General features: G+C 64.5%; 37 protein-coding genes and 1 pseudogene. 18 read left to right on the forward strand and 20 right to left on the reverse strand.

Annotated features, from left to right (window positions below; genetic code table 11):
• Window positions 1-165: 165 nt before the first annotated feature.
• The 4 genes from J2W14_RS14840 to J2W14_RS14855 all read right to left on the reverse strand — a co-directional run bounded on the left by J2W14_RS14840 (window position 166) and on the right by J2W14_RS14855 (window position 3833).
• Complete coding sequence (locus tag J2W14_RS14840) at window positions 166-915, reverse strand: ArsR/SmtB family transcription factor (RefSeq protein ID WP_307463886.1); 750 nt, start codon at window positions 913-915, stop codon at window positions 166-168.
• A gap of 33 nt (window positions 916-948) precedes the next feature.
• Window positions 949-1860 carry a potassium channel family protein gene (locus J2W14_RS14845; protein ID WP_307463888.1) on the reverse strand — a complete coding sequence of 304 codons (912 nt, stop codon included), beginning with the start codon at window positions 1858-1860 and terminating at the stop codon, window positions 949-951.
• A 126-nt stretch (window positions 1861-1986) separates the two neighbouring features.
• Complete coding sequence (locus tag J2W14_RS14850) at window positions 1987-2988, reverse strand: bile acid:sodium symporter family protein (protein ID WP_307463890.1); 1002 nt, start codon at window positions 2986-2988, stop codon at window positions 1987-1989.
• A gap of 491 nt (window positions 2989-3479) precedes the next feature.
• On the reverse strand, window positions 3480-3833 hold the full coding sequence (locus J2W14_RS14855) for a hypothetical protein (RefSeq protein WP_307463891.1): 354 nt from the start codon (window positions 3831-3833) through the stop codon (window positions 3480-3482).
• 225 nt (window positions 3834-4058) lie between these two features.
• Here J2W14_RS14855 and J2W14_RS14860 point away from each other — a divergent pair, with 225 nt between their 5' ends.
• Entirely contained in the window at window positions 4059-4751 is a 693-nt protein-coding gene (locus tag J2W14_RS14860; RefSeq protein WP_307463893.1) for an LmeA family phospholipid-binding protein, read from the forward strand.
• A 90-nt stretch (window positions 4752-4841) separates the two neighbouring features.
• Here the strand turns inward: J2W14_RS14860 and J2W14_RS14865 are convergent, their stop codons facing one another.
• The 3 genes from J2W14_RS14865 to J2W14_RS14875 form a co-directional block, all read right to left on the reverse strand.
• Window positions 4842-6422 carry a serine hydrolase domain-containing protein gene (locus J2W14_RS14865; protein WP_307463894.1) on the reverse strand — a complete coding sequence of 527 codons (1581 nt, stop codon included), beginning with the start codon at window positions 6420-6422 and terminating at the stop codon, window positions 4842-4844.
• Between the two features lie 595 nt (window positions 6423-7017).
• Complete coding sequence (locus J2W14_RS14870; RefSeq protein ID WP_307463895.1) at window positions 7018-7251, reverse strand: hypothetical protein; 234 nt, start codon at window positions 7249-7251, stop codon at window positions 7018-7020.
• Window positions 7252-7777: 526 nt separating this feature from the next.
• The gene (locus tag J2W14_RS14875; RefSeq protein ID WP_307463896.1) at window positions 7778-8401 is read right to left on the reverse strand and encodes a DUF4190 domain-containing protein; all 624 of its coding nucleotides are present in this window, start codon (window positions 8399-8401) and stop codon (window positions 7778-7780) included.
• A 566-nt stretch (window positions 8402-8967) separates the two neighbouring features.
• On the opposite strand from J2W14_RS14875, the gene J2W14_RS14880 reads away from it, so the two are divergent.
• The 3 genes from J2W14_RS14880 (at window position 8968) to J2W14_RS14890 (ending at window position 11021) form a co-directional block, all read left to right on the forward strand.
• Window positions 8968-9768: a hypothetical protein gene (locus J2W14_RS14880; protein ID WP_307463898.1), complete on the forward strand. Its 801-nt coding sequence runs from the start codon at window positions 8968-8970 to the stop codon at window positions 9766-9768.
• A complete protein-coding gene (locus tag J2W14_RS14885; RefSeq protein ID WP_307463900.1) occupies window positions 9753-10217 on the forward strand; it encodes a hypothetical protein in 465 nt (154 codons plus the stop codon). The genes J2W14_RS14880 and J2W14_RS14885 overlap by 16 nt, the downstream gene beginning before the upstream one ends.
• 438 nt (window positions 10218-10655) lie before the next feature.
• Window positions 10656-11021 (forward strand): hypothetical protein, encoded by a 366-nt coding sequence (locus tag J2W14_RS14890; RefSeq protein WP_307463902.1) that lies wholly within the window; start codon window positions 10656-10658, stop codon window positions 11019-11021.
• Window positions 11022-11076: 55 nt separating this feature from the next.
• On the opposite strand, the gene J2W14_RS14895 is transcribed toward J2W14_RS14890, so the two are convergent.
• From J2W14_RS14895 to J2W14_RS14910, 4 genes are all read right to left on the reverse strand, one after another.
• A complete protein-coding gene (locus J2W14_RS14895; protein ID WP_307463903.1) occupies window positions 11077-11370 on the reverse strand; it encodes a hypothetical protein in 294 nt (97 codons plus the stop codon).
• Between the two features lie 52 nt (window positions 11371-11422).
• The gene (locus J2W14_RS14900; protein ID WP_307463905.1) at window positions 11423-11815 is read right to left on the reverse strand and encodes an alpha-amylase family glycosyl hydrolase; all 393 of its coding nucleotides are present in this window, start codon (window positions 11813-11815) and stop codon (window positions 11423-11425) included.
• The gene (locus J2W14_RS14905; protein WP_307463907.1) at window positions 11785-12054 is read right to left on the reverse strand and encodes a hypothetical protein; all 270 of its coding nucleotides are present in this window, start codon (window positions 12052-12054) and stop codon (window positions 11785-11787) included. Before J2W14_RS14905 ends, J2W14_RS14900 begins: the two co-directional genes overlap by 31 nt.
• Before the next feature lie 98 nt (window positions 12055-12152).
• Window positions 12153-12911 carry a FadR/GntR family transcriptional regulator gene (locus tag J2W14_RS14910; RefSeq protein ID WP_307463909.1) on the reverse strand — a complete coding sequence of 253 codons (759 nt, stop codon included), beginning with the start codon at window positions 12909-12911 and terminating at the stop codon, window positions 12153-12155.
• 94 nt (window positions 12912-13005) lie between these two features.
• On the opposite strand from J2W14_RS14910, the gene J2W14_RS14915 reads away from it, so the two are divergent.
• The 4 genes from J2W14_RS14915 (at window position 13006) to J2W14_RS14930 (ending at window position 17213) form a co-directional block, all read left to right on the forward strand.
• A complete protein-coding gene (locus tag J2W14_RS14915; RefSeq protein WP_307463910.1) occupies window positions 13006-13884 on the forward strand; it encodes a carbon-nitrogen hydrolase family protein in 879 nt (292 codons plus the stop codon).
• 10 nt (window positions 13885-13894) lie between these two features.
• Window positions 13895-15268, forward strand: coding sequence for an APC family permease (locus J2W14_RS14920; RefSeq protein WP_307463911.1), 1374 nt, complete (start codon window positions 13895-13897; stop codon window positions 15266-15268).
• Window positions 15269-15349: 81 nt separating this feature from the next.
• The gene (locus tag J2W14_RS14925; protein ID WP_307463912.1) at window positions 15350-16132 is read left to right on the forward strand and encodes a carbon-nitrogen hydrolase family protein; all 783 of its coding nucleotides are present in this window, start codon (window positions 15350-15352) and stop codon (window positions 16130-16132) included.
• A 790-nt stretch (window positions 16133-16922) separates the two neighbouring features.
• Window positions 16923-17213 (forward strand): hypothetical protein, encoded by a 291-nt coding sequence (locus J2W14_RS14930; RefSeq protein ID WP_307463913.1) that lies wholly within the window; start codon window positions 16923-16925, stop codon window positions 17211-17213.
• Between the two features lie 21 nt (window positions 17214-17234).
• On the opposite strand, the gene J2W14_RS14935 is transcribed toward J2W14_RS14930, so the two are convergent.
• Entirely contained in the window at window positions 17235-17975 is a 741-nt protein-coding gene (locus tag J2W14_RS14935) for an alpha/beta fold hydrolase (protein WP_307463915.1), read from the reverse strand.
• A gap of 29 nt (window positions 17976-18004) precedes the next feature.
• The gene (locus J2W14_RS14940) at window positions 18005-18958 is read right to left on the reverse strand and encodes a lipid kinase (protein ID WP_307463917.1); all 954 of its coding nucleotides are present in this window, start codon (window positions 18956-18958) and stop codon (window positions 18005-18007) included.
• Between the two features lie 336 nt (window positions 18959-19294).
• Between J2W14_RS14940 and J2W14_RS14945 the strand changes: the two genes are divergently transcribed.
• Window positions 19295-19582, forward strand: coding sequence for a hypothetical protein (locus J2W14_RS14945; protein WP_307463919.1), 288 nt, complete (start codon window positions 19295-19297; stop codon window positions 19580-19582).
• A gap of 103 nt (window positions 19583-19685) precedes the next feature.
• Here the strand turns inward: J2W14_RS14945 and J2W14_RS14950 are convergent, their stop codons facing one another.
• Together J2W14_RS14950 and J2W14_RS14955 are read right to left on the reverse strand one after the other, a co-directional pair.
• Complete coding sequence (locus J2W14_RS14950) at window positions 19686-21359, reverse strand: thiamine pyrophosphate-binding protein (protein WP_307463922.1); 1674 nt, start codon at window positions 21357-21359, stop codon at window positions 19686-19688.
• Between the two features lie 119 nt (window positions 21360-21478).
• The gene (locus J2W14_RS14955; RefSeq protein ID WP_307463923.1) at window positions 21479-21982 is read right to left on the reverse strand and encodes an Lrp/AsnC family transcriptional regulator; all 504 of its coding nucleotides are present in this window, start codon (window positions 21980-21982) and stop codon (window positions 21479-21481) included.
• 93 nt (window positions 21983-22075) lie between these two features.
• Here J2W14_RS14955 and hisC point away from each other — a divergent pair, with 93 nt between their 5' ends.
• From hisC to J2W14_RS15000, 9 genes and pseudogenes are all read left to right on the forward strand, one after another.
• On the forward strand, window positions 22076-23173 hold the full coding sequence (gene hisC / locus J2W14_RS14960) for a histidinol-phosphate transaminase (protein ID WP_307463924.1): 1098 nt from the start codon (window positions 22076-22078) through the stop codon (window positions 23171-23173).
• A 52-nt stretch (window positions 23174-23225) separates the two neighbouring features.
• On the forward strand, window positions 23226-24635 hold the full coding sequence (locus J2W14_RS14965) for an amino acid permease (protein ID WP_307463926.1): 1410 nt from the start codon (window positions 23226-23228) through the stop codon (window positions 24633-24635).
• Window positions 24636-24773: 138 nt separating this feature from the next.
• Window positions 24774-25145, forward strand: a pseudogene (locus J2W14_RS14970) (DUF2975 domain-containing protein).
• On the forward strand, window positions 25145-25351 hold the full coding sequence (locus J2W14_RS14975; protein ID WP_307463927.1) for a helix-turn-helix domain-containing protein: 207 nt from the start codon (window positions 25145-25147) through the stop codon (window positions 25349-25351). Before J2W14_RS14970 ends, J2W14_RS14975 begins: the two are co-directional and overlap by 1 nt.
• Before the next feature lie 1407 nt (window positions 25352-26758).
• Complete coding sequence (locus J2W14_RS14980) at window positions 26759-27331, forward strand: hypothetical protein (protein ID WP_307463928.1); 573 nt, start codon at window positions 26759-26761, stop codon at window positions 27329-27331.
• Entirely contained in the window at window positions 27328-29544 is a 2217-nt protein-coding gene (locus J2W14_RS14985) for a hypothetical protein (RefSeq protein ID WP_307463929.1), read from the forward strand. The genes J2W14_RS14980 and J2W14_RS14985 overlap by 4 nt, the downstream gene beginning before the upstream one ends.
• Before the next feature lie 91 nt (window positions 29545-29635).
• Complete coding sequence (locus tag J2W14_RS14990; RefSeq protein WP_307463930.1) at window positions 29636-31645, forward strand: hypothetical protein; 2010 nt, start codon at window positions 29636-29638, stop codon at window positions 31643-31645.
• A 1454-nt stretch (window positions 31646-33099) separates the two neighbouring features.
• Entirely contained in the window at window positions 33100-33960 is an 861-nt protein-coding gene (locus J2W14_RS14995; RefSeq protein ID WP_307463932.1) for an OST-HTH/LOTUS domain-containing protein, read from the forward strand.
• Between the two features lie 5 nt (window positions 33961-33965).
• Entirely contained in the window at window positions 33966-35120 is a 1155-nt protein-coding gene (locus J2W14_RS15000; RefSeq protein ID WP_307463934.1) for a hypothetical protein, read from the forward strand.
• A 351-nt stretch (window positions 35121-35471) separates the two neighbouring features.
• On the opposite strand, the gene J2W14_RS15005 is transcribed toward J2W14_RS15000, so the two are convergent.
• The 5 genes from J2W14_RS15005 to J2W14_RS15025 all read right to left on the reverse strand — a co-directional run bounded on the left by J2W14_RS15005 (window position 35472) and on the right by J2W14_RS15025 (window position 41647).
• A complete protein-coding gene (locus J2W14_RS15005; RefSeq protein WP_307463935.1) occupies window positions 35472-37100 on the reverse strand; it encodes an alpha-amylase family glycosyl hydrolase in 1629 nt (542 codons plus the stop codon).
• A complete protein-coding gene (locus J2W14_RS15010) occupies window positions 37097-38017 on the reverse strand; it encodes a carbohydrate ABC transporter permease (RefSeq protein ID WP_307463937.1) in 921 nt (306 codons plus the stop codon). The genes J2W14_RS15005 and J2W14_RS15010 overlap by 4 nt, the downstream gene beginning before the upstream one ends.
• Window positions 38014-39105: a carbohydrate ABC transporter permease gene (locus tag J2W14_RS15015; RefSeq protein WP_307463940.1), complete on the reverse strand. Its 1092-nt coding sequence runs from the start codon at window positions 39103-39105 to the stop codon at window positions 38014-38016. The genes J2W14_RS15010 and J2W14_RS15015 overlap by 4 nt, the downstream gene beginning before the upstream one ends.
• A 94-nt stretch (window positions 39106-39199) precedes the next feature.
• Window positions 39200-40519, reverse strand: coding sequence for an ABC transporter substrate-binding protein (locus tag J2W14_RS15020; protein WP_307463942.1), 1320 nt, complete (start codon window positions 40517-40519; stop codon window positions 39200-39202).
• Between the two features lie 120 nt (window positions 40520-40639).
• Window positions 40640-41647, reverse strand: a complete 1008-nt coding sequence (locus J2W14_RS15025) for a LacI family DNA-binding transcriptional regulator (RefSeq protein WP_307463945.1) — start codon at window positions 41645-41647, stop codon at window positions 40640-40642.
• Between the last annotated feature and the right edge of the window lie 257 nt (window positions 41648-41904).

The raw sequence follows: 41904 nt of genomic DNA on the forward strand, positions 1-41904 counted from the left end.
ACAGAACTGTCATCGGCACCCATGAACCTAATGCTAGTAGGTGGGTCACGCTGCCAAGGTCGGGCGCCCCGCAGTACCGCAGCTGCCCCAGCCAGGTACCGCCGTCGTTCGGCCCGGGAATTTCACCACGACGGCGGCGTCCGGGGGTTCGTACGAGGGCCCGGCTCAGGTGTACATGAGGGAGCCGGGAGTGGTGAGGAGCTCGCCGGTTTCCAGCCAGGTCTTCAGTCCGGAGAGGATCATCGGCCAGCCGCCGTAGAGCTGTTCGTTGGCGCCTTCGCGGAGCTGGTCGTGGGTAACGGTCAGGCGGCAGGAATCGCCCACCGGTTCGATCTCCCAGGTGATCCGGGACGTGCCTTCGGCCTTGACGTCCTCGCCCCAGAGCGCGCGCATGCTCTGGACGAGCCGGCGGGGCGGGTCCACCTCGAGGTTCTCGCCCTCGCCCAGGGGTTCCCCGCCCCTGGGTGCCATCTCAAACCGGGATCCCGGCGTCCAGTCCGAGGAGATGACGGACCCGAACTGATACTTGCTGCGGATCTCGCCGTCCGTGATGGCCTCCCAGAGTCGCTCCGGGGTGGTCTTGATGTAGATTTCGAAGATCTTTTCCATGGGATTTTCCAATCTGGTTTTGAGGTCGCTGAGGCCAGCGGCCCATGGTTCGGCATATTTGCTCACCCAGCGGTCGTGGACCAGCCGGATGGGCACCGGATTCAGGAAGTGGAGTTTCTCGCGCCCCCGACGGCGGGTCACCACCAGGCCGGCTTCCTCCAGGACTTTGAGGTGCTTCATCACGCCGTAGCGGGTCATCTCGAAGCGGGCCTCAAGGGCGTGGAGGGTCTGCCCGTCGTGCCGGAAGAGCTCATCCAGGAGATCGCGGCGGGTGGCGTCGGCCAGAGCCTTAAATACGGCGTCCACATTTCCAGAATAGGTGACTGATTAGTCACATGTCTAGGGTCGGTTCGTGTCCGGATCCGTTGTCGGTTCCCCGCCCCGCCGGTGCCGGTGGTGCTGCTCGTAGCTGTCGAACACGTCGGAGGATGTGTCTCCGGAATGGCCGAATTTGCCGCGCAGGACTTCCGCGAGGGCGTCCAGCGCCGCGTGGAGCATCCGTCCGGCGAACTGGAGTTCAGGGCTCTCGCTGCGCTGGGCCTGCGATCCAAGGTCCTGGGCGTAGGCCACTGTGGCCGGCAGGGAGCCGCGCTGCTCGACTTCGCGGAAGTAATAGGTTTCATGGAACGCCAGCAGATCCACGCTCACCGCAGCCACGTTTCCGGCCATGGATTCCAGTAGTCCGGCAGCATGCCCGGGATCCAGCGCCAGGACACCCGCCGGACCTGCAGCCTCCCGGAACAGGTTCAGCTCGTGGGCGAGGGCCCGGCGGCGGTTCAGGGCCGGGAACGTCTGCAGGATCCAGGTGACCGTCGCCGTCAGCAACCCGAAGCCGGCGACGGCCTGGAGGGCCACAACCAGCCGGAGCAGCGGATCGGCCGGCACAATGTCGCCGAACCCCACAGTGGAAAGCGTGACCAGGGAGATGTAGAGCGCTTCGCCAAAGTCGCCCCGCTGTGGCACCCCGGATCCGTGGACAAAACCCTCCGGCAGGTGGGGCAGATAGAGCAGGGCCCAGCCGATGGCCGCCAGCGCTGCCCAGGCGCCAATGACGGCGGCCATGGCCAGTGGCGCTGCGATGAAGGAGCCACGGCCCCGCAGTTTTCTGGACACCAGCCAGAATCCGCGCATGATCGCCCGGCCCACCGGGCCGGTACCGTGCGGGTAAAGGAGTGTTCGAAAGACGTCAACGAGCATCAGCAGAACCAGCCCGGCCCCCAAAACGGTCCAGAGCGTGCCTTCGAAGTCCATTGCCTCATCCTATGGGCGGCACTGCTTCGAAATCGCACTGGACATTGGCGGACAGGCCGACGAACGCTGAACCACCGCGAGCATACCGGGCGGCCTTGCCGGGTTCGGCGGGGTGGTCTGCCGGGGTTAGTTGGCAGCCGCCGGAACAGACTCGCTGTCGCGTGATGCAGGAGTGCTGCTGCGGCGCCAATAAGCTGCGAGAACAGCACCGGAAACGTTATGCCAGACTGAGAAAATAGCGCCTGGCAGAGCCGCTTCGGGAGTCAGATACTGCCGTGCGAGCCCTGCGGCAAGGCCTGAATTCTGCATGCCGACCTCAATCGCAGTGGTTCGCCTGGAGGGAATCGGAAGCCGGAACAAACGGGCTGCAGCGTAGCCGAGGGCATACCCCAGGCCGTTATGCAGAATAACGGCCGCGAGAACCAGAAGTCCGGCTGCGAAAATGGCCTTTGCGCTTCCGGCAACCACCGCAACCACCACAGTGGTGATAGCGAGTACCGAAATCCAGGGAAGGGCAGGCAGCGCGCGGTTGACAAGTCGCGGCAGGAAGAATCGGAGTAAGAGACCCAGCAGCACTGGGAACAGCACGATCTGGACGATGGACCACGCCATCGAACCGGCGTCCACCGGCATGTACTGACCGGCCAGCCACAATGCCAGCACCGGGGTCAGCAGCGGAGCAAGCAGAGTTGAAACGGTCGTCATGGCGACGGACAAAGCGACGTCACCCTTAGCCAAGTAGGAAACGACGTTGGAAGCCGTTCCGCCAGGGCAGCAGCCCACCAGGATGACGCCCGCGGCCAGGGCAGGGGGCAGCCCCAGCGCCGCTGCGATCAACCAGCCCAGGAACGGCATGATGGCATATTGCGCAACAACTCCGATCACCACCGGGATAGGGCGTTTGGCAATGACGGCGAAGTCAGGGGGCGTGAGTGTTAGCCCCATCCCGAACATGATGAGTCCTAGGAGAGGGTTGATCCAGGGGGCGAGCCCTGTGAAGGCTGTTGGGGCGGCAAGCGCTACGGCTCCTCCGGCCAGGATAAGCACGGGAAAAAGAGTGACTGCGACACGGGCGCTGCGTTCTTCCGCGGCTGATGTCGTCTTTGAAGATTCGGATAAGGAAGACATACCTACCGGATTAGCACAGTGAGGGTTGGGTTTCAGAATCAGCGTGTACTGATGACGTAGGCGGGCAATGATCGTCGTCAATATTACGTAAGAGAAGCAGCAATTCTTTCGGACGTTCGATATGCGTTGTTGTAAATACTAATGGCCGACAAACAGCGGCGGGAGCGGGTGGGGCAGCACTCCCGCAATGCTCGCCGGAAATAGAGCCCCTTTGGATGAAGGTGGCTCCGGGAGAGGCGCATATCCGGAAGGCCGACGGGACATCAGCGACGGTGAAACTGGACGCCTCGTTCAACCTCACGGGCACAGAAACGGGCAAGAAGCGCTGAGGGCCGCCCACCTGGCGTCCTGGTGGCCAGCATTTCACCACGACGGCGGCCGCCGTGTCCGAGGCTCGCCCCACCTCATGGGCGTCGCCCCTTGGTGCAGTGACAAAGAGCGGAACCCCGCAGTGCCGGGCACTGCGAGGTTCCGCTCTGGCTGGATCCGGGTTACTCGGAACCGGGTTTCTGTTCCCGGTCCCGGAGGTTCTTCTTGATCTCGTCGAACTTTTCCTTGATGACCCGTTCCGCCTCCGAGAGGGTTTTGCTGGCGGTGCTCAGGGGATCCATCTGGAGATAGACGTTCTGGCCGACGGGCAGGTCGTACTCGTCCTTCAGATGGGTGCCGCCGCCCACTCCCTGAAGAGACAGGTACACCATGGCGTCGGTCCGGGCAACGCCGGAGATTGTTCCGAAGACAACTGTGAAGTCATTGGATTCAAAGCTCACAGTCTGACCGATATGGCTGCGGTCCAGGTCGCCGGCTGCTACCGGCTTCTCGGACGGGCTTCCGCTGTAGCTCATGAACTTCTCCTAATAAGTCGAGGGACACGTACCCCAGCAGTCTAGCCACGGGGCCCGTGAAGGTCCCGCGGTTCCGCTTCCGGCGAGCAGGCCGCGGGACAGGCCACAGCCGAGGTGAACGTGTGCGGGTCGCGGCGGCGAATTAGAACCGGAGGCTCGTGGGGACTTCGGGCGTGACCGGCTTAGGGGTTTTGCACCCCGGGGACGAGCCATCAGACTGTCCTGATGAAGTGGACGCGCGTGAAGGACTGGCTGATCGGTGCTGCGGGGATGGTCCTGCTCCTGGCGGTGATGGCAGTGATCCTCTGGTGGGCTGCGAGCGCCCCGGCAGCCGGGGGCGAGGCAGGGCCTGTGCCGTCGCCACCGGTGGGCGTCGACCGACCGCCGTCCGCTCAGCCTCCCGCCGGCCTGCGCGGCGACGAAGTGTGGCTCGCCGATGTTGCGCTGGACGCTGGGACAGTGGTGGCCGCGGGTTCGATACTCCGCGACGTCCGGACCGTCGGGCAGGACGTGGTCGCTGGCCCGGACGGTCTGGTCGCTGCACAGCTCGCCGTCGATGCGACCGTGCCGTTCGAGGTAATCGCCAACAAGCTAGGTGACGGGACAGTCGTCCGCTCCGCCGGCGGCGGCCAGGTCATGGTGGTTCGCACCGTCAATGCCCTGGGACGCGACCTGCCAGTCACCGCCACCGGCACAGTCGAGGTTGAGGCCGGCAAGCTCATTGTCGAACCACGCTCGATCGACATAGGTGGACCGGACTTCCTCTCCGACGCCATCGCCACGGTCGTGCGCGGGCTCGTGACCATCGAGCACGACATCGAGGGCTTGCCCGAGGGCCTCGTGCTGCAGGACGTCGCCGTTCAGGACGACGGCTTCCGCGCCAACCTCCGGGGCGAGGACATCAAGCTCGTCCCGTGACTTCATGAGTCGCCAGGAATGAAGTTCGACGGCGGCACTCTGGTTGGGTGCCGCCGTTGCCTGTGCCGCGGCCCGGGAATTTCGGTCCCCTCAGAGTGCTGACGGCCGGGCACGCATCGTCAGCAGCAGCCACACTGTTCGCGGGACCGGCCACAGGATAGCCAGTGCAAGGACCGGCACCAGGAAGACGCCGACGTCGGGGAACTGACGGATGATGACGAAGAGGTGGGTGTCGAACCGGGCGGGCGCGTAGCTGAGGCACAGCCACAGCGCAAAGACGTCTAGGGCGAGGGCCACGGTGGCCAGGGCCAGGGGAACCCACGGCTTCCGGGCAGGGGCATGGTTCCTCGGAACCAGGAACCGGAGCACCAGCCACAGGCTCAGCAGCTCCGCCAGCAGCAGACCGAACGCCACCGCCCAGCTGAAGCGCTGCAGCCAGTCCTCATGCACCACCGCGGGCACCGGTGCGTGGCCGTGGAGAATCCGCAGGAGGTTGGTGTCGATCGCCTTCAGCCGTGACGGGGCAGCCGTGTCATTGCCGTTGATGACCAGCGTGACGCCAAATCGGGCGGACGGAACCATGGCCACGTAAGTGTGGCTGTTTCCCCATTCCCCCTGATGCTCCAGGAGCAGAGGCAGCGTCTCCGCAGGGACGGGACGTGCTGCGGGATCGGCGGACTCCACCAGCGGCCGGGCGAACCAGCCCATGGCGTAGCGCTGGGATTCGCTCACCTGCACCCGTGGCTCGAACATCGCCTCGATGCTATCGGGCTGGAGGATCCGTGCGCCGCCGTACCGGCCGCCGTCGAGCAGGGCCATCAGTTCGTGGCTCAGATCCTCGGCCGAGGAGTACAGCGTGGAGGACGGCATCCCGGTGGTGGGAGCGGGGACGTCGGTCTGGCGCCACCACGCGCCGAACCACCGCGAATAGCCTGCCGCGGCGTTGTCTGCGCGGGCATCAGCCCGGGTCGGATGGCTCTGGGCCATCTCGAGGGGGCCGAAGACGTGCTGTTCCAGGTAGTCGCCGAACGGCTGGCCGGAGACCGTCTGCACCAGGAGACCCAGGATGTTGAAGTTGGCGCTGGCATACCGGAAGGCTTCGCCCGGTTCGCCGGCCAGCGGGGAGTCTGCCAGCGCCCGCACGCCGTCGTCGAGGGCTTCCGGACCCTGCGCGTCGGAGGCTTCGAAGGCTGTGTCCTTCGAGGCCATGCCGCTGGCCTGGTGGAGGAGGTGGCGGACGGTGATGGCTGAGGAGCGGCTGTCGTCCAGCGTGAACCAGGGCAGGTAGGTCTGCACCGGCTCATCCAGCCGCAGCCGGCCGGCCTCCACCTGCTGCATCACGGCGATGGCGGTGAGGGTCTTGCTGGTGGAGGCCAGCAGCACGGGCGTCTGCGCGGTCAACGGCCGTCCGGAGTCATCGGCGCGGCCAAATGCTGCGGCGTGCACCCGGACCCCGTCCTTCACGACGGCGACAGCGGCGCCCGGAATTCCGAGGACCTGGATCTGCTCCTGAAGGAAGGAGTCCAACTCCGCGTAAGCCTTCTCGGGATTCGCGGGTCCGGTGGCCGGCGCAGCGGAAGGGGCAGGTGCCGGCGGTGTGGTGCCGCCGACGATGCCCGCGGCCAGGAAGCACAACAGGATCCAGCGCGATGACCTGGATAAAATCCGCATGCCCGCACCTGCACTTCGGCTGACCCTCCCCTTACGGTAGAACCGGGCCAAGGCGAAAACAATGGCGCTCGGCGCCAGAGGTGGCCCTACCGATCCACCATCCAGTGCGTGCCGCCGTCGTCCGAAAGACTGGGACGTGGCCAGCGCCGCCACGATGCGGTCGACCTTCCCGGATATCAAGGTCTAGGAGATCGCGCCCTCATTAGTGCCGGAAACCTAGATGCATGGCGTGATCCTGCCGGCCACCATGGTGATGAGCCGGCCGGCATCCCGGCAACGGACGAGAGCGTGGAGTTCGGCTGCACCGACATCATCCGCGTCGAGGACTGCCGGGTGGCCGAGCCCGGCGGCACCACGGACAACATGAGCCCCGTACAGCAGATCGGCGCCATGGCCGTTGCCTGAATCAAACCGATGCGCGACGGCGGCCGGCAAGACCGCGGGGAACAGAAAGAAGCTGTCCACGTTCTCCTTGGGAACCCGGACAGATTTCCTCGGTGAGCATGCTTAGTCCCGAAGCACCTATGCCACTTTGTTCGGTTGGAAGCCGCCGAACCCGGCCGGTGACTCGTCGCTGAAGGGAAATTTCAGATTCCTAGGAGCACCTGGTCAGAAGCTCCACTCCTGAGGCCTTGAATTCGTTGATGTCGCTGGAGAATAGGGCTGCCAACAGCACCTTCATCTCGGGATTGGCGCTCTTGGCGATGTTCTTTACGGCGTCCCTCGCCTCGGCGGTTTTTGTGACTGCGGCCTGGTCAGCGGCGTCAAAGCCAGCAACGCCGTTAACGTACTGGATGAGGGGGCCGTCCTCCTTCGAACCGATCAGCAAGGTGCAGGTGGCGGCTTCCGAGACCGTTAGCGTGGTGGGAGTGGGAGTGGGAGTGGGAGTGGGAGTGGGAGTGGGAGTGGAGCTGGCTGTGGGTGGCGCAGAAGCCGTCGTCGAAGCTGCCGATTCCGGCCCGGTCGCCTGACCGCACCCAACCAATGCAACCGTTGCCGTCAAAACTAAAGCGATTAGGGCTTTTCTCATTTATTCCATTTTCTAAGTTGTCGTGTGAAGTCCGTCAAGCAGAGACTGCCGGGTCGTTACGCGTAAACCGGGATCAACTGAATTCGAGTCGCAGCCGCGGACTATGACGTCGGCAAACGCAGGCGGCTGGTCCACGGGAGCGATCACGGCCGCCGTGATCGTCAGAATCTGGCTTGAGGCACTTTAGTCCGCCGGATCGGTCGGGACTCATGGTGTTGGACGTATCCTCCGTCGAGGCGCGACCCTACCCGGACGGAATAGCCGGAGATGAAAATGGCTGGTACGGAACGACAGCGTGTCCTCCCGTACCAGCCAAAGGCTGAACCTACTTCGTCCAGGTGCTTCCTGAGCAAGAAGCGTTGGCGCCTGCACCGTTTCCGATGTTCTTTCCTGCGCTCTTGCCGTCGACAATAATTTCGCAGCTGACAGCGGCCGTGGCTTCGCTGAAGTCGCCAATCACGGACAGGCTTGTGATGTTAAGGTCTTTGGACGTGATGGACTTCTTCCAGTCAGCCGTAACCTTCTCGGTCGAGCTGCCAGAGCCAGTCCAGTAAGAGACCGTGGCAGGACCTGACGTGGTGATGACGTATTCCACGGTGTGCTCGGCATTGATGCTCTCATCTACGGCCTTAGCGGCGGCGCCGATGGCGGCCGTCATCATTCCGGCGACGATGAGGCTGACGATGCCGAGAATGGCTCCGGCAATTGCCATTCCCCTCTTACGGTTCTTGAGCAAGAAAGCGATGATGCCAAGGATGATGGCGACCGGGCCCAGGAAGAAGGCGACCATGCCGACCAGCGGGATGATGCTGAATACGGCTGCGACGATACCTACGACGAGGGCCGCGACGCCGAGGCCGTTCTTGCGCTTTCCGTCGACGAGCTGCACGTTCTGAACCCGCGGTTCGGGAGCGGCCGCAGGTGCGGTTTCATTTTTGATTTCGGACATTATTTTCCCCTATTTACTTCTAGTTCAGTTGAGATCCGACCGGCTAATTGGTGCGGGATGCACGCAACAACTATCCGATCGCCGCATTCCAAGCGACGGTCATTGGGCGAAGCCCCTGAGGCACCTGAATCGCGAAACGCGCGTTTGAAATGTGCGTTCAGCCGGTGTGGCTCGTGATCCAAGCTGAAGCATATATGACGATGCAGACAAAAACTCGAAAGTCCGAAGCTGTTCATCTCTGGTCATCGCGAGAGAGTCATTGGCGAGCTTAGGAATCGCCAAAGTACCCTCGCCGGAATGCTCAATAGGGTCCTGAGAACTGAAAATTTGTGACCAAACTGATGCGTAAGCCCAACGGGGAGTGTGACGGGTTGCGGCGAAACAAATGCTCACAACGAACGACCAAGTCAACAAGTGCACGAGCGCCGCCGACATACTCGGGCATGTTGACGTAATTAGTCGATTTTGGCTGTAAGTTCAATCGTCCGCCAACGTTCATGCGGCAGGGTGAGTTGACCCTATGGGCCGGACAAAATTTCTAGCAAAAACAAATGGGGAACTGCGTCATGACTGAAAACAACACCGAACCGAGCATTCCAAGCAAGCCGGTCCAGCCGCCCACCTTCAGCCAAACGGAAGGCCCGGACACTCTGCTCCCTGACCAGTCGGGCCTGAAAATGAGCATCTGGTCAAAACTTCATAAGAAGCGATTCGGCAAGGATACTACCGATGCGTCGGAGCCAGCGGAGGCTGCGCCGGCCCCCGGAGCCGCCCCGGGAAAAGCCGGCCCACCCCGCCGAAAGCTCGCCTGGTACTGGGTGGCAGGCGCAGCGGCGGTGCTTCTCGTCGGTGGCATCGTGCTGGGCACGACTCTTCCTGACCCGAAGAAGAGCACGGCATATATTGAACTCGTGTCTGAGAAAGACGGTGTGAGCGGACAACTGAGTTCGCTCCAGGGGCGCTTCGACAGCCTCGCAGCCGGAATCAAGGGCCGCGAAGCCGCAGTGACGACCCGGGAAGCTGCCGTGGATAAGGAAGCCGAAGAGGTCAAGACGGCGGATGCCGCCGTCAAGACTGCTGAAGCAGCCGTGAAGACGCGCGAGGAAGCCGTCACCGGAGCGGAAAAGGCAAAAGCTGCCAATACCATCAAGGAAGGTACCTGGACGGTCGGTGTTGACGTTGAACCTGGAACCTATCGCGCCAACTCGGATGTAACTTCAAGCTGCTATTGGGGGATCTACCGGACCGGTTCCAACGGCGCTGACATTATCGACAACGACATCGTAAGCGGCGGGCGTCCTTCCGTGACGCTCTCAGCCGGCCAAGACTTCAAGACCTCCCGGTGCGGGACTTGGTCGAAGCAATGACGACGCATAGGTCGGCAGCGCTACTCATCGCTAGTCTTGTGGGTCTTGTCTCGCTCACAGGATGCGCGGGCGGCGACGGATTTGGCGCATCAGCCTCTGATTCATCACCTGCCCCTGCGAAAACAGTCCCTCCGAATGGTGAACACTACAGTTCTGTCGAGTCGCTGAAGTCGGCGTTTGAAGAGGCAGGCGGCGACTGCTCAAATTTCGAGCAGACCAACAAGGTGACCCATGCCGCGGAGTCTGGAGATTGTGGGACAGGGACCGTTCTCTCAATCTATTCCTCGGTGTCAGAAAAAGATGCGGTGGTCAACGGGATGAAGCAATTCGCGGATGTCATTGGCATGAACGTTCTCGTTGGTGAGAACTGGGTTGTCAACGACAAGAGAGTGGCCCAGTATCAACCGAAGATGGGGGGAACGCTGGTCACCCGAACGGCGACCAAATAGCCTCGACGTTGGCGGCCCGGCGGCTTAGCGCGGCCTCCGGCTGATTACCCAGTTCGGACGAGAAAGGGCTTTCCACGGACCCCCGTGGAAAGGTGGACAGCCCTATTGTTTGCGGAGTTTGCTTGCAGAGCCTGCGGCGGAGTCCAAGTCCCGCGGCACTTACGCGGCGCTGTTCGGCTGCGGACGCTCATAGATTGGAGATCCACGGCCGTGGAACAGCGTTGGCTAGGCGTTGTCAAAGGCCCCTGGGATGGGCTTGCGCGGTGGCATGATAGTGGTCCTGAGTTCCCCTAGTCGTCACCCTCTCACCTGCGTAGAATCCACATCGTCCCCTACCGGATCCACCCTCGCTGGGCGTTGCTGGGACGCGATGGCAGGACGACAAAAGGCGGTCAACGAAAGCACCCATGAGCCTGATCGCAGAATCAGGAGCACGTGATGAAAACAGTTCGAAACGTCGCAGCGGGCGCAGCATTAATCGCCGCTCTCGCCGGCGGCGGCATGTATCTCGCCATGGCCGCTCCGGACGGCGCAGCGTCGTCCACAACGCTGTCTGCTTCCCAGAACAAGGGTGGACACCAAGCCAACGGCACCACCGAACAGTTGCTGACAGTCGACACCGCCGCCCGCGTGGAAGCGGCAGTAAAGGCCGCCAACCCTGGGGCGACCATAGTCCGCGTCGAAACCGACGCGGAGGGGGCTGCCTACGAGGCACATATCCGGAAAGCCGACGGGACATCAGCGACGGTAAAGCTGGACGCCTCGTTCAACAACACGGGCACCGAAACGGGCAAGCGACGCTAAGGGGCCGCCCAGGTTCCGCGAAGGAATGTGGACGGCCCGAAGAAGCAGGCACGAGTCAGCCCCGCAAGACCCAAGCGGCGTTGTTCGGCTGCAGCCAGCCGTCCTCCGCCAACGGGACGGCGCTGAGCAGAACGGTGCCGGCATGGAGTTTCACCGGCTCGGTGCCCATCGCGACGGCGACAAAGAAGTCGTCACTGCGTTCGCAGGTCAGCAGGCTCCCGGCTTCCACCCGCCAGGTGCCGCCGTCGTTTGGGCAGAAGACCTCGTTCTTCCAGAGCAGCCAGCGCATGTCCACCGCCTTGGTGACCAGAGCCAGCGACGACTCAGGGTCCTGCTGCTGGAGGTCCATCGCGTGGGTTCCCCAGTCTGCGGGCTGCGGGAGTCAGGGTTCCGCGGCCGGTTCAGTCAGCGAGAAGCCGTGGTTCAGCGCCGCGTCCGCGGTCCAGGGCAACGGGACGCGGGCGCGGTCGCGGCAGACGCCGCCGGGCCCACATCGGATCCACCCGGGACCCAAGGGGGACGTCGACCTCGGGCGGGCCCAGCTCCTGGCCCTGGTAGAGGTATGCCGGGCCGGGCAGCCCCAGCAGAGCCACCAGCGCGGCGCGGGCGCGCAGGGCCCCGATCTCGCCGCCGCCGAAGCGGGTGATGGGGCGGACGATGTCGTGGTTTTCCAGCGCCCAGGTGGGGGTGGCGCCGTGGACCTGGCGGGCGGCTTCGAGCTCGTTCCCAGCGGCGGCACAGGCCTCCGGGCCCCAGCCGAGTTTCACGAACGCGAACGCAAAGGCCTGCTGCATCTCATCGGCACGGGTATAGCGGCGCGGGCCGGTTCCAGGTTGACCTCGCCCACCAGCAGGCGGTGCCGCTCATACTTCTCGGCCAGGGTGCGCCAACGGTAGACCTCGTGGACTTCCTCCTGGTCCGAGACTTGCGGGTTGGACCGCAGCCCTTCCACCACGCCGCCGGCGGGGGGCGAGTTCGGCAGGCCCTCGGCCTTGAACAGGGTATGTGCGACTTCGATCCGGAGGCCGTCCACGCCCCAAGTTCCGGTTCAGGAATGTGGACGGGCCTGAACAGACAAGATCCAGTCGCGCAGCACCCCGGGGCCGCGTGTTCGGCTGGAGCCAGCCGTCCTCAGAGAGCGATGCCGCCGCTGTCCGTCAGGCCCATGAACATCGTGCGGTGCAGGATGTCCACATGCTTGCGCGAGACCTCCACGGCTTTCTGGACATCGCCGGTACGCAGGGCTGCCACCAGTGCGACGTGGTCGCTGTTGGACTTGTGCAGCAGTTCGATGGGGTAGGGGATGAAGTAGGCATAGAGCTCTGCGAGGGTCTCGTGGTAGGCCTCGACGGCGGTACCCAGTCCGGACGCTGCGCCCACGAGCTGGTGGAACTGCTCGTCTGCCTGGTGGTAGCCGGACCAGTCCGCGGATGCGGCCATGCTTTGCGTCAACCGGTCGAGTTCATCCAGTTGCTCTGCTGTCGCATTGATGGCCGCGTAGTGTGTGACGGCGCATTCAAACAGCAGCCTCCGGTCCACCAGCCGACTCACCGCGTGGGACTCGGCCGGTGATGCCGTGAGTTCGGCCAGTACGTTCCGCGGGGGTTCGTCGGCCACGAACGTTCCGCCAGCCCGGCCGCGGCGGCGGACCACTACGCCTTGGTCAGCCAGACTCGCCAGCGCCCGGCGGGCGGTAATCGGGCTCACCGACAGGCCCAGCGCCACGTCCTCCTGATCGGGCAGGCGCTCGCCGGGTTTCAGCAGCCCGAGCGAAATTGCCATGCCGATCCGCAGCCGGACGGCGTCGATGGCGCTGCGGCGGTCGATGCCGGCCAGCCTGCCTGCGCCAATGGGTGAAGCCTCGGCGGTGTCCTCCAGCTGACGGGTCATACCAGCTACTTTACGGCCCATCAGCCCCTCTTCCCATAAATAGATCATTCTGATCTAATATAGTGCAGATCACATCCCCAACGTGGAGTTAACTATGGAACGCACCCTTCCCCTCATCGCAGTTCAGGCCCGGCCACGGCTCATCGGCGAACCCGTATCGGCCTTCGCGGACGAGGTCAAAGCTGCCCTCGCCGCCCAGCCGCACAGTAGGCTGGTGGTCTTTCCGGAGCTGCACCTATTCGGCGACTCCGAGCCGGACCAGCAGCGCACTGACGTGCTCCGGGGCTCTGCCGAGCCGCTGGACGGTCCGCGAGTCAACGAACTCCGGCAGCTTGCAGCGGATCTGGGCATTTGGCTGGTTCCGGGCAGTGTGTGCGAGCGCGGACCGGAAGGGCAGCTGTTCAACACCCAACTGGTCCTGTCCCCGGGTGGAGAGCTGGCCGGGTACTACCGGAAGGTCTTCCCGTGGCGGCCGTTCGAACCTTACGATCCCGGCGACCGGTTCACCACAGTGGACCTGGCCGGCATCGGCAGGGTGGGCCTGAACATCTGCTACGACGCGTGGTTCCCTGAGGTCTCACGCCAGCTCGCCTGGATGGGCGCCGAGGTCATCCTCAACGTTGTGAAGACCACGACGCCGGACCGCCGGCAGGAACTGGTGCTCGCCAAGGCCAACGCGATCGTCAACCAGGTCTTTGTGGTCAGCGTCAACTGCGCCGGTCCCACCGGCAAAGGCCTAAGCATCATCGTCGACCCCGAGGGCAACACCATCGCAGCATCCGACGATGACTCCCCGGTGCTGCTCACGGCGGAACTGGACCTTGCCGCCGTCGAGCACGTCAGAACGCATGGCACCGAAAACCTCAACCGCCCCTGGTCCCAGTTCCGCGAAGGCGAAGACGCCGTCGAACTGCCCGTGTACCAGGGCCGGATCAGCCCGGCCACCTGGGCTCCCCAGTCCTTCAACGCCTAAGGAAGCACCCGTGACAACTTCACCCACCCTGACAACATCACCCACCCTGACCCGCACGCTGAAGCTGCCCTCCCTGGTTCTGTTCGGACTGGCCTACCTGACGCCGCTGATCGTCCTGGGGATCTTCGGCATCATCGCCGAAACCACCGGCGGGGCATCGTCGGCCGCCTACCTGGTGGCCATGGTCGCGATGCTGTTCACGGCGCACAGCTACGGCCGGATGGCCGTCGCCTACCCGGTGGCCGGTTCCGCCTACACCTACGTCCGCCGGTCCATCGATCCCAGGGTTGGATTCCTGGTGGGCTGGGCCATCCTGCTGGATTACCTGTTCCTGCCCATGGTCATCTGGCTCATCGGCGGCTCCTACCTGACTGCACAGTTCCCCGGGATCCCGATCGGAGTCTGGATTGTGGGCTTCATCCTCATCACCACCGTGCTGAACATTTTGGGCATCAAGGTGGCGGACAAGGCGAACTACGTGCTGATGGCCTTCCAGCTGCTGGTCATCGTGTTCTTCGTGGCGCTGTCCGTCGGTAGCGTGGTGTCCACCCAGGGCGCCGGCGGCTTGGTCAGCACCCAGCCGTTCTTCAATGACACCTCCAGCGTCGCCACCATCTCGGCCGGTGCTGCCATCGCCGCGTACTCGTTCCTCGGGTTCGACGCCGTCACCACCCTCACCGAGGAGACCATTAATCCGCGCAAGAACATGCCCCGCGCCATCATGCTCATCGCGCTGATCGGCGGCGGCATCTTCGTGGCCGTCTCCTACGTCACGCAGCTGGTGCATCCCGGCGGGGTCTTTGAGGATTCGGCCTCCGCGGCCAGCGCCATCGCACTGCAGATCGGTGGCCAGCTGTTCGGTGCTGTCTTCCTTGCCGGCCTGGTGGCGGCGCAGTTCGCCTCCGGACTCGCGGCGCAGGCCAGCGCCTCCCGCCTGCTGTACGCCATGGGCCGCGACTCCGTACTCCCCAAGGCGGCTTTCGGCCGGCTCAGCGCGAAGTTCCACACCCCGGTGGTAAACATTGTCCTCACTGGCATCGTCGGGCTGATCGCGATCTTCCTGGACGTCGCCACGTCCACGTCGTTCATCAACTTCGGTGCCTTCACCGCCTTTACGCTGGTCAACCTCTCGGTGGTCTTCTATTACGTGCGCCAGCGGCGTTCCGGGAAACAACTGAACCCCCTGTCCTACGTCGCGGTTCCAGTGGTCGGAGCCATCGTCTGCGCCTACCTGCTCTCCCAGCTGGACAGCAACGCCATTACGCTGGGAGTGTCCTGGCTTGTGCTGGGGATCGGCGTCCTGGCCCTGATCACGCGAGGTTTCAAAGTGGCACCGCCGGAAATGACGGCCACAGAAAAGGCGACGGTTGAATCAGCCGCCTGAGGCTGGATTGCCTGATCACATGCCGCCTGACCAGGTGCCGCCTCCGGACCTGGGCCGACTGACCTTAGGGAAGGATCAACCGTGAGCATCGCCCTCGGGCAGCTGGAGTCTGGCACCGACATCCAAGCCAACCTTGCTGCGATCGACCGCTTCGCCGCCACAGCCGCCCGAGACGGTGCCAGCCTTGTCGCCTTCCCGGAATACGCCACCTACGAGAAGAAGAAGGTGGATGCGACCTTCCCCGAAGTGGCCGAGCCGCTGGACGGTCCCATCTGCCATGAGCTCGCCAACACCGCCCGCCGCCACCGCATCGCGCTGGTCGCGGGTGTGGTGGAAAGCTCGGAGGAACCGGGCAAGGCGTACAACACCCTGGTGGCTTTCGGGTCAGACGGCGCCCGGCTCGCCATCTACCGGAAGATCCACCTCTTCGACGCCCAGGGCTTCGGGGAATCGACTTTCATCAAACCGGGTCCGTCCACCGATCCCGTGGTGTTTGAATCCGGGGGAGTCACCTACGGCCTCATGACCTGTTACGACCTGCGGTTCCCGGAGTTGGCCAGGTCGCTGGCCGACGCCGGCGCCCAAGTACTGCTGGTCTGCTCGTCTTGGGTGCCGGGCACCCACAAAACCGAGCAGTGGCTGGCGCTGAACGCCGCACGCGCCATCGAGAACAGCGTGTATGTGGCTGGCGTGTGCCAGGCCCCGCCGGTCTCGGTAGGCCGGAGCGTTCTGGTGAACCCCATGGGGGTCATTGAAACCGATCTCGGACTCGAGCCTGGTGTCCGCGCAATGGACATCTCGCTTGAAGTGGTGGCTCGGGCGCGGGAGGCGTTCCCGATGTTCCGGCAGCGGCGGCTGCCGTAGCAGACCAGCAGACCACCGGCGTCGACACGCCAGGTGCCGCCGTCGTTGGGGCCGAAAACTTCGTTCTTCCAGAGCAGTCGGCGCATTTCCAGCGCCTTGGTGACCAGCGCCAGCGAGGACTCCGGGTCCTGCTGCTGGCGTTCGATCGCGTGCCTGCCCCAGTCAGCGGGCTGCGGAAGCCAGGGCTCTGATGCCTGAGACTCGGCGGCCGGTTTCGTCAGCGAGAATCCGTGGTTCAGTGTGGCGTCCCCGGTCCAGGGCAGCCGGACATCGCCGCCGCCGAAGCGCGTGACGGAGCGGACGATGTCGTGGTTCTCCAGTGCCCAGGTCGGGGTGGCGCCGTGGAGCTCGCGGGCTGTTTCGAGCTCATTCCCGGCGGTGGCCCAGGCCGCCGGATCTTAGCCGAGTTCACGAACGCGAACGAGGCCTGCTGCTCGAACCTGGGCAGTCCGTTGAAGTCGTCATCATCGCGCAGGAAGATGATCTGCGGATCCGCCGGGCACTGTCCATAGCCCGGAACATCCGGTTCATGAAGTACCGGGTGGAGTTCCACCTGGAGGCGTAGCCCGGCAGGCCTAAAGGGGCCGGCGACGGCTGGAGTGGGCGCACAAACAGGTGAGCGCCCTCGCCGCCGGCCCTGGGACCCACGCACCTTGCTCATGGAACTAACCCGTTGCGCCAGGACGCCGCGCCGTAGGTTTCGACCCGGAGCTGGCGGTGCAGATGTGTCCTCGGAGACACGCCGCGCTGTCTCCGCAAAGCTGTCGGTGCCCAGGAGGACCATGGACTCATGACCGCTCCAACAGTAGAGGCGGCGATCCATGAACTGATGGATCTCGCCTGGAATGTTGTCTATCACCTGCTCGAGGAGCAGGGCCTGCTCGGCGACGGATTGTTCGTCGATGAGTACACCGGGATCCACTCCTGGCTGGACGGACCGACCCGGTACACCGTGGTCCACTCTCGGATGGTGGCGGTTCTGTTTGTCGACACCCGGCCCGTGGACGCCATCGCCTTCCATCACGACCTCCTGGGTGCCGTCGACCCGGCAGGCTTCTTCAGACTTCCGGGCAGCCGCTGACGGTCCGGCCGGTCCACCTCTTTACTCCTGAGAGAGCCAAGCCGAGACCCTGGCGTTGAACCATTCCGGGCGTTGAAGGGGGATTCCGTGGCCACACCCATCCACAACCTCCAAGTCGCTTCCAGGTAGGGCGGCATGGATCGCAGCGGCAGAGTCACGCATCCGCCTCCGTTCACGCTGACCCACCATCACGAGGGCCTGCCCAGGGAAGCGGGACCAGTTCTCAGGCAATGCGAACCGCAGGTTGTCCCCGACGGCGGCCGTCAAGGTCGCCTTCGTTATGCCTGCACTGGAATCGATGTACTGCTCCATCAGTTCTGGGGGGATGAACAGCTGCCGGGCCTGCAGGCGGGCAAACCAACTTCTCCGTGCAAGTGGTGCGCTCAAACAGAGAATGCCCAGGGTGAGGCCACTGAGCGCCATCGGCTTCGCTTGGGCACTGACGACCATAACTCGGCTCACCAGGGGCGTATGTTGAGCCGCCAGGCCGATGGATAGCTGGGCCCCGAGCGAGAAGCCGATCACTGCTACTGGCGAACCAACCCGTTGCAACACCAGGTCGGCCAGGGCATTTACGGTCGCGGAATGCGAGATGTACTCCTCGCTGGAGCTCTCTCCGTGCCCCGGAAGGTCGGGCACGATCACACGGTGCCGAGATTCCAGGCTGCGGCGCAGGGATTGCCACATCCAACCGGCGACGCCACCACCGTGTAGGAGCAAGACAGGAGGTGCGCTCTCTGGTCCGTACTGGTTCGTGTGCACCGGCTTATGCTTTCACGTTCCCAACGCCCTCAGGACGGCCAGGTCGCGGCGCCGGGTCCGTCGAACAATGCGCTGGTGCTGCTCTGGGGCACCACGACGTGGACGGCGTTGCGCTGGACGGTGAAGTCGGTGGGCGTGGTGGTCGCGATCTCGCCGTCGAGGTTCACCGGCAGCGGCTGGTCGGTGACCAGCCGGACACGTCCGGTGGTCAGGTGGTACACCCGGTCGTGTTCGATGAAGCTTCCGTCCTTGAGCAACCGTGCGATACTCACATGCTCCCGGAGCGGGCCGGCCAGAATGGCGTAGATGTCAAGGATGTGGTCATCGATCCCTGCGGTGGGGGAGACCGTGTTGCCGCCCCCGTAATGTCGGCCGTTGCCGACCGCCACCTGAAGCACATCCTCGAGCTCCAGCGGCTCGTGGTCGCCCTCCGGGAACTCGAGGCGGGCCCGAAACGGCTTGTGTCGCGCATAAGCCCGAAGCGTGGCGATGCTGTAGGCCAATGGCCCGATGTACCGCTTCAAGCGGGGGCTGAGCGCTTCGGTAACCGCCACCGAGAGGCCAACGGATGCGACGTTGAGGAACGGCTCACCGTTCGCCCGGCCGAGGTCGATGTCCACCACCTTGCCTTCGGCGACGGTGGCGCACGCCTCGGCCAGATTGTTCGGTATCTCCAGCGTGCGGGCGAAGTCGTTGGCCGTGCCCAGCGGAAGAACGCCGAGCACAACGTTGCTGCCGGCAACCCGACCGGCAGCATAGGACACCGTCCCGTCGCCGCCGCCGACAACCACCAGGTCGTGCCCGTCCGCAAGCACCCGATCAAGCGTCCCGGCCAGGTCCGCCCCGGACAGCACGGGGTGCACGGAGGAGATCGGCACGCCTGCCTTTCGCAGGGTGTCCACCGCAAGTTCGTGTGCCGCCCCTCTGCGTGATCCGGCGTTGATCACAACGGCGGCAGAGCGGGCGTCCCGGGCAGCCTTCATTTGGGCCATGTTAGGGCGTGGACCTGTGAATTCTCCTAGGCCGCCGGCACCGTTCTTGGAGGTCCCGCTAAGGCGCTACTCGCGATCTCTTTTGCGCTGATCTTTCCCCTACCTCGTTCAGGTCAGCCGCCTTGCGTAAACGTGAGCCTTCCCACCTTATTCTGAGTAACTCATGATAAGCCTGTAAATTTAGGTACAGGCCACCGTAGCCCTTGAGTACCGCACCGGTGAACATACCCGGGCCAGCGGGGCAAGCGACACAACGCGCAACCGCCCTCCTGCTTGAGCGGCACAAGAACCTCTATGACCCTCATCCCGAAACCCCACGGAGAACCCATGACTTTGCTGACCGAACGCCCCGAAACCTCCTCATCCACCACCGGAACCACCTTTAAGGCCGCTACCGCGAGCACTGTCGCTGACACCGCAGTGCGCGGCGGCAGCTACGTGACTCTCCCCGCCGGCAGCGTCCCCGTCGGCGTCGAGGGCAGCTATGTCACCGTCGCTGGCGGGCGAAACCTGCCCCCCGTCACCCGTGGCAGCTATGTCACAGTAGACGGCACACCCGTTGTTGCCGCCGGCGTCATCGAGGGCAACTACGTAACGCTTCCAACGGCGGCCTAGGGTCCAGCGCCCTGCGGGGATAGCACCACCGCCGGACATAAAAGGAGGCCGACGGCGACACTGGGTGTCGTCGTCGGCCTCCTTTTTCGTGCCAGCCGGGCAGCTACCCGGCCACCGCCGCCTTCGCGGCCCGCGAGGCCGCCATCCACTCGCTCAGCCACGGGGCCCGGACGCTGGCGGTGATCCGGCAGTCGGCCACGAAGGTCCCCTTCGCGCCGGCATCGATCCAGTCCTCCAGCGCGGAAAGGTCGGACAAGGACCGGATGATCGCGGACTCGGCACCGAGCGCTCGGGCGACGCCGCTGAAGTTCACCTCGGGGATCAGCATGGGCTTCTCGGTCAGGCCCTGGGATCCGTACTGGTGGATTTCGGCGCCGTAGGCGGCATCGTTGTAGATCACCACGACGGCGCTGGTTGCCGCGCCGATCAGCGATTCGAGGTCGGACAGGCCCATCAGGAAACCGCCGTCGCCGGAGGCCAGCACCAGGGTGCGGCCGTCCTCCACGGCGCGGGCTGCTCCGACGGCGCTGGCGAGGCCCAGCCCGATGGTCTGGTAGGCGGTCCCCACCATCACCAGGTCCTGGGGCCGGGGGATGTTCCAGTACATCGGTGCCCAGCCGAGGAAGTGCCCGCCGTCCTGGACCACCGTGCGCCGTTCCGGCAGCACAACGTCCAACGCGGCGGCCAGGGAGCGCGGGTCCAGCCGGCCGTCCGCGGCCTCCTCGAAGCCCGGGTGGTGGGCCGGTCCCTCGGCGAGCCGCTTGCGGGCTTCCGCGCGCCAGGCCTCTGCAGGGCTGGCGTCCGGCGAAGCCGGGCCATCCAGCATCCGCAGGATGCGTCCCGCAGCAGACTTCACGTCCGCGCTGACGAACGTATCCACCCGGGGGTGGGTCGGCTGCAGGGCGGCGTCGATCTGGATGACGGTGCTGTCCGGGCCGAGCAGGTGCCCGAACCGCAGGGTGAAGGCGCTCAGGCTTGCCCCTGCCACGAGGACCACATCGGCCTCACCCATGAGCCCGGCCGCGGTGTCCGTGCCGAAGCCGCCCGCGACGCCGAGGTATCCCTCGCCTTCGAGGAGGTTGAGCGCCAGGGCGGTTCCGGCGGTCACGGCGCCGAGGCGGTCAGCGAGCTCCCGAAGCTCCGGGCCGGCGCCGGCGAGATGCGCACCGCGGCCGGCGAGGATCAGCGGCCGCTTCGCCCCGGCCAGCAAGCGGGCCACCTGCCCAAGGCCGCCGTCGACGTCGTCCGTCACCATTGGCGCCGGTGCCGCGGGAAGTTCCTCGTCCGCAGCCTCGAGGGCCGCGAGGTCGTAGGGAATGGCGATCACGACGGCGGTGCGCTTGGTGAGTGCGTACTCCACGGCCTGCCGGGTGATGGAACCCGCGGTGTCGCGGGTGACGGTGAACGTGGCCGCGCCCAAGCCTGCGGCGATGGCCGACTGGTCCACGTCCCAGGGCCGGGCGCCGGTGGTGGGGGCGTCCCCGGTGACCAGCACCACGGGGATCTGCGCCTGGACCGCCTCGGCGAGGGCGGTGAGTGCATTGGTGTAGCCGGGGCCGTAGGTGGTGGTGCCCGCGGCGAGGCGTCCCGACGTCCGGTAGTAGGCGTCGGCCGCGGCGATGGCGGCGCCCTCATGGCGGACGGCGGAGAAGCGCAGGCCCAGCTTTTCCGCGGCGTCCAGGAAGTAGACGTTGCCGTTGCCCATGACGCCGAAGACATCGCTGAGATAGCTGCTGAGGACCTCCGCCACGCGGCCGGAGACAGTGAGTGAAGTCATGCAGGAATCTTGTGGCCTGGTTCACAAATAGGCAAGACACGGGAATTCGAATGGGATATTTGGCAGGAAGTGGGAGTGAAGACTGAAAATATGCCCACTTGTGCCCGCATCACCCCAACTTAGCCGGCAGGGCGTGATTCCTGCTCGGAGAGCCGGCTCAGGAGGCCGTCGTAGCGGGGCGGCATGAGTTCCAGTACGGAAATGGCGGTGCTGGTCCGCTGGATCCCTTCGATTTCCAGGATCTCGTTGGTGATGCGGTAGAGGTCGGCAGTACTGCGTGCCACCACCTTGGCCATGAGATCCGCATCTCCGGTGGTGGCGTGCACTTCGATGACCTCCGGGATCGCGGCGAGCCCGTCTTCCACCGCACCTGTCCGCGTCTGGCTGATGGACAGCGAGAGGAAGGCCATCAGGTCATAGCCCAGCGCGGCGGGATCCAGCCTCCGGCTAAAGGATCGGAGGGCGCCGCTGCGCTCGAGCCGCGCCAGCCGGGCGTGGACCGTGTTCCGTGCGACGCCGAGCGTCCGGGAGAGTGCCAGGGCGCTGGCTTCGGGATCCTTGTCGAGGGCCAGGATGATCCTGCCGTCGAGGGAATCCAGGGTGCGGGGGTTCGGGATGGTCATATTTTCACCAGAGTCGATTGAAGTTGAGCAGAAGTCCCAATGGGTTGAGGGTATCTTGCATTGTGGGGCGGGTCACAATCATGATCATTCCTCATGACCCGTGATCAGCTCCTGACCGCACCGGACACCGCGCTTCCCACCCTTCGTGGCGCAGTGGCCGGACTACCGCCCTACGTCCCGGGCCGCCGCAGCGCCGGCCTGGACATTGCAGCCCTCGCCAGCAACGAAAGCCACTACGAACCTCTTCCAGCTGCCACCGCTGCGGTGGCCGCAGCGGCCGGTACGATGAACCGCTACCCTGACAGTGCCGCCGTCGAACTCCGTGAACGGCTTGCCCGCCACCTCGGCGTCACGGCCGGAGAGGTCGCGGCGGGACCCGGCAGCGTCGGCGTCCTCCAGCAGATCATCACCGGAATCTGCGACGCCGGGGATGAAGTGATCTTCGCCTGGCGCTCGTTCGAGGCCTACCCCATCCTGGTTGAGCTGGCAGGCGCCCGGCCGGTCCGCATCCCGCTGGACGGCGCTGAGGGGCACGACCTTGACGCCATGGCCGCGGCCGTCACTGCCCGCACGAAGGTCATCCTGCTCTGCACCCCCAACAATCCCACCGGCGTACCGATCAGCCATGAACGTATCGAGGCCTTCCTGCGTTCCGTTCGCTCCGACATCCTTGTGGTGATCGACGAGGCCTACGTGGAATACGCCGAAGCGGGCAGCGGCCCCGATTCCCTGGCGCTCTACCGCCAGTACCCGAACGTCTGCATCCTGCGCACGTTCTCGAAGGCGTACGGGCTCGCCGGCCTGCGCGTGGGATACGCCGTGGCGGCGCCCGATATTGCCGAGGGACTGCGCCGGACCGCCCTTCCCTTTTCGGTGAGCGCGCTGGCCCAGAAGGCTGCCATCGCGTCGCTGGACGCCGGGGAGGAGATGGCAGCGCGGGTGGCGGCCGTCAGGCAGGAGCGTGCACGGATGGCCGCGCGGCTGGAAGCCCAGGGCTGGAGGCTGCCGCCGAGCCAAGGCAATTTCCTGTGGATCCGCGCGGACGAACGCCTCCGGGCGAGGCTGGTGGACGCGTTTGACGCCGCCGGCATCATGGTCCGGGCGTACCAGGGCGACGGCGTGCGGATCACCGTTGCCGATCCCGCCTCCAACGACCGCGTGCTCGGGCTCCTGGCAGCCCACGCGGCCTGAACACTCACTGACCCTTTACCAACCCGTTCCGCCTACAACCAGAGGAATCCTCATGGAACAACAGACAAAGACGTCTGCCCGCCCCCTCGGCGCGGCCCTTAAACCCCGCCAGCTCACCATGATGGGGCTCGGCAGCGCCATCGGCGCGGGCCTCTTTATCGGCTCCGGCGCAGGCATCCAGGCCGCGGGCCCGGCCGTGCTGATCTCCTACCTCGTGGCCGGCACCCTCATCATCCTGGTGATGTGGGCCCTCGGCGAAATGGCCGCCGCCAACCCGGACAGCGGCGCCTTCTCCGTCTACACCGCCAAGGCCTACGGGCCGGTGGCAGGTGCCACGGTGGGCTGGCTCTGGTGGCTGCAGCTCGTGGTGGTCATCGCGGCCGAAGCGCTGGGTGCGGCAGGGCTGCTGGCCACCATCTTCCCGGCCCTGCCGGTGTGGCTGATGGCCTTCGTGTTCATCGTGCTGCTCACCGCCGTGAACCTCACCAGTGTGAAGAACTTCGGCGAGTTCGAGTTCTGGTTCGCCCTGCTCAAGGTGGCGGCAATCGTCGGGTTCCTCCTGGTGGGCGCTGCCCTGCTCTTCGGCTGGCTGCCGGGCGTCCAGTCGCCGGGCCTGTCCAACTTCACCGGAGCCGGCTTCGCACCCAGCGGTTTTGCCGGGATTGCCACGGCACTGTTTGTGGTGGCATTCGCGTTCGGCGGCACCGAAATTGTCTCCGTGGCGGCAGCTGAGACCGCCGAGCCGGCCCGCAGTGTGAAGACGGCGGTCCGCACGGTGCTGTGGCGCATCCTGGTTTTCTACATCGGTTCCATCTTCATTATTGCGGCCGTGGTTCCCGTGGGTTCGGCGGGGCTGAAGAGCCCGTTCGCGGCGGTACTGGACGCCGCCGGCATGCCCGGCGCGGCCACCGCCATCACCCTGGTGGCCGTGGCGGCACTGCTCTCCGCCCTCAACGCCAACCTCTACGGTGCCTCCCGGATGGCGTTCTCCCTCGCCGAGCGCGGCGAAGCGCCACGTCTGCTCGCTTCCGTGTCCAAGGCCCGGGTTCCGGTTGTCGCGGTTCTGGCCAGCGTTGCCTTCGGTGTTGTCACGGTTGTGCTGGAGTTGGCTTTCCCCGAGATGGTCCTTCCGGTCCTGCTCAACATTGTGGGCTCGACCTGCCTGCTGGTGTGGACGTCCGCGCTCCTGGCCCAGCTCGCGCTGCGCCTCCGTGCCGACCGCGAGGGGACGGAGCTTCCCCTGCGGATGCCCGGCTTCCCGTGGCTGACGGGCTTTGGCCTGCTCATCCTCGCGGCGATCTTCACGGTGGGCTTCATCGGCGAGGACTCCCGCCCCCAGCTCCTGAGCACTTTCTCGCTTGTGGCGCTGTTGGCGGTGGCGAACTGGCTGCACCAGCGGAGGAAGGTTCCGGTTTTTGTTGACGCTTCAGAGGGTGACAAGCAGCCGGCGCTCGTCGACTAGCTCACTCCCCTGAACCGACTCCCGGCGTCAGGGCACTGAAGGGCGCGTCCGGTCTTGCCGGGCGCGCCCTTTTGCAGTCTCTGCCCAGCTGGCCATAATGGCGACCAGATCAGTCCGTTTCCCGGGCAGTTCGCCCACATGGCGCAGGAGAATCCAGACCGTGCCTACGTGCAGTGGCCGCTCACCATCGTCTCTATCCTGGAGGTGGCTTGCGTCCAGGTGGTGATCGTGAGCACCTCGAAATTGCTGACCATGGTCAGGCGCGACAGCATCTTCAGCACTGACGCACTGCGGTAAGTGGACGCGATCGTCTGGTCTATCGCCGCCGGATGGTCCATGCTGGCGGTACTGTCCGCGTCCGTGGTCCTCAACGCTGTTGATCGGGGGCTGCTGCTCCTGCTGTTCCTGCTGCTGGTCGCCGGCGCCGCCCTGGGCCTAGTGGTCGTAGTGCTGCGCGCGCTGCTTCGGCAGGCCACGGACCTTCGCACCGACATAGAGGCGGTGATCTGATGCCCATCGTGGTGAGCATTGACGTCGAACTAGCCAAACAGAAAATGAGTGTGGGGGAGTTCGCCGACCGCGTGGGACTCACCCCGGCCAACGTGGCGGTGCTAAAAAACGGCCGAGCCAAGGCCGTCCGCTTCAGCACCCTGGAAGCAATGTGCCGGGTCCTCAACTGCCAGCCGGGTGACCTGCTGGAGTTCGTCGAGGGATGATCGAGTTCCCTGCGGCGGCGGGGCGGCCACATTCCCGTTGCGCTATCACCTATTGGTGTTCCCTGCGCTGAGAGCCGCTAAGAGTTATAGAGCAACGATGTATCTCACGCACGACGGCGTCCGGCAAGTCCGCCGCCTATGACCGTCTCGCCCGATTGCGGGGTTGCTCAGACGGCGCGGGCCGACAGAACCTGGTTGACTCTGTCGTCATTATGAACTGCAGCGGTCGACCGCTCAGTGAAAGCTGAGCCCGACTCGCTGTCAGGAATTCGGATGGGATTGTCAGTCGAAGTCGATTGTTGTCATTGCGTCTTGTCGAGGATGCGGTAGCTATGTTCAGTGCCTCAATATGCACTGGCATGCCAGGTACCACCAGCTCAGCCATTAGCGCAGTGCTAAGTCCCAGTCGGCCCAACCTGCCGTTGCCGGGGTGCCAGGATGCGGCCCGCTTTTCGCCCCTGACGAACATCGTCAACGTGGTCGGGATAGCCGGGAACGCATATTTCGACCTTGCCGGAATTCGAAGGTAGGAACGGATTCGGCCTAAACCCGGAATACGGACGTTGGCGAATGGGCCGACGCGGTTCCCGTCCAATAGGTTGGACCGTGAGGCATGTGACAGTTGGCGTGCGAATTGATCGATGAGTGCATCCTCGGCTGCGCCCGGGTTGGAATGCCGTGCGTAGTGCACCGTCAGCTCGGGAAGGGCAGTCAGCATCTTGAGCCACCAGCCGCCGGCATGTGGCCCCGTCGCGCCAATCTTGGTTGAATAGTGGGCTCTAGTCCTAGCTGACAGGGACGTTCCGGCCTTGCCGATATAGAGAATCGGTTCGTCGGGCAGCCAGAATTGTTTTAACCGGCTCCCGAAGGAATGGAGAGTTGCGGACCTGTCATCGACCTCAAGGAATGGACAGACGTCCAGGAGCTCTTCAAACGCCCGACTGCTTAGAGGCAGTTCGACGGGCCCGCCATGAGAATCATACGGTTCGGACTTCATCGAAACCGCGTATACCCCGGCTTGTTATAGGGAATCCGATGCTGCCACTTGACCGCTCCTTCCCATTCCAAGCCGCGTTGGTCGAAGAGGGCGCCCACTGAACTCGTCATGAACATAGATTGGGTGGACATAAGAACCCTCATATCTGTCATAGGTGAACTTGGGTCGTGTCGTGAAACATGACAAACGACCGGTGTCTGCCATAGTTGGGCCATAGTCTTGGCAGAGTGGGACACGTACTGTGGAGAGCCTTGGGGGTGCATTAGGTGGAGATAGACGATAGCGCACGGATTCAGCAAGCAGGAGCGCGGAACGCGGGAGGTTCGCCGAGCCAAACCGCTACTCGGCTACTGATCATCCTTGACGTCCTCGGTGACCCCATCACTGCGCCGCCTCAGGGACTGGATGCGGTGTCCAAGGTGGCATCGTTAACGCGACTTGAGAAGCTCGACTTCTGGCTGCGGAACCCCGACTACCTTGCCATCGACCTGATGACCGACTACGAGGACGGTCTTCTGATTTTCGACGAGGTGCAGCCGCACGTTCAGAGGATGCTGTCCGGCGGTGCCCCGTCATTGCATCGCTATCCGATGTCGAGGTACCTTTATGGCGCGTACGACCGGGTAGACAACGCCCTGTCGATCCTCAAGACGTACGGACAGATCGCCCATCGCCGAAACGGAGAGTCGGGCGGAAAGACGCGCCGAGACTACTTCCTCCTTCGGTCGGGCCGGGAGACGCTTCAGAGGATGCGTGCGGGGATCCCGGAATTGCGGTGGTACGACGAACAAGCCGCCGCGATCATGCTGCTCGCGGACGCCGCCCAGGGCGCCAGCGCGCGCCGCCGCCAGTACAAGCATCCCGAGTACAAGGACGCTGACCACGGATCTCTTATCCCACCAATCCTCGACCGCGTGCTCGTTCGCGCGGATGAGCTCGGATTCGCTCTTCTCGACGATACGAACAAGGTTGCCACCGCATGACATCGCCCACTGACACTCATGACTGGGAAGACGAAATCGCCCGCGAGGCGGCCGTCGACATTGGACTTGTCCGCGACGTGCTCGCCGACGGCAGAATTCCCGGCGTCAGGATGCTTCCAGCCCCACGATATCTCCGCGTTGAGGCACTCCATTTCGCGGGGGTAAAGAACACCTCGCCCTCCAATGACGACACGGTCAGGGTCTTCACGCCCTACTCGTTCACCCATAAGCTCTCACCCGAGATCACCGCGTACGTGTCGGCTGGGAAGAACGACGCCGGCAAGTCGAGCATCATCAACTATTTGCTGTGGGCGTTGCGTGGGCAAACGGAACTGCAGAGCGACGTGCGCTCGTGGACCCACCAGGTCGCGGCGCTCTTCATGATCGACGGCCAGAGAATCCTGGTGGCCTGGGGTGTCCGTGGGGGGGTGCCGTCGGGACACATCCTGCGCCTGGCCACCGGGCAGACTGTCAATTGGGCTGACGTCGACTCGGGAGCCCTCGCCGCGACCACCGCGGCCGCATCAGTGTTTCGCGACTATGAGATGCTGGACGACGGTGACGTCCCAATGACTGGTCATCCGGGCGAAGCTATCGAGAGTCTTATTGCCACCCTGCTGGACGCCGGTGCCGTGTCGCTGGGCCAGTTCGCAGATGACCGCAGCTTCACTGCTGTCGTCTCGGATATGATGATGACGTCCCTCGGATTCGAAGCGATCGAAACATGGCAGAGGAACCCTAAGGGCCTGGATGCTGAGGATGGCAAGGTCATCAAGCACGCCTGGCCGTTGTGGTCCCAAGCCCTCGTCATCACAAACCCGAGCATCAAGTCCGTCCTCGGGGAGACGCCTCAGCTAGCCACCGCCATCCTGCAGACCTATCTCGGCGCCAGCTGGGGCCCTGCAACACTTGCCGCGCGGACCCGGAAGCAGGAAATTGAGGGGCTACTTGCGGGGCTCCGCCGGAGGCGGTTGAAGGACGAACAGGCTCGTGTCTCGGGTGTCGCCGCGCTCCGCGAGGAGGAGGCCCGAATCGAAAATGAACTTGCAGCATTTCCGGCTGCATCCACGGTCGAGTACATAGACGCAGTACTAACCCACGCGTTGAACACCGCCGATGCTCTTGCCCAGTCCGAACAGTCCGTCTTAAACTACGCCCGCGAATACGGACACCTCGAACGCGAGCTCCAAGACGCCGAAGCCGACGAGCTTGCGCTCGTCGAGGCGGCCGTCACCAAACGGTTCTGGCACTCCCTCAAACCGTCGTGCTGCCCACGCTGTGACGCAGCAGTAGACGAGGCGCGGTGGAAACGCGAACAAGAGGGAAACTGCTCTATCTGCGACTCACCGATCGCGGAGCCGACGCCGACCAACCAGCAGGCGTCCTCCGCCGACCAAGCGCTCGGTACGGAGGCCGCCGATAGCGGCGGCGACGTCGTCTCCGACGACGACGACGAGCTCGACGGTGTGAAGGAGGCGGGAGCGCGAACCGCGGTGCTGGCGCGCCTGGTCACTACGGCGGACCAGAACCACGACAAAGCGGTCCTCGAGCGGAACCTTGCCCGCTCCCTGCATGATGAGGCGGTTGCGGCGATTTCGGCCAACGGAGGCGACCCCGCCCGCAGGCGCGATCTGGAACGCGACCTCGCCACCGTTCGGGGCCGTCTCATGGAACGTACAGAGCCGACCACCACCTCTGGCGACGGCTTCTCCGACCAGGAGGAGCGGGTGCGGATCCTCAGCATCGCCGAGAAAGTGGCGACGAAACGGCGTGACTTGGAACAGCAGACATTGCTGGACCTCGTCAGCGAGCGTGTAACGGCGCTCGGACGTCATCTCGGTATCGATCAGTTGGAGCGGGCGACGCTCAAGGGCAACGCTCACCTGCCCGTGGTCAAGGGCGGAAAAATGGAGAACTTCGGGAAGCTGACCGAGGGGGAACGGCTCCGCCTGAAAATCGCTGTTGTGATCGGGCTATTGCAGGTCGGGTCGCTCGCCGGCGTCGGTCGCCACCCGGGGCTGCTCATCATTGACTCCCTCGCGCGGGAGGAGGTCAATCCGTCCAACGTCGAAACGCTACTCAGGGAGCTGCGAGACGTGGCAGCGGAGCACGGCCTGCAGGTGATCACGAGCTCCGCGCACGGCGACATCGTCCAGGGCGTCCTTTCCGGCGCTGCTGTCCGACACGCCCGCGACGATGGATACATGTGGTGAAGGGAGCCGCGGCGAATGGCCGAGAAGGCCGATCCGCGAGGATTGCGGCGACGTGACCGACAGTGGCGTACGTCGATGCGACACTTTCCTAATGGACGATATGAGCACCCTCCTGAACGGTCTCGATCTTCGTTACGCCGTAAGCGTGGCGGAGCTCGGCGGCGAAGAAGCCATTTACCAACAGCGTCAGCTGCTGGCCGGAAAGGGATGGTTGATTCCGGCCGTCGACGCTTTGTGTCGCGAGTGGCCCACCCTCATCAATCGCGAAAACGCGCGTGACTTCCTGGTCGAGGCGCTGCAGGAAGCGGACCTGTTCACATTCGACGGGCTCGCGGACGTGATCTCCCTTTCTCCGGCCGCGTTAAGCGGGGCCGCGACGCACGTCGTCGAGCTGCTTCGAGCCTTCAACCAGACCGCGGATCTTCGCCAGGATATGGCGCTCGAACTATGGACCCGACTCGCGATCGGCGGCTGGTGTAGCGCCCTCGAAGTCCGTGCTGCGCTGGCCACTCGAGCAACGCACGCCGCCTCCGTCGGCGAAGACGCATCGCCCTACCTCGTCCGCTCTCTTGGCGCCGCTTTCGACCGGTGGAACGATAACGAGCTCGAGGAAGGACTTCGCCTCTTCGCCGACGCTGAGGACAGCAACTCGGACTCCTTGATGGAACTCGGCTTCCACTCGATCGGGCGTGCCGCTGCGGCCGGAACCCTCACTGCCGCGCTCGACGAGATGCGTATGGCGACAGTTTGGTTCACCCGAGCGGAGCAAGATGACGACCGCCGTGACGCGCACGCGTTCGCCCTAATCACCGGCCGAATCCACCACTTCGGGTCCGGTAACCCCATCACGCCAGAAGATGTCACTGAGGTCGAAGACTCCGTATACACGTACCTGAGCGGATTCGTTGGCGAAGAACCTCATTGGAGGCAACCGCGCGCTGACACCAGCGCGTCCTGGGCCCGCTTGATCTCGTCCCTGGCGGGTGTTGCTGACCTCCATCAGCAGGAGTGGATGGATGCTGCCAATCTCATCGCCGCGGCCGCCGACGTGTACATTGCCCACCGCAGCCTGACGCTAGTCATTGATCCCTCACAGGTTAACGAACGCACGCTCGGCGCATCGCTAGCGCAACGGGGGATCGCGACAATTCTACAGCCACAGATAGAAAACGGTCTGGCCGCCGCGTCCGCCCCGATCGCCTTCCTGGACCGGTGGCTTGCGCGGGAGAAGGAGCATCACGCCACCGGGAGCGAATTACCCCAGTTCGACACCGTCGCGGAGCTTCGCCAACGACTGGTTGAGATGGCGCCAGACAACCCAAAAGCTGGTGGCGGATCGGATACCGGCGACACATCGACCCGCCTTGGTGAAACCCCCCAATTCGTCGCCATGAAAGCCGCCGCCGCAGAGTCGCCCGAGGCGGCCAAGCTCCTCGACGAGTGGCAGCGTCACATCACGCCGCTCAACTTTGCCCAAGAAGAGCTGCTCGAACGGCTCATCAAAGGCATCCACGACCACGCGGAAGGCAACTCGGTCGCCTACGACGGGCAAATGCGAGCCCTGGTGTCCGCCCTGATCCGTTTCACGGCCCGCTACCTCGATCAACTGCAATCCGGCCAACGCAAAGTCCCGTGGCTGCGCCCGGAAAAGACTGACCTCCCCGGGGAGGACGTTCTCGCCGACAGCCTCGACGACGCCCTCTACTTCGCCGGCCTGAACAGCAAAGCCGAGGTCGCCAACGTCGGTGGTGGCCGCGTCGATGTGCTCGTCGAATTCCAACGGTGCCGCTTTGCCATTGAAGTAAAACGTGAACTTACCCACCACACCGATGATCAACTTGTTTCGAAATACGGCACGCAGGCCGTCCAGTACGCCGCTACGGACGTCACAGCCGTGTTCCTGGCCGTCCTCGACTACTTCGAACGGCAGGAGCGCCTGGATATCGACGCCGTTTTCTGGACCCGGCAGCTGCAGCTCGACCCGCTGTCGCGGAAGTATGCACTCACAGCGCTGAGAGTCCAGGCGCATGTTGACTCGCCCTCCGCCTCCTCGCGCCGTTCAGGGTATGGGCGTGTGAGCAAGCCCAACAACCGTGTCTGACGTGGTTTAGCCCAGGAGTCTGTTGGCAGGGAAACCACCGGTGCCATGGCTCCTATGCTCCGCCTTGTCGCTTCCGCCAAGGTGCTTCTGCGTGATCTGAAGAAGCATCGCTAGGCTCTCTCCAATTTCTTCTAGTTGGGTTGCCGGCACAGACAATAGACTCAATGTTCACGGCTAGGTCACTCCGGCGCCGACTACGTGCTCGCCGAATGCGCACGCGGTCTCCAAGCGCAAGCGGCGACTCACGTTTGCCGAATGCGGCGCACGCATCAACTCCCCTGGGCCCGGCACGTGTCCGCTCCGCTCGCCCAAGACGGGATCGCCGGCCTCTCTGGTGAGCTTCCGGATTATGATCATCGCGTCCGATGCGGGTCGGATGGGGAATCCGAACGAATTGAAGAGATTGCAGCTTGGCGCCTTCGTCACCGCATCCGACCTGCTCACCGGCGGCGGGACCTGGAAGACTGACGGCTCCCCCGATGGCAAGACGGCTGCTCTGTTTGGTCGCTTGGCCACGGGCAGTCGTTGCCTGCGCTGCCATATGAAGATCTGGGACTTCAGAGGTCCGCGGCTGGGTGTGGGCCCGTCCCCGGGATCAGATTCGCCCGCTCGCACGCCAGTTTGCGGTCGATTGGCGCCGGCACTCATCCGCATCAGCAGGCCAGCCTGCTCGTCGGTGAACTCAAGCTCCTTATCGCGGCGCAGCAACGACGCCAGGACGGGCGGGAGCGGTGCCAGCAGCCTGCGGCAGGGGTCCGCAGCACCGCCCAACACTTGACCAGTGCCGGCAGCAGATCAGGGCCATAGGCCGGTGCCCTGCCCGGCAGGGGCTTGATGATCTTCAGAACCAGGCATCCCGCAAGGCCGCCCTGGCGTAGTCCCGATGCCGCCCGGTCAGCTCCACCAGTTCATCAAGATTCCGGGGGGTCGCCTTCCGCCACGCGCTCCGATACGCGAGGCTTTCTTCTTCGTCACAGTCTGCCGCTGGGCCATCGTTAGCTCCATGAAAACGGGCATAGCTTGCACCCGCCGCCAACACCGTCAACCACGCAGCTACGCGGACGTTTTCAAATGAGGCTACGTGTCCGGCTACGCGGAGGATTTCTGCGAGTCAACGCGGCGACTTGACTGGGGTGCACGAGGTAAATATGATCTTAGCAAGCGAACACATTGCGTTCTTCGCCCAAAACAAAATACAGATCGTCGGCCCGCGAGGGCTTGATACACCTCAGGCGAGTCGCCCTGGTTGGAAGCGAATCCAGTCGGTGTCCTCTCGCCGGGAGTGGATGAACCCAAAGTACTAGGTGAATCTACTCCCGCAAACCTACGGGGATCTTTCGGAGCTTGCGACGAAGGATGGGGTCAATGACACTATTCGCAGACGATCCCGCTAAATTTTGGAATAGCCTCCGCGCTTAAGCGGAGGCTATTGCCATTTCATCCGTGGAGATCCTTTGACGACTGACGCTACTTCAACGCCCACACTGGACGATATCTTCGATGCATTGCAAAAGGCTGCAGAGGCCGCCGCCGCAAGTGGTGGGACGCTTTACGGCGCCCAGGCGAAGAAACAGCTCACACACCAGTTTCCGGATTTCACGGAACGGCTGTTCGGCTTCAAAAAGTTCATCGAACTGCTCCGCGCAGGTAACGATGCCGGCCGGTTTCGGCTAGAGATCATCGACGGACACCCTCGCATCACGAGGCCGAGCATGAGTCCGGTAGGAGCGCAAAGTGGCGCAGTCCAGGGCCGCCTAAGGGCAGACGTATGGAGTACCTTCATCACCTGGGACACCGGTAAGCGCTACTGGGACCGGAGGCGTCGCCGCGCTATCTTCATCCCTACAGACGACGAAGGAATCCCGTCGTGGGAGCGTTCTCCCAGCGACTTCGTTGAGATAGATCCGATTTCGATGCAGGAGCAGTTGGGGTGGATGGGTTCCTTTGCGGCCACCCAGAGCGAGCCCGTTCGCGAGAAGCTTCAAGCGGCACTCAAAGACCCTCGGCCGGGTGCCTTCAAGGATGAGCTCGACGAGCATGGCCTGAGTGGGGCGTGGCGAGCACTTCTGCAGCGGCGAGTGATGGAGCACTCTGCTGGTTGGGCTGAAAGGAACGAGATTCCTCTGACCTCCATTGTGGAGAAGCGTGACCGCGCCCACGCGAAAGTACTGACGACTCCAAAGCCTGAGAGCGTTACTGCACCGAGCACTGACGTAGAGCAGCTCCGCTCTCGTTTGCGCCAGATCATCAGCGACATGAGTCTCGCCGAGCTCTCCGCTCTTCCGATCCCGGCCGCGTACCTGCTGGAGCGTTAGCTCGGATGGCAAGGTTTAATGCGCAGCCCTTGAGGGGGGCGCGCAGTTTTCTCGATCTGCGCGAGCTGCGGGCAGTTCCGCAGGACTTCGGGGCTGAGTGGGCCGCAGAGAAGCGCCCGCGAGGGCTCCTCAAGCCGGCTCTGGACATTAGGTCCAATTACGAATTTGTCGCTCGGCTCGAAGCGAACATGGCGGCTTGGCTCACCGGCGAAGGAATTGACGGCGCGTTGAGCGCAGCAGTGCTACCTGAAGTTCTCCGCGATCCCGGATTCTCAGCCTCTCGAAATGATGATGGCCTGACCCACATCCGTCACGCCGTCGTCATGCATCGCAACGATGGGGCTGGCCCACCCTTCGAAATATTGGTGCGCGCGGACGTATGGGTGAAGGCGCGGCACGTCCCCGCTGGTGCGAATCAGGTGATTCCAGCTGAGGTCGTTCGAGAGGAACTACTGTGCACGATCGTCGACATGGAGGACGATGCGGAGATTGGCGACTTAATGCGCGCCTACCTGGACATGGTCGCTGAATTCGGCCCTCTGAAGTCCGCTCGTACTCTCACGCGTTTGATCGTGTTCCTAGGGGATCCTCGCGCGTTGGGCAGCCAGAACGCTCCTGAGAATTGGCGCAACGAACTGAAGGAGCTCTGTCGGGCGTTTGATGCAGATGTCCAATTTCATCGTGGGCCGAAGTTCACGGACACCGCTAGCGACAAGGTCACCCACGTGGTCCGCTTCGAGCCGTACTCCGGCGAGGAACCGAGAACAACCCGCGGGGGAGAAATCGAACACACCAAGATCGATGCCCGCTCCATCGACTACTCAGACATCTTTGATCAGATCGCCTTGGCGCTGGTTAATATTGAGGATGAGGCGGAGTCCTCCGCCTTCGAACCAAGGGCTCTCGAACCGGGCGAACAAGTATTTCATCGTAAGCGCGGCAGGTCCGGAAAATTCGACCTCTTTGACGAAGGCGCCGATACGGCGTGTTCTCATCGTGTAGGTTTTGTCCGGTTCCACAACAGCGATAAAGCGATAAAAGGTTTTCGAAGACGGTACACGAACTTCGAGGACTCCTGGATGCGCCACTGCTCAAAGTATCCCGACTGCGGGATGTACGCAGTATTCTGCCCTGACCGGAACGAAGCGAGCATGGATTGACGCCGGGGAAGCAATCCATGCCGCAGTCTGCAGAGTGCCGCTGGCTTTAGCTTGACGCAGCGCTCGTCGGATCGTCCCGCTTGGGCGATTGGTCCGCGCACCCCTCCTAGCCAGGTCGGGTCGTAGAGCCTGGCCCAGGGTACCCTTTAGAGGCCAAGAATTATGCTGTGAGATGATGCCGGGTTGCACGTCAACCTCTAATTTTTCCGCTTGCTTACCGCATCGAGCCGTCAACAGGCCCGGAACAGGCTGTATTCGGAAAATGTCCCGTTGCGCTATCACCTATGGGCGTTCTCAGCCTCGCTGGTAGCAGCTACACGTGATAGCGCAACGGGGGTTCGTCTGGAACGTTCAGCCCTTCAGCACCCAGGCGGCGTTGTTCGGATGGAGCCAGCCAGCTTCGGAGAGCGGTTCGGCGCTGAGCAGCACGGTCCCGGTCGGGAGTTTGACCGGTTCGGTGCCCATCGCGACGGCAACGTAGAAATGCGCGTTCCGTTCGCAGATGAGTAGGTTCCCGGACTCGACCTGCCACTTGCCGCCGTCGGCCGCGGTGAAGACCTCGTTCTTCCACAGATGTCGGCGCATTGCCAGCGCCGCCTTGGTCAAGTTCAGGGCGGATTCCGGCTCCTGCTGCTGACGCTCGACGGCGTGCGTGCCCCAGCCGTCAGGCTGCGGAAGCCACGGCTCCGCGGCCGGGTCAGCCAGCGAGAAGCCATGGTTCAGCGCTGGGTCATCGGTCCAAGGCAGCGGGACGCGGGCGCCGTCGCGGCAGACGCCGCCGCGGGCCCACATCGGATCGACCCGGGCCTCGAGCGGGACATCGACCTCGGGCAGGCCGAGTTCCTGGCCCTGGTAGAGGTAGGCCGGGCCGGGCAGACCCAGCAGCGCCACCAGCGCGGCGCGGGCCCGAAGGGCCCCGAGCTCCCCGCCGCCGAACCGGGTGACGGAGCGGACGATGTCGTGGTTCTCCAGCGCCCAGGTGGGAGTGGCGCCGTGGAGCCGGCGTGCGGCCTCGAGCTCGTTCCCGGCGGCGGCCCAGGCCGCCGGATCCCAGCCGAGTTTCACGAACGCGAACGCAAAGGCCTGCTGCATCTCATCGGCACGGGTGTACCGGGCGGCGCGGGCCGGTTCCAGGTTGACCTCGCCCACCAGCAGGCGGTGCGGCTCGTACTTCTCGGCCAGGGTGCGCCAGCGGCGGTACACCTCGTGGACTTCCTCCTGGTCCGAAACCTGCGGGTTGGACCGCAACCCGTCCACCACCCCGCCGGTGAAGGGCGAGTCCGGCAGGCCCTCGGCCTTGAACAGGGCATGCGCGACGTCGATCCGAAGCCCGTCCACGCCCTTGTCGAACCAGAAGCGCAGCACACCGTCGAAGTAGTCGCCGACGGCGGGGTTGCGCCAGTTCCAGTCCGGCTGCCCGGCCGAGAACAGGTGAAGGTACCAGTCCTTGTCCATCGCCGACTCCGGGTTGGCGCGGCTCCACGCACGGCCGCCGAACACGCTCTGCCAGTTGTTCGGCGGGACATCGCGGTCAGCGGTCCCCGGGACAAAGTGAAACATGTCCCGCTCCGGCGAGCCCGGGCCGGCCGCCAAAGCAGCCTGGAACAGCGGGTGCTCCGAGGAGCAGTGGTTGGGGACGACGTCGAGCAGGACCCGCAACCCCAGCGAGTGCGCCAGTTCCAGCAAAGCATCAAACTGGTCCATGGTGCCGAACAGCGGATCCACGCCGCAGTAATCACTTACGTCATAGCCCTGGTCCAGCTGCGGGGAGGGCTGGAACGGGGTCATCCAGATCCCGTCCACGCCGAGTGAGGCGATGTACGGCAGCCGGGCGGTCAGACCGGCGAGGTCCCCCACGCCGTCGCCGTCGCCGTCGGCGAACGAGCGCGGATAGACCTGGTAGATCACGGCGGACTGCCACCACTGCACATCGGGCGTGAGGGTGTTTTCCTCGACGGTGCCGGATTGGACAGGGCTCATTTGCTGGCGCCCGCGGTGAGGCCCTCGACGATCCGCCGCTGGAAGATCAGCACCATAATTACCAACGGTACGGTGACGATCACGCCGGCGGCCATCTGCTCGCCGAAGGGCGCCTGGAATTCGGTGGCGCCAGTGAACTTGGAGATCGCGACCGTGGCGGTCTGGATCTTCGGGTCGTTGATCATCGACAGGGCGATGATGAACTCGTTCCAGCTGTGGATGAACGTCAGGATGGCGGTGGTGAAGACACCCGGCGCGGCGAGCGGCAGCAGCACCCGGCGGAACGCCTGCCACTTGGTGCAGCCATCGATCATGGCCGCCTCCTCAAGGTCGAACGGCAAGGCCTTCATGAACGTGGTGAGGTTCCAGACCGCCAGCGGAATCGCGAACGACAGGTTCGGCACGATCATCGCCTGGTAGGTGTTGATCCAGCCGATGTCCGTGAACAGGCGCAGCAGCGGCACCACGACGGAAATGCCGGGGAACATCGAGGTCGCGATGATGACGCCGAGGATCACCGACTTGAAGCGGAAGTTCAGCCGGGAGATCGCGTAGGCGGCGAACACGCCCAGGACCAGCGCGAACGTGGTGGTGGTGCCGGCGACGATCAGGGAGTTCAGCAGCGCCTGGCCGAACATCGTGGAGCCGTCGAAGACCTTGGCGTAGTTCTCCAGCGAGAACGGCGCCGGCAGCAGGGTGTTGTCGAAGATGTCCGCGGTGCGGCGCAGGCTGGAGACCAGCATCCAGTAGAACGGGGCCAGGCAGTAGGCGAAGATCAGGGCCAGGCCGGCGTAGACGCTGTAGGAGCGCCAGGTGCGCTTGGCGTTGGGCCGGTTCGACGGCGGCGCGTCGGCTGGGGCGTTCGAGGAGCCTGCGCCGGAGTCGACCGCGGCATTGCGGAGGTCGGAGATGGTCATCGGGTGGCCTCGGCCTTCTTCTGGTCAGAGTTCGACTGTTCTGAGGTCGACAGGTCAGCGGGCGCCTGCGTCTGGTTTGCCGCGAGGCGGTTCTTCCGGGCGGTCTTCTTCGACAGCAGCTTCAGTTCCTTGGCGCCGGTGACGTCGGCGCCGAGCACCTTCACAAACACAATCGCGACGACGGCCACGTACAGGAAGAGCATGACGGCGAACGCGGACGCGGAGCCGTGGCGGAGCTGGTTGGATTCATCCCAGGCCAGCATGGAGAGGGTCTCCACGGATTCCTTGCCGGGGCCGATCAGCACGAAGGGCAGGTCGAACATGCGCAGGGCGTCGAGCATGCGGAACAGCACGGCGACCAGCAGGGTGGGCTTGACCAGCGGGAGGGTGATGGAGCCGAGCTGGCGCCACCAGCCGGCGCCGTCGATCCGGGCGGCTTCGTACACTTCGCCGGGGATGACCTGCATGCCGGCGAGGACCAGCAGGCCGATGAACGGGGCGGTCTTCCAGACCTCGGCGATGATGACGGCGAGCTTGGAGGCGTTGCCCTCGGCGGTCCAGAGGATTTCGCTGCCGAGCAGGGTGTTGGCGATGCCGTCGGACTGGAAGATCCAGCGCCACAGCAGGCCCGAGACGGCGGTGGGCACGGCCCACGGAACCAGGATGCTGGCGCGCAGGAAGGACCGGCCGCGGAAGGCGCGGTTCATGGCCAGTGCCAGGCAGAGGCCCAGCACCGTCTCGAGGAACACCGTGGTGACGGTGAAGAACGTGGTGTTGGCGAAGGCGTTCAGGAAGCGCCGGCCGGATTCGCCGACGAACAGGTCGGCGTAGTTGGCCAGGCCCACGAAGGACTCCACATCGGAGACGAAGCCGTCCGCGTCCAGGCCGGATTCAGCGCGGAACAGGGACTGGTGCACCGCGGAGAGCAGCGGGTACACAATCACCAGGGCCAGCACCAGGAGGGTGGGGGAGAGCAGCATCGTGGCCATGCGGCCTTCACCGGGGGAGCGGTTGCCGCGTTTGCGGGGCCCGGGTGCGTGGGGCGTGCCGGTCTGCGCGCCGGCGGGCGGGGCGGTCGTCGTCGTCATGCTTTGGTACCTAACTGGAGTTGCAGCGTGCCTGGCCGGCCGGGGTGGACCGGCCGGCCAGGCGTGGGGTCTGGACTGCTGGGTTACTGCGGAACTACTTGGTCAGCTCGGTGAGCTTGGCCTGCATGTCCTTCAGGGCCATGTCCGTGTCCTTGGCGCCGGTGATGGCCGCGTAGGCCTCTTCCTGGATGGCCTTGGTTGTGGCGCCGTACTGGACCACCTTGGGGCGCGGCTGGGCGTTGTTCAGCGAGGTCAGGAGGGTGGGGAAGAACGGGCGCTTGGCGACGACGGCGGGATCCTCGAACAGGGAGGCGTAGACCGGGGCGCGGGAGGACAGCGCCAGGCGCTTTTGGGCCTGCTCCTCGCTGGTGAAGAACTTGACGAACTCCAGGGCCGTGGCCTTGTTGGGGGTGAACGGGGAGATGGCGAGGCTGCGGCCGCCCAGGGTGGAGACGCCGGGGCCGTCGGTGCCGGGGATGGAGGTGATGTCGAACTTGCCGGCCACCTGGCTGGAGCCGTCGGTGGCGCTCAGGGAGGCGTGCAGGAAGGGCCAGTTGCGCATGAAGACGAGTTTGCCCTCCTGGAATGCGCGGCGGCCCTGCTCCTCGAGGTAGGTGATGGCGTCGGACGGGAACATTCCGTCCTTGAAGCCGTTCACCAGCAGGTTCAGGCCTTCCTTGGCCTCGGGGGTGTTGACGGTGGGCTTGCCGTCGGCGTCGACGACCGTGCCGCCGGCGGAGGCCACGGCCTCGGAGAAGTTGACGGTCAGGGCCTCGTTCTTGTCGAACTGGCCGGTGTAGCAGGACATGCCCGCGGCTTCGGGGAGGGCCAGGATCGCCTTGCAGGCGGTCTTCATCTCGTCCCAGGTCTTGGGCGGGGCGGCGATGCCGGCGGCCTTGAGCAGGTCGGAGCGGAAGTAGAACAGGGCGCCGTCGGTGTAGTCCGGGGCGCCGACCAGGGAGTCCCGGTACGTGGCGGCGTTGACCGTGGCGGGGATCATCTTGTCCGTGGGGACGGCGTCCGCGGGCAGCGGCAGGATCCACTTGTTGGCGGCGAACTCGGAAGTCCAGACGACGTCCAGGTTCAGCACGCTGAAGGTGTCGGACTTGATCTGCGCGTTCTGGATGAGCTGCTGGCGCTGCTGGTCCGCGGAGTCCGGCAGTTCGATGAACGTGACCTTCTCCTCCGGGTGCGCGGCGTTCCATTCCTCGATGCTCTTGTTCGCGGCACCGGAGGCATCGCGGTTGGAGACGTAGTTGATGGGGCCCTTGCCCTCGAAGGACGCGGCGGCGGCCTTCGGGGTGCTCTTCTCTTCCGTGGCGGTCCCGCCGCAGCCCGTGAGGGCGACGGCGGCGACGGTCAGGGATGCGGTGGTGGCGAGAAGAGCCTGCCAGGAGTGGCGGCGCTGCCTCATGTGTTGCTCCTTGTTATCGGGGGTGGTGCGGGTGGTTTGGTGCATGCGGAACTGCGGCGGCTGGCCGGTTTGTGGCACGGGGAAGTGCCGGCTGTCGCCGGTGGGGTGGTCTGTGTGGGGCTAGCTCGTTTGTTCTTGAGTGCCGGCCGGGGCTGAACCGGGCGGTGCGGTGGAGCCGCGCTCGATCAGCCAGTGCGGCATGATCTTCGGCCCCAGGTCGCGGGAGCGGAGCAGCTTTTTGACGGCCATGCGCCCCATCTCCTCGAGCGGCTGGGCCATGGTGCTCAGCGGCGGGTTCACGTGCAGGGAGGTGGAGGTGTTGTCGAAGCCCAGGACGGAGACGTCTTCCGGCACCCGGAGGCCGCGCCGCTGCAGTTCGTTGACGACGGCGGCGCCCATCTCGTCGCTCAAAGCAAAGATGGCGGTGAGGCCGGGCTCCTGCTGCAGGAGCTCGTCGACTCCGGGTGCGCCGCTTTCGTAGAAGAAGCTGCCGGTGGCCGTGACCGGGGCGCAATTAGCTTCGGTCATGGCGCGGAGGTAGCCGCGTTTCCGGGGCTGGGCGACGTGGATCGACGCAGGATCGCCGGTCAGCAGGCCGATGCGCCGGTGGCCAAGCCGCAGCAGGTGACGGGTCGCGTCGTAGGCTGCCTGCTCGTCGTCGATGGCCACGCTGGGGGAGCCCGATTTGTCGCTGATGGCGACGGAGATGATGGGGACGTTGGGCCCCAGCACCTGCCTGGTATCCGGGGTGATCACCGCGGAGATGAGGATGACGCCGGCGGCCCGGTAGGTGCGCAGCGTCCGGAGGTAGCCGGCGATGTACGCGGACTTGGCGCCGGTGCGGCCGAGCATCACAGCGTAGCCGCGTTCCTGCGCTTCCTCCTCCACGCCCTGCATGACCTGGGAGGCGAGGGCGTCCGAAACCATGGGGGCGAGGAGCCCGATCACGGACGTCTGCCGGGTCTTGAGGCCCCGGGCGAGGTAGTCCGTTTCGTAGCTGAGGCTCTTGACCGCAGTTTCGACCCGTTCCCGGGTCTCGTCGGAGTAGCCCACGAGCCCGTTGACAACCCGGGAGACGGTGGCCGGGGAGACGCCGGCGTGCTTGGCGACATCGCGGATGGTGACCACTGTTCCTCCTCCCTGAGGGTGTCTTTGCTGTCTGCTGCCCGAGTTACGTAATCGGTTTCGGAAAACGGTTTACGTAAACGGTTTCGTTGGGTGCAGGATCAACAGTAAGGGGTGGGGGGATCGCGTTGCGTTTCGTAAACGGGGTACTTGCGGAGGGCTAGGTGTATTGCCCACGGACGTTGGTGACAGGCGGCGTGGTTCGGTGACAAAAAGAAGACCTCCGGGTGGAGTGGGGCTTGTCTAGAGTCCAGTTCCAC

Origin of the sequence: Pseudarthrobacter oxydans (assembly GCF_030812335.1) — a bacterium.
Taxonomy (GTDB): domain Bacteria; phylum Actinomycetota; class Actinomycetes; order Actinomycetales; family Micrococcaceae; genus Arthrobacter; species Arthrobacter oxydans_B.

What these genes read in the sequence shown, in the direction of transcription:
- J2W14_RS14845 (WP_307463888.1), bottom strand. Translation starts at nt 1,860, where the DNA reads ATGGACTTCGAAGGCACGCTCTGGACCGTTTTGGGGGCCGGGCTGGTT.
- J2W14_RS14850 (WP_307463890.1), bottom strand. Translation starts at nt 2,988, where the DNA reads ATGTCTTCCTTATCCGAATCTTCAAAGACGACATCAGCCGCGGAAGAA.
- J2W14_RS14855 (WP_307463891.1), bottom strand. Translation starts at nt 3,833, where the DNA reads ATGAGCTACAGCGGAAGCCCGTCCGAGAAGCCGGTAGCAGCCGGCGAC.
- J2W14_RS14860 (WP_307463893.1), top strand. Translation starts at nt 4,059, where the DNA reads ATGAAGTGGACGCGCGTGAAGGACTGGCTGATCGGTGCTGCGGGGATG.
- J2W14_RS14865 (WP_307463894.1), bottom strand. Translation starts at nt 6,422, where the DNA reads ATGCGGATTTTATCCAGGTCATCGCGCTGGATCCTGTTGTGCTTCCTG.
- J2W14_RS14875 (WP_307463896.1), bottom strand. Translation starts at nt 8,401, where the DNA reads ATGTCCGAAATCAAAAATGAAACCGCACCTGCGGCCGCTCCCGAACCG.
- J2W14_RS14880 (WP_307463898.1), top strand. Translation starts at nt 8,968, where the DNA reads ATGACTGAAAACAACACCGAACCGAGCATTCCAAGCAAGCCGGTCCAG.
- J2W14_RS14890 (WP_307463902.1), top strand. Translation starts at nt 10,656, where the DNA reads ATGAAAACAGTTCGAAACGTCGCAGCGGGCGCAGCATTAATCGCCGCT.
- J2W14_RS14895 (WP_307463903.1), bottom strand. Translation starts at nt 11,370, where the DNA reads ATGGACCTCCAGCAGCAGGACCCTGAGTCGTCGCTGGCTCTGGTCACC.
- J2W14_RS14900 (WP_307463905.1), bottom strand. Translation starts at nt 11,815, where the DNA reads ATGCAGCAGGCCTTTGCGTTCGCGTTCGTGAAACTCGGCTGGGGCCCG.
- J2W14_RS14910 (WP_307463909.1), bottom strand. Translation starts at nt 12,911, where the DNA reads ATGACCCGTCAGCTGGAGGACACCGCCGAGGCTTCACCCATTGGCGCA.
- J2W14_RS14915 (WP_307463910.1), top strand. Translation starts at nt 13,006, where the DNA reads ATGGAACGCACCCTTCCCCTCATCGCAGTTCAGGCCCGGCCACGGCTC.
- J2W14_RS14930 (WP_307463913.1), top strand. Translation starts at nt 16,923, where the DNA reads ATGACCGCTCCAACAGTAGAGGCGGCGATCCATGAACTGATGGATCTC.
- J2W14_RS14940 (WP_307463917.1), bottom strand. Translation starts at nt 18,958, where the DNA reads ATGAAGGCTGCCCGGGACGCCCGCTCTGCCGCCGTTGTGATCAACGCC.
- J2W14_RS14945 (WP_307463919.1), top strand. Translation starts at nt 19,295, where the DNA reads ATGACTTTGCTGACCGAACGCCCCGAAACCTCCTCATCCACCACCGGA.
- J2W14_RS14950 (WP_307463922.1), bottom strand. Translation starts at nt 21,359, where the DNA reads ATGACTTCACTCACTGTCTCCGGCCGCGTGGCGGAGGTCCTCAGCAGC.
- J2W14_RS14955 (WP_307463923.1), bottom strand. Translation starts at nt 21,982, where the DNA reads ATGACCATCCCGAACCCCCGCACCCTGGATTCCCTCGACGGCAGGATC.
- hisC (WP_307463924.1), top strand. Translation starts at nt 22,076, where the DNA reads ATGACCCGTGATCAGCTCCTGACCGCACCGGACACCGCGCTTCCCACC.
- J2W14_RS14965 (WP_307463926.1), top strand. Translation starts at nt 23,226, where the DNA reads ATGGAACAACAGACAAAGACGTCTGCCCGCCCCCTCGGCGCGGCCCTT.
- J2W14_RS14975 (WP_307463927.1), top strand. Translation starts at nt 25,145, where the DNA reads ATGCCCATCGTGGTGAGCATTGACGTCGAACTAGCCAAACAGAAAATG.
- J2W14_RS14985 (WP_307463929.1), top strand. Translation starts at nt 27,328, where the DNA reads ATGACATCGCCCACTGACACTCATGACTGGGAAGACGAAATCGCCCGC.
- J2W14_RS14990 (WP_307463930.1), top strand. Translation starts at nt 29,636, where the DNA reads ATGGACGATATGAGCACCCTCCTGAACGGTCTCGATCTTCGTTACGCC.
- J2W14_RS15000 (WP_307463934.1), top strand. Translation starts at nt 33,966, where the DNA reads ATGGCAAGGTTTAATGCGCAGCCCTTGAGGGGGGCGCGCAGTTTTCTC.
- J2W14_RS15005 (WP_307463935.1), bottom strand. Translation starts at nt 37,100, where the DNA reads ATGAGCCCTGTCCAATCCGGCACCGTCGAGGAAAACACCCTCACGCCC.
- J2W14_RS15010 (WP_307463937.1), bottom strand. Translation starts at nt 38,017, where the DNA reads ATGACCATCTCCGACCTCCGCAATGCCGCGGTCGACTCCGGCGCAGGC.
- J2W14_RS15015 (WP_307463940.1), bottom strand. Translation starts at nt 39,105, where the DNA reads ATGACGACGACGACCGCCCCGCCCGCCGGCGCGCAGACCGGCACGCCC.
- J2W14_RS15020 (WP_307463942.1), bottom strand. Translation starts at nt 40,519, where the DNA reads ATGAGGCAGCGCCGCCACTCCTGGCAGGCTCTTCTCGCCACCACCGCA.